This is a genomic window from Gordonia sp. NPDC058843 (assembly GCF_042743165.1).
GTDB lineage: Bacteria > Actinomycetota > Actinomycetes > Mycobacteriales > Mycobacteriaceae > Gordonia.
Genome location: NZ_JBHYNC010000014.1, coordinates 1 through 55,463 on the forward strand (window position 1 = coordinate 1; position 55,463 = coordinate 55,463).

A 55,463-nucleotide genomic window follows, 5' to 3' on the forward strand; every position below is an offset into this window, starting at 1 on the left:
CACCTCAGGGAGCAAAGGCTCGCTTCGCTCGCACCTCAGGGAGCAAAGGCTCGCTTCGCTCGCACCTCAGGGAGCAGAGGCTCGCTTCGCTCCTGGCTAGGAAGCCGGGGGACCGATAGGCCTGCCGCGCGCGGCGCGACGCTCGAGCCAGAAGCGCGCACCGTCGGCGATGGCCTCGGTGACCGGACGTGGATGCCAGTCGAGGTCGCGTTCGGCCTTGCCGTGATCCATCTCGGACATGAAGTGCATCAACCGGACTGACGGGATCGTCAACTGCACCGGCTTCCGGGTCAGCGCTGCCCGCGCGGACCCCACTGCTCCGAAGGTGTACAGCGCGGCGCGGTTGAGGACCAGACGCGGGGGTGGCCGCTCTGCGGTCGCGGCGGCGATGGACACGATCTCGCCGGTGTCGATGGATCTCTCGGAGACGATGTAGCGTTCGCCGACCTCGCCGCGATCGGCGGCGAGCAGGAGAGCGCGCGCGGCGTCGTCGATGCCGACGGACTCGGCGCGGCAGCCCCGAATGGTGAACGGCAACTTGCCCAACGCCGCGCCGGCGACGAACGCACCGTGTGGGGTGGGCTGCCAGTCGCCGGGGCCGTAGGTGTTTGCGACACACATCGCGACGGCGGGCACCGCGCCGTCCTGGGCGCGACTGAGCACCAGATCCTCGGCGGCCACACGGCTTTTCACGTACTCCGGAGCCCGCTCGGCCCAGTTGAACACGTCGTCCTCGCTTGCGCGACGGCCGTCCACGCGCCCGATGGTGGCGGCGGTGCTGGTGAAGACGAACTTTCGCAGTGGCATCCGGGCCGCGGCGTCGAGCACCGAGCGCAGGGCCTCGACATTCGTCCGGTACAGCGGTGCGGGATCGCGAAGCCAAGCTCGCGTGTCGACCGCACAATGGAACACCACGTCGCAGCCGGCCATTGCGCGCCCCACCGCGTCGGCGTCGAAGAGGTCGCCCGTCACGTGTTCGACGCCGAGCCCGGCCAGAGTGCGGAGGTCACTGGTGGGTCGGGTCAGTACTCGAACCTGTTCGCCCGAGTCCACCAGTTGCCGCACGAGACGGGAACCGAGGAACCCGTTGCCGCCGATGACAAGTGCTGACAAGGGTCAGAGACCTCCGGGTGTGAGATCGTCGATCGCCGCTGCACTGCGCGACAGCATCGCGTCGAACATCGCATTGCCCCGCTCGGTGGGCTGTGCCGCGGCAGAGCCGAACACGATGATCAGCGGCGCCTGGATGAGATTTCCGACGTAGTCGTTCCAGCATTCGTCGAGCGTGTATCCGCTGACGCCCGCGGTGACCAGCGCCCGATGATACGAGGCGACGATGCCGCGTTCGTGCCGACGCCGATCGTCGATGCTCAGACTGGTGCTGAGGAGGAAAGCGATGTCACGCAGCGGGTTACCGGTGGTGATCGTCTGCCAGTCGATCACCGTGACCTCCCCGGACGGGCCGAACAGGACGTTGTCGACACGGAGGTCGCCATGGATCAGGGTGGCGTTGTCCAACGGGGCCACCAGCCACTCGCCTGCTTCGCGGACCAGCCAGTCGACAGCTGCCGACGACCGGTCGTCGGGAGAGAAACGTTCGCGGTAGACGTCGGCCATCGGGGCGAGGATCGATTCCATCACCTCGCGGTCGGCGTCGGTGGGCAATGGCATGTCCGCCAAGAGGGTCGGATCGTTCCACCGGGGAGCGTGCAGACCCGCAGCCGCGACGGACACCGACTCGGCCTGTGCGGGAGAGCAGCCCGCGATCTGGTCGCCCTGCACGGCCGCGCCCATGTCCTCGAGCAGGAGAACGAACTCGGTGCCGAGGTCGGAGATGGTCGCGCCGAAGCAAGAGGGCATCGGCACCGTGAAGGAGGAGGCGAGGTCGCGGTAGAAGCGCACCTCGTTGCGGAATACTCCGGATCCGAACTCACGCTGGTCGGGTGTTCCGGTGGCGAGTTTCGCGATGACGGTGTCCGGCAACGCCGCCGGCGTCTCGTACGTGAGATGCAAGCGATAGGAGCCGGCCATCTGACCGGTGCCAACCGGTTCGGTCCCGACCGACTCGATGCGGACGTCGTGACCGTTGCCGGCGAGGAACGCGGTCAACCACGCGGGGGTGAGTTCGTCGACGCAGGTGGGGATTCCGACGGTCTCCGGCACGGTCACGCCCTTTCGGTTCAGCGATGCGGCCGATGTGACCGGGCTCACCCTGGCCGCTGGTCGCGACACTACCCAGGAAATGGACTGGTGTCCAGGGACGTCGTCCGGTTCCCGATCCGGCGGCGAGTGCCTGCGCCCGGTGGTGCGTACGCCAGCAAATCCATTCCGCCACATGAAGGATCACCCTCGACTAGGCTGCGCTGGAGACGCGGAGACGCGGAGACGCGACTCGTGGTCGCCGGGAGAAGGGGAGTGCGAGTGAGTACCAGACTCGACGGAAAGGTCGCCCTCGTGACGGGCGCCGCGCGTGGCCAGGGTCGCAGCCATGCGGTGCGCATGGCCGAACAGGGCGCCGACATCATCGCGATCGACATCTGTGATCAGATCACCACGGTCAATTATGCGATGAGCACCCCGGACGACCTGCAGCAGACCGCCAAGATGGTCGATGCATTGGACCGCAGGGTGATCGCGACGATCGCCGACGTCCGCAGTCGGGATGCGCTGCAGGCCGCGATCGACGACGCGGTGGCGCAGTTCGGCCGGCTCGACATCGTCGTGGCCAACGCGGGGATCAGCCCACTCGGTCCCGAGAGTCCCTCGGTCACGTGGCTGAACACCGTGGCGGTCAACCTCGGTGGAGTGATAAACACCCTCGAGTTGTCGTTGCCTCATCTCGAGGCCGGTGCGTCGATCGTCTGCATCGGATCGATGGCGGCATTCATGCCGTCGTTCGAGTCCGCGCAGGCGGGTCCGGGTGCCGGCGGGTACGGCCATTCGAAACGAGCCGTCGCGCGGCTCGTCAACGACCTCGCACGGCACCTGGCGCCGAAAGGCATCCGCGTCAATGCGATTCACCCCGGGAACGTCGACACCGCGATGGTGCATCACGACGAGATCTACCGGTTGTTCCGGCCCGATCTGGAGAAGCCGGCCTACGAAGACGTCAAGGATGTCTTCGCGTCGCTGCACGCGATGCCGGTGGATCTGCTCGCGCCCGAGGATGTCACCGAGGCCGTCCTCTATCTGGTGTCCGATGCGGCGCGCTATGTGACCGGCCAGCAACTCCGGGTGGAGGCGGGTGCCCTGCTCAACTCGGTACCACCGGGCGTTCCCGACTGAGGGCAGTTCGAATCGATCTACACCGCAACCGATCCCGGGTTGGCGGGAAACAACCGCGGGGTGGGCCGGATCGAACGGTACGCGTTGAGCACTCCCATCAATTCCGACGGCGCGGCTCCGTGCATGATGACCGAGTCGACACCCAGGTCGAACTGGCGCTTCACGGCCGCGGCACACCGATCGGCACTCCCGACCGCGCTGTCGGCGACCCAGGACGCCGGAATGACCTCGGCGAGACGGGCCAGTTCGTCGGCGGTGGCGGTGGCGTCGATCGGTCCGCGGGCGTCGGCGAAAGCGGAGGTCTCCCGGATCTGATCGAGGTCACCCTGACGCCATCCGTTGGCGCGCATCAGGACGTCGGGATACCCCTGTAGGTAGGTCGCGAGCCGCCCGTACAGGCGGCGCAGGCGATCGTCCTCGTCGAGGTCGTCGGGGACGGTGGCGAGCACGGACCAGATGCGCACCGACGCGGGGTCCCGGCCCGCTTCGGCGGCTGCCGCCCGCACCGTCTCGACCGCAGTGGTGGTCGCGGCGTCGGAGAAGAACGTGTGCAAGACGACCCCGTCGGCGATCCGTCCGGCGAGACGCAAGGTGTTGGGCGACATGGTCACCAGCAGGATGGGAACCGGTGGGACGGCGACGCCGAGGTTGAGGTAGTCGTAGGTGCCGAGCGGGCCGTCGTGCCCGAGGATCATCTCGCCGCGCCAGAGGGTGCGCAGCACCGCAGCGGCGTCGGTGAGTTGTGCTGCGGTGACATCGGGGACACCGAGGACCTGCCACTGCGCTGCGAATCCGCGTCCGAGGCCGAGCGCGAACCGACCACCCGTCATGGCCGACAACGTGGCGGCCATCGACGCGGTGATGATGGGATGACGGGTGTTGTGATTGGTCGCCGCCGTGGCGATGCCCATACGCCGGGTCGCCGCGGCGAGACCGCCCGCGAGCACGGCGGCGTCCTTGACGTTGAAACGCTCCGAGACGAATGCGGCGCCGAAACCCTCGTGGTCGGCCAACCGTGCCTCGTCGGCCAGTTCGGCGGGATCGACCGGATGTCGTGAGAGTGCGTAGTAGCCGATCTCCGGAAGCGTCTGTTGTGCAGACGAATCCGGAGACTGAGCCGTTGCCGCGGCCGACGTCATGGCTGTGCGGTCACCGCTTGCCGGTACACGCGGGACCGGGCCTCGCGCACCCAGAGACGACCCGATCCGGGCGTCGCGCCTTCTGTCTTGAGCGTGCGCTTGAGGATCTTGTTCGTCGCGGTCGTGGGCAGGTCGTCCTCGATCCGGACGTAGGTCGGCCACGCCTTGGGTGACAGGTCCGGTTGATCGGCGAGCTGCTCAGCGAAGGACTCCGGTGTGAGCTCGACGCCGTCCTGCAGGACTACGGCGGCCATCACCGCGTCGCCGACGTGGGCGTCCGGAACGGCGTAGACGGCAACGCGATTGATCTCCGGAACGCGCAGCAGGACGCGTTCGATCGGCCCGGCAGCGAGATTCTCGCCGTCGACCCGCATCCAGTCGCCGGTCCGGCCGGCCAGGTAGATCCAGTCGTCGGCGTCCTTGTAGGCCAGATCGCCCGACCAGTACTTTCCGTGCCGGAGACGCTCGCTCGTGGCGTCGGAGTCGTTGTAATAACCCATGAACATCCCCCCGCCTTCGACGTTCACCAACTCCCCGATGGCGTCGTCGGCGTTGAGAAGTGCTCCGTTCGCGTCGAATTCGGCGCGCGGGCATTCGGTCAACGTCGACGAGTTGTACACGGCGACGTTCGGGAACCCCTTGCCGATGGAACCGGGTGGGGTGCCGGGCTCGCGGGTGATGATGATCGCGAGTTCCGTCGAGCCGAACCCATCCCAGACCGTGCAACCGAAGCGGCGGGAGAAGTCATCGATGTCGCGGTCGGTGGCTTCGTTGCCGAACGCCACCCGGAGCGGGTTGTCGGCGTCGTCAGGCCTTTCTTCGGTGGCCAGGATGTAGGCCAGGGGCTTGCCGACATAGTTCATGTATGTCGCGTTGTAGCGACGGATGTCGGCGAGGAAGGTCGACGCCGAGAACTTGGCGGGGGCGATCGCGGCGCCACCGCAGAGCGCGACGCAGTAGCCGCCCATGAGCGCGGCGCTGTGGAACAGCGGCATCGAGAGGTAACACACGTCGCCGGGGCCGATGTCGTATTTGTCGGCGAGCACCGGACCCGCGAAGGGCATCATCAAGTGTGCGAACTGGACGGGTTTGGGGTTGCCGCTGGTCCCCGAGGTGAAGATGAGCATGAACGTGTCCATCGCCTCGGGCACCGAGTGAGGTGTCAGTTCGCCTGCGTCCGAGAGCATCTTCGCCCACTCCGGCGTGGAGGTGTCCAGCACCGTCACGCCGGGAAGCGCCAGACCGTCGAGGAGGGGTCGGTGCTCGGCGTCGGTGAGGAGGATCTGACAGTCCGCGCGCAGGATGTCGGCGGCGAGACCCTCTCCGCGGCGGGTGTTGTTGATCCCCGCCGTCACGTAACCGCCGAGAGCGCCGGCGGCGAGCGCGATCAGCATGTCGGGGGTGTTCCCGAGCAGCGCGCCCACATGAAGCGGACGCTCGGTGTCGGCAACACCGAGGATCGCCGACGCCGCGCGCTCGGCGTCACGTATGTATTCGCGCCACGTCCATTGGCGTCCCTCGTAGGTGATCGCGAGGTTGTCGTCGTCGGCGCGTGCCTGCAGGAGTTGGGTGACTGTCTCGGCCATGCGGCAAATCTAGAACGTGTTCACCCCACGTGTGTACAGATTTGAAAAATTGTCTACTGCGGCGCCGCGGGGCCGCACTGTTCCCCTGACTCCCGGCTCGCCGAGATGGACGCCGAGGGTCAGCGCGTGAACGACCCGCTACCCGGCACGACAGTGAAGGTCTGGTCGGCCTTGCCGAGGATTGTCGTGGTGAACTCGACCGCTCCCGCCCCGGTCGTCACGGCGACGCCGTTCGACGGGCGTCCGTCGGTGCACGCCGCGAAGACCTCGTCTCCGGACGTCCCGGTCGACGTGTTGCGCCAGGTGATCCCGACGCGTGCGTCCTTCAGGTTGGTGGCGCATGCTTCGGTCGGGGTGGTGTTGAGTGCGATCTGGGTGACCCCGGGCCCGGTTGCCGAGGCGAGAATGCTCGCCACGAATCCGCCGGTGACGCCATTGGCGCCGACGGTGACGCCGGCGTTGGGGACCTGTTCCACGCTGAGGGCCCGCTCAGCGGGTGCGGCGAAGGCGGTGCCTGCTCCCGCCCCGAACGCTCCCACGGCCGCGATCGCCCCGATGGTTGCCACAGCCTTGCGTCGCATCTGTCTCTCCCGTCACTCTGGACACGTACGGGCCCAGAGTACGGGAGTGAGATTGGACTCTCCAACGTGAGATCGGCCGCATATGGCTGATAGAAGGGATTTCATGAGTACGCCGCATGATCCCCAGTCCGCTTTTCACTTCGGTGTCATCTCGGTGTCGGATTCGGGCGTGCTCGCCTCACAGCGCCTGTGCCCCCGCTTCGCGGATCATCGCGGCCTCATCGAACTGCCGGCGCTCGCCGTGCTGTTCGACAACTGCGGCGGCATCCCGTTCCATCGTGTGCACGACCCCGCGGCAGCGACCCTGCAGGCACGTCTGGCGATGTCCACCCACGGCCGCGCACGGGTGGGCGACGTGCTCACGGCGCGCGCCGAGGCGGTCATGCACGACGACGATTGGGGGTCCACGTCGGTCGAGATCCGCACCGGTGACGGGGACCTGTGCTGTGTCGGGACCGCGCGCAATGTCCGCGTCGGTCGTGCCCCGACCGGTGCCACCCCGTCCGCCGAGATCGCGCAGGCGGCGCCGCGGTGCGCCGACGACGAGTCGGCCCTGCCCGAGCCGATACCGGCCACGTTGTCGGGGCGTGACGTGGTCGACGAGATCGCGTCGAAGATGCGTGAACCCGGCCCGCTCACCGACATGCTCAACGGCCGTGTCGAGGTGATCGACGGTGCCACCGACCGTGAGGCCGGTATCCGCTTCCGAAGTGCCACCGAACCCTGGATGGGCAACGTGTTCGGCACCATGCACGGCGGCGTCATCGCCACGATCGTCGGTCAGGCCGCGTCGTTCGCCGGGCATCTCCACGCCGGTGCCGGGCAGGAGTATTCCATCGGCGACATGGCGATCGGCTTCTACCGCTCACCGGCGGTGGACGGCAGCGAGGTGACGGTCGAGGTGACGCCGATCAAGCTGGGTCGCCGTATCTCGTCGTTCGAGGCGACGATGACCTCCTACGACGACGTCTTGTTGAGCCGCGCGACGGTCGACGTCCACTACCGCTGACCGACCCGGCCGCGCTGAGGGCCGCGGTCGGTGCCCGCGCCGCCAAAACAATCAAGCACGCTTGATTCTTCTGTGGACGTGTGTGAGGGTGATCGCATGCCCGAGGGACAACCAGCCGTGGTCGGCGTCGTCGCCGATCTGCAGGCCGAATCCGCCCAACTCGATGCCCTGGTCGCCGGTCTCGATGACGCAGGCTGGGCCACTCCGACACCTGCGCCGGGATGGACGATCGCCCACCAGATCGCGCATCTCGCGTGGACCGACGAGGTCGCCGCGATCGCGGCCACCGACCCCGACCGGTTCGCCCAACTCCTCGGCGAGGCGGCGGGGAACAGTCCGGAGACCTACGTCGACGACGCCGCAGAGGCCGGCGCGGCCGCACCGGCCGGGGAGATACTCGCCGGATGGCGGGCTGCGCGCGAGCGTCTCGCCGACGCCCTGCGCGAGGTTCCGGCCGGCGTCAAGATCCCGTGGTTCGGCCCGCCGATGTCTGCGGCGTCGATGGCCACCGCGCGACTCATGGAGACCTGGGCACACGGTCTCGACGTCGCCGACGCCCTCGGCACCTCGCTGCCGCCCACCGATCGGATCCGCGGCGTCGTCCACATCGGCGTACGCACACGCGACTTCGCGTATGCGGTGAACGGTCGCACGCCGCCGACCGAGCCGTTCCACTACGCGCTCACCGCGCCCTCGGGCGAGCTCTGGACCTGGGGGCCGGCGGAGGCGTCGAACAGTGTGCGCGGGCCTGCGCTCGACTTCTGCCTCCTCGTGACGCAGCGACGTGCACTCGCCGACCTGAACCTCGAACTCGTCGGTTCCGACGCCGCCGAATGGTCGGGCATCGCACAGTGTTTCGCGGGGCCACCCGGTCCGGGCCGCGCGCCGCGGGCGAGCTGAGACGCCCCGACCCCCCCCGGCGCCACCGATCGTCGTCGAATCGCCCGATCTCCAGCAGTCCCGATCACAGCAGTCCCGACAGGAGAACACGATGCCCATCGCCAGCCCGATCTGGGAGACACCGGAACGTCTCGAATTGCGTTCCACTGTGCGGCGGTTCGTCGACAAGCACATCCTCCCGTACCAGGACGACTGGGAGCGGGAGGGGGCGATCCCGCGTGAACTGCACGTCGAGGCAGCCAAACTCGGTCTGTTCGGGCTCGGGGTCCCCGAGGACGTCGGCGGCTCCGGCGGCGACCTGATCGACAGCACAATCCTCGGTGAGGAGCTGCACTATGCGGGTGCGGCCGGGGGCGTCTTCGCGTCGCTGTTCACCCACGGCATCGCCCTGCCGCATCTGATCGCGGCCGGTGACCCCGACCAGATCGACCGCTGGGTGCGTCCCACGCTGGCGGGCGAGAAGATCGGGAGCCTGGCGATCACCGAACCGGGCGGGGGCAGCGATGTCGGCCACCTCACGACCAAGGCAGTGCTTGACGGAGACGACTATGTCGTCAACGGGTCGAAGACCTACATCACCTCCGCGGTCCGTGCCGATTTCGTCGTCGTCGCCGTCCGCACCGGCGGACCGGGCGCCGCCGGGGTCTCACTGTTGGTCGTCGAGAAGGGCACACCCGGCTTCTCCGTCACCCGAAAGCTGGACAAGATGGGTTGGCGCAGCTCCGATACCGCCGAACTGTCCTTCGTCGATGCCCGGGTGCCCCGCACCAATCTCGTCGGAGCCGAGAATTCCGGCTTCGCCCAGATCGCCACCGCTTTCGTCACCGAACGATCCGGCCTCGCGGTGCAGGCCTACGCCAGCGCGCAACGGTGTCTCGACCTCACCCTGCAATGGGCGCGCGATCGCGAGACCTTCGGCAAGCCGATCATCGCCCGACAGTCGGTGCAGGACACGCTGATCGAGATGGCTCGTCGCGTCGACATCGCGCGGACCTATACGCGGGCCCTCGTAGAACGCAAGGTCAGCTCCACCGACGACCTCATCGCCGAGGTGTGCTTCGCCAAGAACACCGCGGTCGAGGCGGGGGAGTGGGTGGCCAACAAGGCCGTTCAGCTGCACGGTGGCCTCGGTTACATGACCGGCACCGAGGTCGAACGGCAGTACCGCGACATGCGCATCATCGGAATCGGCGGCGGTACCACCGAGATCCTCAACGGCTTGGCCGCCAAGCGGCTCGGCTACCAGGCCTGACCAGCCGCCGAAACGCCCGCCGACGAACCAATCGACCACTGAACGAGGAGCATCGAGATGACCGTGGACACCAACCCTTTCGTGGAGACCACCGAACGCGCCGAACTGCGCGCCGCGGTCGCCGGACTGGCGGCGAAGTACGGGCAGGAGTACTTCCGCGAATGTGCGCGCACCGGCCGTAAGACCGACGAGTTGTGGTCCGAGGCCGGCAAGCTCGGCTTCATCGGCGTCAATCTCCCCGAGGAGTACGGCGGTGGCGGTGCCGGGATGTACGAGCTCGCGATCGTGATGGAGGAGATCGCCGCGTCGGGCACCGGACTTCTGATGCTCGTCGTCTCACCGGCGATCTGCGGCAACGTGATCGCCCGTTTCGGCATCGACGAACAGAAGCAGCGGTGGCTGCCGGGTCTGGCCGACGGTTCGATCACCATGGCCTTCGGGATCACCGAACCCGACGCCGGCTCCAATTCCCACCAGATCACCACGACTGCGCGTCGTGACGGTTCGGACTGGCTGCTCACCGGCCAGAAGGTCTACATCTCCGGCGTCGACCAGGCGCAGGCGGTGCTGATCGTCGCACGCACCGAAGATGCCAAGACCGGCAACCTCAAACCCGCGCTCTTCATCGTGCCCACCGACGCCGAGAACTTCTCGTACACCATGATCGACATGGAACTGCAGAACCCCGAGAAGCAGTTCCAGCTCTTCCTCGATGACGTGCGCCTGCCGTCCGATGCGCTCGTGGGCTCCGAGGACGCGGCGCTGAGTCAGCTCTTCGCGGGACTCAATCCGGAGCGGATCATGGCCGCGGCGTCGGCCGTCGGGATGGGCCGCTTCGCGCTCGACAAGGCGGTGTCGTACGTGAAGGAACGCACGGTGTGGAAGACGCCGATCGGTGCGCACCAGGCGATCGCGCATCCGCTGGCGCAGGGCAAGGTCGAACTCGAGATGGCAAAGCTGATGATGCAGAAGGCCGCGACGCTGTACGACGCCGGAGACGACTGGGGCGCCGCCGAACCGGCCAACATGGCGAAGTACGCAGCCGCCGAGGCCTGTGTGAAGGTCGTCGACCAGGCTGTGCATTCATTGGGCGGCAACGGCCTGACCACCGAGTACGGGCTGGCGCCGATGCTGAGCCTCGCCCGGATCGCCCGCATCGCACCGGTGAGCCGGGAGATGATCCTCAACTTCGTCGCGCAGACCAGCCTCGGACTGCCGAAGTCGTACTGAGGCCATGACCACGTCGTCGGCGAATGTCCGCTCACCGCAACAGGAACGCTCGCGGCTCACCCGCGAGCGCCTGCTGCGGGCGACGGTCGATGCATTGGCCGCAGACGGCTGGGCCGCCGCTACCGTGGCCGCGGTCGCCGAACGGGCCGGGGTGTCCCGCGGCGCGGCGCAACATCACTTCCCGACCCGCGAGGCCCTCATCACCGCAGCGCTCGAGCAGGTCTTCGAGGACATGACGCGTGCTGCCGGCGGGGAGCCGAGCGCATCACCGGACCCGGCCGACGGGGTGACCTCGGCCAGGGTCATCCGGGCTGTCGCCCGGGCCGTGGATGTCTACACCGGAACCGAATTCAAAGCCGCACTGCAGGTGTGGGCCGCCGCGGCTTCCGATCCCGCCCTGCGGGGACTCATCCTGCCCCTCGAGGCGAAGTTCGCGCGGGCGGCCCATCAGCGGACGATGGCCGCGATGGGGGTGTCCCCGGACGACGAGACCGGCTACCGGTTGGTGCAGGCGACGCTCGACATGGCGCGCGGACTCGGTCTGGCGGACACGCTGTCCGACGACTCGGCCCGGCGGGCGCTGGTCGTCGACACATGGTCGGCGCAACTCGTCGCCGCGCTCGGGAGCGAAGCGGCGGACCAGCCGAACTCGGACTAAACGCGTTCGGGGTCTGGGCGTTCGGGGTCTGGGCGTTCGGGGTCTGGGCGTTCGGGTTCGACCTGTCCGGGACGACGTCCACGCGTGCCCGCCCAGTACACGCCGGCCGACATGAAGGTCATTCCGACGAACACGACGACGAGCGAGATCGTCATCGACACATAGCCCTGCCCGCGCGGATCGATGAACGGGTACGGATACCAGTCCACGAACGGTCCGCGGATCAAGGTGTAGACGCCGTACACGAACGGGATCGCGAGCCAGGTCAACCACGCCCGCTCGGGAAGTCGGCGCGCCCGGACCGCGATCCAGTCCACGAGCATCACCAGAGGCATGAAGCGGTGCAGCACGTCGTTCACCCAGGCGTCGGTGAGGTCGACGTCGATGTTCTGTAGCAACAGCGCGTAGACGATCCCGGTGATGACCATGCAGGTGGTCGCCGCTCCGCGCAGCCACTCCCATGCCGGTGTGCCGGGGGCGAGCAGGCCGCCGACCAGCAGGACGATCGCGGCGAAGACGTTGCTCAGCACCGTGAAGTAACTGAAGAAGTTCGCGAGCGTGAAACCGGTGTCGGGGTCGCCCAGCATCGCCTGATAGACCAGCGCGCTGATCCCGAGCGCGGCGAAGGCGATGCGGAGCAGGCGAATCCACCAGGTTGCGGTCACACCAGTGATTCAAGCATCTGTCCCCACGGCGACCCGGCAGAATCGCCAGTCGACGTGGGTGGCCGGTTCGCCCGAGGGAGACGGCACCTCGGGCGAACCGACCTGGTCTCTCACTCCGCGTGGATGATGACCCCGCGGATGTTCTTGCCGTCTCGCAGATCCTGGTATCCCTCGTTGACCTGATCGAGGGTGTAGGTCTGCGTGACCAGTTCGTCGAGCTTGAGTTGGCCTGCGTCGTACAGGCGGAGCAGTTTGACGATGTCGTACTGCGGGTTGGCCGAACCGAACAGACTGCCCTTGATCGTCTTCTGGTTCAGGGTCAGGTCGGTTCCGGAGACCTGCACGGTCAGCTTCGTCGGGTCGGCGAGGCCGGTGATCACGACCGTGCCGCCCTTGCCCACAATGGCGGTCGCGTTCGCCACGACCTCCGCGTCGACCGTGCCGACGAGGATCAGAGCCTGGTCGGCGCCCTGCCCCCAGGTCAGCTCGTTGACCTTCTCCGCAGCCTCGGCGGCGTCGGCGAAGGCATGTGTCGCACCGAATTTGAGGGCCGTGTCCCGCTTGAGTGCGACCGGGTCGACGACCACGACGTACTTCGCGCCCGCCGACACCGCGCCCTGCACCGCGTTGATGCCCAGCCCACCGATGCCGTAGATGACCGCCGTGTCACCGGCGCGCACACCACCGGCGTACACCGATGTGCCCCAGCCGGAAGGCACACCGCAACCGACGAGCACAGCCTTGTCCAGGGGCAGCCACTCGTCGACCTTGACCACCGAGTGCTGAGAGATCGTCGCACGCTCGGCGAACGTGCCGAGCATGCACATGGCGCCGAAATCGTCACCGCCGCCGTGGAATCGGAACGTGCCGTCGGGCATCGATCCTTCGAGGATGGTGGCGCCCATGTCGCAGAGGTTCTGTCGACCGGTGGAGCAGTAGCGGCAGGTGCCGCAGTTCGGGATGAAGCTGCAGACCACGTGGTCGCCCGGCTTCACCTTGGTGACGCCCGGGCCGACCGCCTCGATGATCCCCGAGCCCTCGTGGCCGCCGACGATGGGGTAGCGGGGCGGGAGATCGCCGTCGGTGAGGTGTAGGTCGGAGTGGCACAGGCCGGCCGCGGTGTATTTGATCAGCACCTCGCCTTCGCGGGGCTCGTCGAGATCGAGTTCGACGATCTCGAACGGCTTGCCGGGTGCGGTCAGGACGGCGGCTTTGGTGGTGAGAGACATGATGTTGTGCTCCTTGCGTTGACGGGGCGAACGGATATGGCCGAGGTCAGAGCGAGATGTTGACGGCCTTGGTCTGGGTGTAGAGGTCGATGGCCGACGACCCGAGCTCCCGTCCCCAGCCCGACTGCTTGTATCCGCCGAACGGCATGGCGGTGTCGAAGCCGTTGTACTGGTTGACCCACACCGAACCGGCCTTGATCTGCCGGGCCGTCCGATGCGCCTTGGACAGGTCTGTGGTCCAGATGCCGGCTGCCAGACCGTAGATGGAGTCGTTGGCCGCGGCGGCGACGCCGGTGTCCGCGTCGAACGGCATGGCGGCGACGACGGGGCCGAAGATCTCCTCCTGCACGATCGAGAAGCTGGGCTCGACGTCGACGAAGACGGTCGGTTCGATGAAGAAACCCTCGTCACCCCAACGCTTTCCGCCGGTGAGTGCGCGCGCACCGTCGGCGAGGCCGGCGGAGAGGTACCCGGAGACACGATCGAACTGTTCCTGGCTGACCAGCGGGCCGAGTTCGGTGGTCGGGTCCAAGCCGGGTCCGATCTTCGCCTGCGACGCCGCCTCGGCGACGGCCGCGGTGAAGTCGTCGAAGATCGGCGCCTCGACGAAGAGACGTGTCCCGGCGACGCAGCACTGGCCGTGGTTGAACATCCAGGCCGCCACCGATCCCGCCACGGCCTTCTCGAAGTCCGCATCGGCGAAGACGATGTTGGGGCTCTTGCCGCCCAGTTCCAGCGACACCTTCTTGAGGTTCCCCTTGGCGGCGTCGACGATCTTCTTGCCGACCTCGGTCGAACCGGTGAAGGCGATCTTGTCGACGTCGGAGTGGGCGGCCAGTGCGGCTCCGGCCTCGCCGTATCCGGTGACGATGTTGACCACGCCCGGTGGGAAGCCCGCCTCCTGGAAGACCTCTCCGAGGAGGAGGGCCGTGAGCGGGGTCTGCTCGGCCGGCTTGAGGATGACGGTGTTGCCGGCTGCCAGCGCGGGCGCCAGCTTGAACGCGGCCATCAGCAGTGGGAAGTTCCACGGCACGATCAGGCCGCACACGCCGACCGGCTCGCGCAGGGTGTACGCGTGGAACTCGCCGCCGGGTACGAACGGCATCGAGACGTCGACCGTGGAGCCGGTGATCTTGGTGGCGAGCCCCGCGTTGTAACGGAAGATGTCGGCGGACCAGTTGGTGTCGACCGCGGCGGCGATGGTGGCGGCCTTGCCGTTGTCGAGCGCCTCCAGCTGACCGAACTCCTCCGCGCGCTCGGTGAGGATGTCGCCCACCCGCCACAGCAGGCGTTCGCGCTCGTTCGGCTTCATCCGGGTCCACGGCCCGTCGTCGAAGGCCTGGCGCGCGGCTCGGACCGCCCGATCGATGTCGGCCGCGTCGCCGTGGGCCACCGAAGTGAGGGGGCGTGCCGTGGCGGGATCGATGGTCTCGAAGGTCCGACCCGAGGCCGACCACACCCACTCGCCGCCGATCAGCATCGGACGATCGGCGGAGATGAAATCGCGCACACGCTCGTGCAGCGCGGTGTGACGGGTGGTGTCGGGTGCGACGGCGGTCATGGGGCCTCCTGGTCGGGCGAAGCGACGTTTGTGTGGTCCTGAAGTGATCTGGGTCATAGATGCGACCTCACTTATTTCTCCCACCGTTCCGGCGTGCCGCCGTGTCCAGAAACTGAACACCTGGGCTGCACAGGGGTCCCGGCGAGCGGCCGCGCCTGCGTGGCTAGCGTGAGACGCCGACGAATCGGCGATCTTCGGAGGAGCAGAGTGAACGTGCGCCCAGCGGGCAGGGTCGCGGCAGCCGTGCGTGGTTTCGGCCCGGTGACCGGGGGTATCTCGGTCCGTGAGGCGATCCGGGCCGGCACGGGCGCCGGGGTCGCGCTCGGACTCGTCGGCCTGATGCTCGTCGCGTCCGGAGTCGATCTGAGGCTCGGGCTCTTCCTGATCGCGCCCTTCGGGGCGACCGCGGTGCTCGTCTTCGCCGCGCCGAACAGTCCGCTGGCGCAACCGTGGCCCGCGGTGGTCGGCAATGTGGTGTCGGCGGCGGTGGGAGTGGCTGCGACCCTCGTCGTTCCGCTGCCTGCGCTCCGGGTGGCACTTGCGGTGGGGTTGTCCGTGGCGCTGATGATCGGATGCCACGCGGTCCATCCGCCTGCCGGTGCGGTGGCGATGACCGCGGCGCTCAGTCCCGAGATGATCCACTCGCTCGGCTTCCGGTTCGTGCTCGCGCCGGTGCTCGCGGGCACGCTCCTGCTGGTGATCCTCGCCGCCGGGTACGCGCGCCTGACCGGGCGGCGTTACCCGTACCGCAGGTTCGACGACGCGCCCCCGCCGGCCGCACGGCTCGGCCTCGACGAGGACGAGCTGACCGCGATCCTCGACCGGTACGAGCAGTCGCTCAATCTCGGCGTCGCCGATCTCGCGCGACTGATCGGGGCTGCCGAGCTCCAGGCCGCCGGACATCGTGCGGGTCCGCTCGACGCGACCGACGTCATGTCCCGCGACCTGGTGACCGTGGATCCCGAGACGCCGGTGCGGGACGTAGCGGCCCTCTTCGACGAATACGGCTTCACGTCGCTGCCGGTCATCTCGAGCGAGGGCACGTTCGCGGGGGTGGTGTTCCAGATCCACCTGGTGCGTCGGTTGATGCGTTCCGACGACATCGAATTGCGCGCCGCGGACGTGATGTCACCGGAACCGGCGGTCGCGACCCCGGGCACACCGGTGGGGGCCCTGCTGCCGCTGCTCGCCGAGAGTGGATGCGACGCGGTTCCGGTGCTGGCGGGGGACACGCTGGTCGGCATCGTGACCCGGACCGACCTCATCGCGGCGCTCGCACGGCAGACGCTCCGGAATCCGCAGCGGAGCACGGTGCCCGAGTGAACCCGCTCAGATGTCCAGCGCACGCATCCGTGAGTACAGCGTCGTCCGGCTGATGCCGAGGTCCTTCGCGGCATGCACCTTGTTGCCTCGGGCCCGGTCGAGCGCCTCGACGATCGCCGTGCGCTCGGCCTGCTCCCGGCCGGACAGATGCGCGGCCCGGCTGGTCGTCCGGTAGGCGGGTGGCAGGTCGGCCGGCTCGACGACACGTGCCGCGCGGGCCCGGCACGCCGCTACGGCCTGCCGGAGCACGGAGTTGAGTTCGGTCAGGTTGCCGGGCCAGTCGTCGCACAGCAGGGCGTCCGTCGCCAGTCCGGACAGCGAGAGCTCGGGATCGATGTCGGTCAGCGCGCTGCTCGCGATCGCCGCCAGCTCCGATGTCCGATGACGTAGCGGTGGCAGGTCGACCCGCGTCGCGCAGCGTGCCAGGAGTGCGGCGACACCCGGGCTCGCCTGGTCTCGGGGCCCGCCGACGACGATCAGCGGCGACTCCGGCGAACTCGACACCGCCACGCGTCCGAGTAGCGCGACCGATTGGGTGTCGAGCAGGTCGATGCCGTCGATGACCAGCGGGGCGTTCATCGATCGGGCGCGCCCGACGTACGCGGGGATGTCGGGGCGGCGCCCGCTGATGAGTTCGTCGGCGACGTCGACGATCACCGCCGACGGGGTGATCTCCGCGGCGAGCGCGGTCGCATGGGTGCTGCGTCCGGTGCCCGGCTCGCCGGTGATCGCGACACTCGTGCGGGAGGGGACGGTCGGTGGTGCGGACCGGTGCGGCGGCGGCTCGCTGACCGGCCGGAACCGGAACAGGGCGGCACCGCAGGCGCCCGGCACCGGTTCGACCGCGATCTCCACCTCGGCGCCCGACACCAGCGTCAGCGGCAGCACCGTGGCGCGCAGTGCGGGATCGGTCGCGACGATCCGCAGGGCGCCGATGTCGGTCGGGGAGAGCAGTTCGGCGGCAAGCGCATTCGTGAGTTGCAGGTCGTCACCTATCGCCGCGACGGCGAGGTCGCGACGTGGCGCGGCGCGCTGGAATGCGTCGAGGACGCAGCGCTGGTGCGCTCGGGATCTATCGAGCAGACGGTCGGCGATGTCGGCGACGATCCCGTTGACGACGGGGATCGCCAGTGGGTTGATGCGATCGGCGATCTCCGACATACAGATGATCCCGGCCAGCCGGCGCGTCGCCGGATGGATGATCGGCTGGCCGAAACAACTGATCGACTTGAACTGTTCGAGGTAGTGCTCGGAGCTGTTGACGACGATGCCGCCCCGGGTCTCCGCGGGGGTGCCGAGTGCCGTGGTCCCGACGACGTCCTCGCCGAAAGGGACACCCGGCGACGCGCCGATCGCGTCGAGCCTGCGCTCCACCGTCGTGCCGAACGCGACCCGGGTCACCATCCGGCACTCGTGATCGACGAGCAGTAGCGAGACGTCGGTGTCGGCGAGTCGGGCGGCCGCGTCGTCGAGGACGGGGCGAGCGGCGTCGAGCAGTGGGTCGGCGGCGGCGATGTCCTGTATCTGCGTCGGAGTCCGGTCCTCGGGCCGGACACCCGACAGCGCCGACCGCCGCCACGAGTGTTCGATGACGGGTCGCCGGGGCGTGGAGTCGGAGGTTCGGTGCAGCGTGTCGATTCCACCAACGTGACATACATCACCGTCGAAGGAAAGGTCGGGTCTCCCGCGGCGGTCTCCGGGGCCCGATCGGGGCGTACTACCGTGGTCGCATGCGCGTGGCGACCTGGAACGTGAACTCGGTGAAGCAGCGCATCCCGCGCCTGTTGCCCTGGTTGGACGAACGTCGGCCCGACGTGGTGTGCCTGCAGGAGACCAAGCTCTCCGACGCCGCTTTCCACGAATCGCTGGGCGCCGACCTCGCCGAACGCGGATACGAGATCGCACACGCCGGGCAGGGACAGTGGAACGGTGTGGCCCTGCTGTCGCGGGTCGGACTCGACGACGTCCGGGTCGGCTTCGACGGCATGCCCGGATATCCCGACCCGTCGACTCTCGAGGCGCGGGCTGTGTCGGGTGTGTGCGGCGGACTCCGCATCCATTCGCTGTACGTACCCAACGGCCGGACGCCGGACTCGGATCATTACGCCTACAAGCTCGAGTGGCTGGCCGCGCTGGCCCGCGCCGTCGATGACCCGGCCACGACTCTTTTGTGCGGCGACATGAACATCGCGCCCGCCGACGCCGACCTGTTCGACCCGGACGCGTACGTGGGACACACGCATGTCACCCCACCCGAGCGGGCGGCGCTGGCCGCCTTCGAATCCATGGGCCTGCGCGACGTGGTGCGGGACCGGTGGCCCGACGAGCGTGTCTTCAGCTACTGGGATTACCGCGCCGGGATGTTCCACAAGGATCTCGGTATGCGTATCGACCTGATCCTGGCGGGAGAGTTGGCCGCCGATCGGGTCGCGGCCGCCTGGATCGACCGAAAAGCGCGCAAGGGCAGCAAACCGAGCGACCACGCGCCGGTGGTCGTCGACTTCGACGACGCGCCCGACGGTGACATCGGTCCGGTGGTCCCGCCGCCGTCGAATCCGGCGAAACCCGGTGCGGCGAAGGTGAAGCTGCCCCAGACGCCGGAGTGAGCACGGGGTCGGCGCTCGCTCGGTATCTCCGCCGTCCGGTCATTGCGGTCGCCCGGGCCTACGGACGCCTGCTCGGCACCGTGCTGTCCGTCGCGCGCAGGCTCGGCGCCGGGCGGCTCGGTGGGTCTCCCGCGGTCACGGCCGGTGTGCTCGTGGCGGTGCATCTGGCGGCGGTGACGATGTGGTCCGGCCCGCTCGGGGTCGGCGCCGCGTTGGTCGCTGGTCTGGCGACGTCGTGCCTCGTCCGGAGCCGCGTGCGGTTCCGGGTGCTCACCGATGCAGAGCGCCGTGTCGCCGAGGAGGTGTTCGGGGAGGCAGGATGGCTCGACGACATCGTCCTCACCGATCTGGCCGGTCGTGGTGGGCGCGCGTTCACCCTGCCGGCGGTCGACGGACGCATCCTGTGCAATCTGGGTGCGGCGTTCGACGCGCCCCTGGGCGAGGGTGCCAGGGCATATCCGGTGCCGGGTCAGCTCCTGATCCACGAGTTGGTGCACGCCTGGCAGATCGCCGATGCCCGATCGCCGGCGGTGTTCCTCGCCGACGCACTCGCCGACCAGGCCCGCCACGAACTCGGTGAGGACGTGTATGCCGTGCGTGCGACCGGTGACCCTCACCACGCGCTCCGCAGGCGGGAGGTGGAGCGGTTGGCGACGGTCGTCGACCGCTGGTTCGGCGGCCAGTCGTCGCCGACGCGCAGGCCGCAGGACCCCCACAGCCCGTGCGTGCACGTGATCGAGCAGCTCAGACGCCGTGGACGACCCGGGTGACAAGGGGGCGTCCGCTGCGTCCCGGGTCCTCGACGCCGGCGGTGCGGCGGTGTAGAAGTGGGAAGGTATGCCGAGTTCGAGCGTCAGCGGGAATCCATCGCGCACGATCCGTTCACCTGCCGGTTGCGCGCGGGATCCGTTTTTTGACCTGTGTAAACCCGATCGGTAGAGTGGATCGTCGGTGCCCGGCCCATGCTGGGCCAGTCCGCATGCCTGCCGAACGACTCGCGACCCGCCCGGGATCTCGGGGCGTGGCGGCCGGCGGAGGACTGACAAGCGAATCCGCTGTCGAGTGTATGACACGCCCGACCTCGGGGTAGCGAAAATGTACTGACCAGCGCGTACATGCTGGTGGGGCGAGTTGTGGAAGCCGTGAAAACAGGCCTGTGTGCCATGTTCGCGCTTGCCCGGAGCACCAACCACGACAGACAACAAAGAGGAATGAACACCTAGTGCCAACGATCAACCAGCTGGTCCGCAAGGGCCGTCATGACAAGGCCGCCAAGACCAAGACCGCGGCTCTCAAGGGGAGCCCGCAGCGTCGTGGCGTGTGCACCCGCGTCTACACCACCACCCCCAAGAAGCCGAACTCGGCGCTGCGCAAGGTCGCTCGTGTGCGCCTGACCAGCTCGGTCGAGGTCACCGCCTACATCCCCGGTGAGGGCCACAACCTGCAGGAGCACTCGATGGTGCTCGTCCGCGGCGGTCGTGTGAAGGACCTCCCGGGTGTGCGCTACAAGATCATCCGCGGCTCGCTCGACACCCAGGGTGTCAAGGACCGCAAGCAGGCCCGTAGCCGCTACGGCGCGAAGAAGGGGAACTGATAAGTCATGCCACGTAAAGGACCCGCTCCCAAGCGCCCCCTCATCAACGACCCCGTCTACGGTTCGCCGGTCGTGACCCAGCTGGTCAACAAGATCCTGCTGGACGGCAAGAAGTCGACCGCCGAGCGCATCGTCTACGGCGCACTCGAGCAGGCTCGCGAGAAGACCGGCACCGATCCGGTCGTCACCCTCAAGCGCGCCCTCGACAACGTCAAGCCCACCCTCGAGGTGAAGAGCCGCCGCGTCGGCGGTGCCACCTACCAGGTGCCGATCGAGGTCAAGCCGGGCCGCGCCAACACCCTCGCGCTCCGTTGGCTGGTGAGCTTCAGCCGCCAGCGTCGTGAGAAGACCATGGTCGAGCGTCTCGCCAACGAGCTGCTCGACGCCTCCAACGGTCTCGGCGCTTCGGTGAAGCGCCGTGAGGACACCCACAAGATGGCCGAGGCCAACCGGGCGTTCGCGCACTACCGCTGGTGACACTCACCGGCCGCGGCGGCCTGTTCCGGGACGCCGCGGCCGGTCACACCACAGACCCGACAGCACTAGCGAAAATGCGAGGCGAATAAGTGGCACAGGAAGTGCTCAGCGACCTGAACAAGGTGCGCAACATCGGCATCATGGCCCACATCGATGCCGGCAAGACCACCGCCACCGAGCGAATCCTCTTCTACACCGGTGTGAACTACAAGATCGGTGAAACCCACGACGGTGCCTCGACCACCGACTGGATGGAGCAGGAGAAGGAGCGGGGGATCACCATCACCTCCGCGGCGGTGACGTGTTTCTGGAACAAGAACCAGATCAACATCATCGACACCCCCGGCCACGTCGACTTCACCGTCGAGGTTGAGCGCAGCCTCCGCGTGCTCGACGGCGCGGTCGCCGTGTTCGACGGCAAGGAAGGCGTCGAGCCGCAGTCCGAGCAGGTCTGGCGTCAGGCGGAGAAGTACGACGTCCCGCGTATCTGCTTCGTCAACAAGATGGACAAGCTCGGTGCCGACTTCTTCTTCACCGTGCGCACCATCGAGGAGCGTCTCGGCGCCAAGCCGCTGGTCCTCCAGCTGCCGATCGGTGCCGAGGACAACTTCGACGGCGTCGTCGACCTGATCGAGCAGAAGGCCATCACCTGGCGCGGAACCGTCGAGATCGGCGCCGAGCCGACCATCGAGGAGATCCCCGCCGATCTGGCCGACCAGGCTGCGGAATACCGCGAGAAGCTCCTCGAGACGGTCGCCGAGACCGACGAGGCGCTGCTCGAGAAGTACTTCGGCGGCGAAGGGCTGACCACCGAGGAGATCAAGGGCGCGATCCGCAAGCTCACGATCGCCCGCGAGTTCTACCCGGTGATCTGTGGTTCGGCGTTCAAGAACAAGGGCGTGCAGCCCATGCTCGACGCGATCATCGACTACCTGCCGTCCCCGCTGGACGTGCCGTCGGTCGAGGGTCACGCCGTGGGCGACGAGGAGGAGACCCTCTCGCGTAAGCCGTCTGCGGACGAGCCGTTCTCGGCTCTCGCGTTCAAGATCGCGGCACACCCGTTCTTCGGCAAGCTGACCTTCGTGCGCGTCTACTCGGGCCACATCACGGCGGGCACCCAGGTGCTCAACGCGACCAAGGGCAAGAAAGAGCGCATCGGCAAGCTGTTCCAGATGCACGCCAACAAGGAAATGCCGGTCGAGGACGCCACCGCGGGTCACATCTACGCGATGATCGGCCTCAAGGACACCACCACCGGTGACACCCTCTGCGATTCGGCCAATCCGATCGTGCTCGAGTCCATGAGCTTCCCGGACCCGGTCATCAACGTCTCGATCGAGCCGAAGACCAAGTCCGACCAGGAGAAGCTGGGCACCGCGATCCAGAAGCTCGCCGAAGAGGATCCCACCTTCTCGGTGAAGCTCGACGAGGAGACCGGCCAGACCGTCATCGGCGGTATGGGCGAGCTCCACCTCGACATCCTGGTCGACCGCATGAAGCGTGAGTTCAAGGTCGAGGCGAACGTGGGCAAGCCCCAGGTCGCCTACCGCGAGACCATCCGCAAGACGGTCGAGAAGCACGAGTTCACCCACAAGAAGCAGACCGGTGGGTCGGGACAGTTCGCCAAGGTCATCGTCAAGCTCGAGCCCCTCGTGGACGCCGAGGACGGCGCGACCTACGAGTTCGCGAACGCCGTCACCGGTGGTCGCGTGCCGCGCGAGTACATCCCGTCGGTGGATGCCGGCGCCCAGGACGCCATGCAGTACGGTGTCCTCGCCGGTTACCCGCTGGTGAACTTGAAGTTCACTCTCCTCGACGGTCAGTACCACGACGTCGACTCCTCGGAGATGGCGTTCAAGATCGCCGGCTCGCAGGCCCTGAAGGAAGCTGCGCGGATGGCCAGTCCGGTCATCCTCGAGCCCATCATGGCCGTCGAGGTCACGACTCCCGAGGACTACATGGGTGACGTGATCGGCGACCTGAACTCCCGCCGTGGCCAGATCCAGGCCATGGAGGAGCGCAGTGGTGCGCGTGTCGTGAAGGCACAGGTGCCGCTGTCGGAGATGTTCGGCTACATCGGAGACCTTCGGTCGAAGACCCAGGGCCGGGCAAACTACTCCATGGTGTTCGACTCGTACGCGGAGGTTCCCGCGAACGTGTCGAAGGAAATCATCGCGAAGGCCACCGGCGAGTAAATCCGGTCCTAGCGACATGCGCCGACCAGTTCTGCGCACCAACGTAAAAAGAAAACCCCTGCTGGGATCCGCCCAGTAGAGCAACAAGTCCAGGAGGACAATCAAGTGGCGAAGGCGAAGTTCGAGCGGACCAAGCCGCACGTGAACATCGGCACCATCGGTCACGTCGACCACGGCAAGACCACGCTGACCGCGGCCATCACCAAGGTGCTGCACGACAAGTACCCGAACCTCAACAAGAGCTTCGCGTTCGATCAGATCGACAAGGCTCCCGAGGAAAAAGCCCGCGGTATCACGATCAACATCTCGCACGTCGAGTACGAGACCGAGAAGCGTCACTACGCCCACGTCGACGCCCCCGGTCACGCCGACTACATCAAGAACATGATCACCGGTGCTGCCCAGATGGACGGCGCGATCCTCGTGGTCGCCGCCACCGACGGCCCGATGCCGCAGACCCGCGAGCACGTGCTGCTGGCCCGCCAGGTCGGTGTGCCCTACATCCTGGTCGCCCTGAACAAGGCCGACATGGTCGACGACGACGAGATCATCGAGCTCGTCGAGATGGAGGTCCGCGAACTGCTGGCCGCCCAGGAGTTCGACGAGGAAGCACCGGTCGTCAAGGTCTCGGCTCTCAAGGCGCTCGAGGGTGACCCCGAGTGGACCAAGTCGGTCGAAGAGCTCATGGCTGCCGTCGACGAGTCGATCCCGGATCCGGTCCGCGAGACCGAGAAGCCGTTCCTCATGCCCGTCGAGGACGTCTTCACCATCACCGGCCGCGGCACCGTGGTGACCGGTCGTGTGGAGCGTGGCGAGGTCAACGTGAACGAGGAAGTCGAGATCGTCGGCATCCGCGAGAAGAGCACCAAGACCACCGTCACCGGTATCGAGATGTTCCACAAGCTCCTCGATTCCGCACAGGCAGGCGACAACGCCGGTCTGCTGCTCCGCGGCCTCAAGCGTGAGGACGTCGAGCGCGGTCAGGTCATCGTGAAGCCGGGCACCACGACCCCGCACACCGAGTTCGAGGGTCAGGCCTACATCCTGTCCAAGGACGAGGGCGGCCGTCACACCCCGTTCTTCAACAACTACCGTCCGCAGTTCTACTTCCGTACCACGGACGTGACCGGCGTCGTGACCCTCCCCGAGGGCACCGAGATGGTCATGCCGGGCGACAACACCGAGATGAGCGTCAAGCTCATCCAGCCGGTCGCCATGGACGAGGGCCTGCGTTTCGCCATCCGCGAGGGTGGCCGCACCGTCGGTGCGGGTCGAGTCACCAAGATCACCAAGTGACGATTTCCCCCGCCCGATCTGGTTGCGCGAGAGCGCTGTCGGTCGGGCGGGGGCCTGCGTCACGGATCACCAAGTGACGATTTCCCCCGCCCGATCTGGTTGCGCGAGAGCGCTGTCGGTCGGGCGGGGGCCTGCGTCACGGATCACCAAGTGATCTCGTTTTGACTCACTGACTCTCTGAGTCGAAGGCGCCCGGTCACGAAAGTGACCGGGCGCCTTTGTCGTCCGCAGCGTCCCCGGGGTAGACCTGGGCCAGGTGGTGTGTGGCTGACCCCGGCCCCGCTTCTCGGCCGAGTTCACCCCGATGGCCAGGGGCTGGGAGAGGTTCTTGGCGACGTATCCGCCGTCCTGCCACCACGCCGCGCTCCAGAGGTTGAGTTGGGATCCGTTCCACAGGTACGGGCAATCGATACCCCGAATCCGGCACGGTGTCCTCCCCCGTGCGCGGACGTGTCGTTCCAAGGCGCGACACCTCGACCGTTCGGCTTCCCCCTTCGAGAGTCCGCGAATACAGTTCGCGCATGACCATGTTCGGAGAGTCGGGGACCGGGCCTCGTGTTCCTGCCCATGTGTGGAGTGCCCTCGGCACATTCGCGTTCGTCATGCTGTGCGGGATCGTCGGACCCATCTTCCTCGTCGCCTACTTCGTGATCGACGCACCCGAAACCGAGTGGATGCTGTGGACCGGGATCGGCGTCACCGTCCTCGATGTGGTTCTCGGCGTGGCGATCGCGTGGTTCAACTACCGGGGCGGCGCCAAACTGGAACGCCTGCGCGCGGCCGGGGTACTGGGCATCGCCGAGATCACCTCGATCGGTCAGACCGGGGTGGAGATCAACGACCAGCCGATGATGAAGCTGGGGTTGCGGATACTCGCCGATGGCCTGGCCCCGTTCGAGGTCTCGACCCGCAAGGTCGTGCCGCACTACCAGCAACCGTTGCTTGCTGCTCGACGCCTGGCCGTCATGGTCGACCCGAACTCGCAGGACTTCGAGATCGATTGGCAGGCAACCGCGTTGCTTGCCGGGACGGTGCCGGCCCGGTTCACCTCCGAGGAGGACGGGCGTACCTACGATCTCACCGGACAGGCAGAGCCGCTGGGTGAGATCCTGCAGATCCTGGGACGGCACGGGGTGGCGGGCAGCGGCGTCATCGATCTGCGCTCGAATCCGCAGGCGCGCGCAGAGGTCATGGATGTCGTGCGCGGCTGGGCCGGCGTCCGGGCCGATTCGGCGAGCCACTCCCGGACGGACTCGCCGTTTCTCGAAAAGCCGGGCGATGCGTCCGGCCGGGCGGCCGATGCCGGCCGCTCGGCGGCGGATCGGCTCACCTCGCTGGACGAACTGCGCCGAACCGGAGCGATCACCGAGGAGGAGTACACGCGGGCGCGTCAGCGCATCGTCGACGATCTCTGAAGGTGCGCGTAGCTTCTGGAGAGTGACGAATTATTTGTCACATCAGCAACTTGAATCACTTTAGCCACAGTGGTCACCGGTAGGTATCGATGTCGACGCCCTGTGGTCACAGCTGTGGCATCGCGAATCGTCGCCGAATTACTGTTCGTCAGTGCAGTTCTCACTACGGCCTCGTCGGCTCGCGCGTCGACGACGAGCCATGGCTCTGGGTTTGGCGGTCCTCGCCGTCGTCGGCGTGATCACCATCGGCTCGGGCAACGCATCTGCCGCCGCGACGTTCGGTCGGTTCCACGTGAGCGGCTGCGGCATGCCGAGCACGCCGGTGGACATGTGGACCCGCTGGGGCAACTACAAGACCGTGATCGCACTCGACGGTCTCCGAGCGACCAGCGACATCAGCGGCTGGCGTCGAGACACGCGCGTCCACCGCATCGCCGACTCCGGCGTCAACGTGATCCAGCCCGTCGGGGGCCTCGCGAGCTTCTACACCGACTGGGAAGCGGCGAGCCCGGCCAACAAGGTCGACTATCGCTATCGCTGGACGTGCCGACTCAACACGATCGTGCGCGAGCTCGACGCACGCGGCCTCGCCGTGGGGGCACTGGGCAAGTACGCCATCATGGGCATCTCCATGGGTGGCAACGCCGCGATGGTCTACGGCGCATACCACCGCCAGCGGATCTCGCATGTGTTCTCGATGTCCGGGTACCTCAACCTTTCCGCGCCCACCATGCGGGAGGCCGTTCGGCTCGCGCTGATCGACGCCGGGATCGGTGCGGGCGTCGGCCCGTTCAACGCCGACGCCATGTGGGGCCCGCCCTGGAGCGACCGGTGGACGCGCAACGATGCGCTGGTCCAACTGCCCCGGATGCGCGGGATGAAGATCCGCATCGGTTCGGGATCGGCGACGTGGGGTCCGCACAACGCCGATGCCGTCGCCTCGGTCAAGGGCACTCCCCTGGAGGTGGTGTCGCTGGCGCAGACCCGGTCGTTCGAGGTCGCGGCCGCGCTGCAGGGGATCCCGGTCACGACGGACTTCCCCTCGGTCGGGACACATAGCTGGGGGTATTGGGAGGACATGGTGTGGCGCGCCAAGAGCAGCGGCTGGTTCCGCGACCGGTGAGGACCGACCCGTGTGGCGGGCCGCATGCGGGGACGTGGGCCGTGACGGCGCCCGTACCCTCGGCGCTCGTAAGCTGACGGGCATGCGTGTCCTACGGCGAAGCGACGATCCCGATCTCGCGGTCCGAGTCGCCGGCGAGGCAGATCGCGGCGTGCCCGTCGTCCTCATACACGGCATGGCCTCGGACCATTCGACCTGGCGTCGGCTCGCGGCAGCACTCCGCGAGCGCGGGCGCGCGGTGATCAGCGTGGACCTGCGCGGACACGGCCGCAGCGGCCGAGCTCGAGACATCTACCGGCTCGACGACTTCCGCGACGACCTGGTCTACGTCCTCGACGCCCTCGGGATCTCGGTCGCCGACGTGGTCGGTCACTCTCTCGGTGCTCACACCGCGCTGCGGTTCGCCATGCTCGAGCCGTCCCGTGTCCGGCGGCTGGTCCTCGAAGAGGTGCCGCCGATGCCCCGCGACGAGGCCGACCTGTCGGAGGGAATCGCCGTGCGCGCCACCCTGGGGGAGCAGGTCCGAGGATTGATCGCGCTGGCGCGCAACCCCTTTCCGATCATCCGCTACGACGGCCGGATGGGCGATCAGATCGTCGCCGAGTTCGACATCTGCGCACCGCACTGGTGGTCTGAACTGCCGGAGGTGCAGGCCGCCACCATGGTCATCTCCGGTGGGGAGAAGAGTTTCCTGCCGCCGCGTCACCTGCAGACCCTCAGTGACGCCCTGCCCGACTCGCGGTTCGTCACGATCGAGGCGGGGCACAGCGTCCACCGTGACCGCGCCGCGGAGTTCGTCACCCATGTCGACGGGTTCCTCGGGCACTGACCCGGCCTCGTTCGCCAACCCGGAAGAACTGCACATTCCTGCTCCCTGAACCGAAAGAAGCAACCCACCCCTGCTCCCAGAGGAGCGCCCAGAGCTTGCGGAGGGCGCATCACGAAGGGTCCGGTGACAGAGTCAGCGAAACCCTTCGTGGCTCGTCGCTTTCGCTCCTCGCACCTCAGGGACCAGGGGTTATGCGGTTCTTTCGGCTCAGGGACCAGGGGTTAAGTGCCTCTTTCGGTATAGGGGCCGGTGGTTCACCGCGTCGGTCACAACAGCACGAAGGCTGTCATGCGATGGCGGTGTGGCCGCGATCGTCCTCGACAACGTAGGCGTGCCGTTGCGGATGGGCACCACGAAACGGTTGTTCCCGCATCATCTGCGCCAGGCGAGCAAACGACGCCCTCGTCTAACCGCGCCCGCCCACCAGACCCTCCGGCGTCGACTCCGCCGTCACACGATCTTTGACGACTCCACAGTGTGACACCGGATCCCGGCGGGAGGGGCCTTCGGTTCCCGGCTCCTCGAGTAGCAAGAGTATTGCGGTCCTCACGGGTCAGGGAGCAGACGAGGGTTGCTGACCATGCCCCGTGGTGCGCTATCGCGCGGGCTTGTTGTGCAACGGTCGCGGGTCGATCCCGACCTTGCGCCACGCATCGTATGCCCACGGGACGTAGAGATACTGGAGCGGCAGCTTGTTGATCAGCGGATTCGCTGCGCGCATGAGCGCGGCAAATCTCTGGAAGTTCTTCTCGCGCCTGTCGTTCCACTCCAGGTCGCAGACGTCGCGCATCTGCTGGGGAAGCGTTCCGACGACGACCGTGCGGATGAAGGCGTTCAACGGGGCCGACAGGACTTTCCACACGGGCGCCGGGATCTTCGTGGGTCGTGGGAGTCCCTGCCGGATGTAGCCGGTGGCGTAGACGATCGTCTTGTGCGGCACGAACCGGTCCAGCATGTCGTCCCAATACTGGACGAACTCCTCGTAGGTCTGCGGCTGTCCGCGCTCGCTGACCCCGTAGAGCTGATACCAGGTCTTGCTCTCCTCGAAGATCTGCACCTTCTCGGCGTAGGACAGGCGGCGGATGAAGGTGTCGGTGATGTAGAGGACCTGATCGACGAAGGTCGCGTGCGCCCAGTAGAACAGTTCCGGATTGAGCGCGTGGTAGCGCGATCCGTCGCTGATGGTGCCTTTGATGTCCTTGTGGAAGTCGCGCACTGTGCGCCCCCACTTCTCCGGTTCGGTGCTGTACACCGTGCGCATGACCGGCGGTCCGGTGCGCTTGGCGCGACCGAGGAAGTCGTTGAAGATCACCGAGTGGTCGAGAACGGCCTGCCCCAGCTGTTCGATGCAGTTCTCCGTGCCGGCCAGGCGCTGGAAGCCGAGCAACCCTCGGTTGTCGCCGTAGAACTTCCACACGAGCGAATCGGCGCCTAGGCGAGGCGACACGATCTCGCCCGCGGTGTCCGGAGTGTCGTCGACGATCATCGGCTCCGCCTCGCGGATGCCGGCGTCGAATCCCTGGTTGACTGACATGGCGGCGAGAATATCGCACCTGGAACAAACTGGGAAGGTTGTTCCAATGAAGTGAGTGATCCGCGCATGGAGAGGGAGTCGGATGGTCGGCGCGCGACGGGACCGGGGGCGGCAGGACTGGGCCCTTCCCGAGATCGAGGACATCCTGGAATCCGCGGTCGCGGTGCGGTTGCCGATGCGCACCAGGTTCCGTGGCCTCACCGCGCGAGAGACGATGATCTTCGTCGGTCCCGCCGGGTGGGGCGAGTTCGGGCCGTTCGTCGAATACGACGATCCGGAGGCGTCGTCGTGGTTGCGGGCCGGTATCGAGGCAGCGTGGATCGGGCCCCCGGCCGCCGTCCGCGACCATGTGCCGGTCAATGCGACGGTGCCCGCCATTCCCGCCGACGAGGTCGCCGAGCTGCTGAAGCGTTACCCCGGCGCGGGTACCGCGAAGGTGAAGGTCGCAGAACCCGGGCAGACGCTCGACGACGACGTCGCGCGGGTCGCAGCCACGCGGGAGGTCATCGGCCGGGTGCGTGTCGATGCGAACGGGGGATGGACTGTCGAGGAGGCCATCGCCGCCCTGCGTGCCATCGGCGAGGTGGAGTATGCCGAGCAGCCGTGTCGCACAGTCGAGGAACTCGCCGCTGTACGCCGGGCGGTCGGAGTGCCGATCGCCGCCGACGAGTCGATCAGGAAAGCCGACGACCCGTATCGCGTGGTTGCTGCCGACGCCGCGGATGTCGCGGTGGTCAAGGTCGCACCGCTCGGGGGCATGCGCGCGACCCTCGACCTCGCCGACGATCTCGGACTCGACATCGTGGTGTCGAGTGCCCTTGACAGCGCGATCGGCATGGCGGCGGGGGTCGCCGGCGCCGCAGCCCTGCCGCGCCTGGACCTCGCATGTGGGCTCGGTACCGGATCATTGCTCACCGCGGACGTCGCTGCGTCGTTCGAGGTGGTCGACGGCGCCGTCGCAACGAAGTGGTTCGGTCCCGACGCCACTGTCGGCACGGCCGGACTCGCTGTTGGGCCCGAACGGCAGCGCTGGTGGCGCGAGCGTCTGCGGCGGTGCCATCGACTGCTGGGTACGGACTCCGGACATGTGCGATGAGCGCGCGGTAGAAACGCTTTTTCCAATCTGTCTCATCATGGTCTAGGATGCGATGTGGGTCACACCGCGGACCTCGTAGGACCAAGGATTCGGGCAAGAGGGAGGCGATCATGGCTTCGGTTCTGGCGACCTCGCCGGTGCAGGCCGATCTGTTCGACATCCGGTCCTCGAACCGCGACGGGATTCCGATGGACGAGGGCCGGGCTCTCGGGGGACGCATACGCAGAAGCGCTGGGCTGTATTTTGACCAGATGGAGATCTCGACGATCATGCATCAACGCCTGGACGGCAACCAGTGCGCGGAACCCGCGGAGGGCCGTCTCCCCGTCATTCTCCGGCGGCGATGACCGTGGCAGATACCGGAACCAAGGCCGACAGCAGGGCCAGGACATCGACACGCAAGGTCCGTAACACCGCCAGTCCCGCCGACCAGGAAGCGGCGATCCTCGCCGCCGCCGGGGCGGAGTTCGCCGAGGTGGGTGTCCGCCGCGCCAACATCGACGAGGTCGCCGCACGGGCGGGCGTGAGCCGCAGCACGCTGTACCGGCGCTTCCCGAACAAGGACGCGCTGCTGTACGCGGTGGCCAACGACGCCTACGAGACCGGCATGCAGAAGCTCGAGGCCTCGGTGAAGGGCCTCGGCCCCAAGGCTGCTCTGGTGGAGGCGTTCGCGGTCGGCGCCGAGTGGATCAACTCCGACCCCTTGCTGAGCCGCATCGTCCTCACCGACTCCGAGATCAAGAGCGTCACCGCGAGGATGACGTCGTTGTTCATCGACATGGTCACCGACCGGGTTGCCGCGACACTCCGCGACGAGGGTGCGCAGATGCCCGTCGAAGATCTCCTGCAAGCCGTGGAAGTCCATGTGCGGCTGGTGATCTCGCTACTCGAGACGCCGCCGTCGGACCCCTCCCGCAACGAACCCCAACACGTCCGGGACTTCGCATCGAAGTTCCTCGCACCGATGATCTGGTGAACCCCTGCCGGAGGTGAACGGTTCGGTCCGCTTCGCTCCGCGCCGCTCGATACCGCTCGCATCCACCGAAGGAGATCCAATGAGTCTGCGCGACAGGCTGTCCCGCACCCCCGACCACAACGCCATCCGGGCCGCGTTACGGGACAAGGTCGTGGTCATCACCGGTGGCGCACGCGGCATCGGATTCGAGACTGCGACGCAGCTGTTCGATGCCGGAGCCAAGGTCGCCATCGGAGATGTGGACTCAGAGGCCGTGGGCAAGGCCGCCGCCGACCTCGGCATCGAGGGCATCGAGGTCGACGTGACCAAGCGGGAGTCGTTCGACGCGTTCCTGACCGAGGTCGAGTCGCGGCTGGGACCGATCGACGTGCTCGTGAACAACGCCGGGATCATGCCGGTCGGTCCGTTCCTGTCTTACGACGACACGATCATCCGCCGGACCTATGAGATCGACGTCCTCGGCGTGATCATCGGCTGCCAAGAGGCGGCTCGCCGGATGGCGCCCCGCCGGGCCGGTCACATCGTGAACATCGCGTCGACGGCCGGACGTATTCCGACGCCCGGCCTCACCATCTACAACGGCGCGAAGGCGGCCGTGATCGAGTTCTCCGAGGCGCTCGGCGCCGAACTCGAACCGCAGGGAGTCGCCGTCAGCGCCGTGCTCCCGACCTTCACGCGCACCGCACTGATCTCGGGCCTGCAGACCAACAAGTTCATCCAGACCGTCGAGCCCGACGAGGTGGCCGCGATCGTCGTGCAGACGATCGCGCGACCGGTGACCCGCGTCTATGCGCCCCGCTCGATGCGATGGGCCGAGTCGAGCTCGCTCTTCCCGCAGGCGATGAAGCGGTTGTCGCGCAAGATGACCAAGCTGGACTCGATCTTCATGAGTCCCGATCAGCAAGCGCGCGCCGCCTACTCCAGCCGGATCCGTGGTGAGAACGTCGAGACCAGGTCGCCGGGTGCGAGCCTGACACAGCCCGAGGAGAGGACGCCCCTGTCGTCGTGAACGGGGAGGGCACGGCCGATCGGACGATCGCCTCGTCCGGGTCGCGCGAGATCGCTGCCGATCGCCAGGCGAGACGCGAACTGCGCGAGGCGCTGGACGAACTGCACAGGCTCGAGGTCGACGCCGGACTCCGGCGTCGGTCCCCTCGGGATCGGTGGGTCGTCGCGATTCTCGTCCTCGTCGTTGCGCTGGTGCTCGCCGCGATCTCGGTGACCGCGTGGGCACGCGAGCGCGCGCAGTACTCCGACGCCGAACTCCAGAGGGCGGCGGCCGAACGGGTCGAGGTGCTCATCGCGCCGGACAGTCGCGACGACCGGCGTGCCCAGCGGATCCTCGGTGACGCCACGGGCGCCTTCTACGACGAGTTCGCCCAATCAGCGGACAGTTACTCAGAATTCGTCCGTGCCAACGGCACGGTCGCGAGGTCCTCGGTCGACGGCACCGGGATATCCGTCCGCGACGGCGACACCGCCACGGTCCTCGTCGCGGCCACCGTCGTGTTCGTGGGCGAGGGTGCCTCGGATGAGGGTGACGCCGAGACGCGCAGGTTCCGGCTCCGGGTGCTCGTCACGCCGGATGCGGGCAGGCTGAAACTCGGGGCGGTGCAATACCTTCCATGACATCGAAAACCAAATCCGAAGTGGCGGCGACGAGACGGGTGACGCCGCGGCCCGTCACCTCGCGAGCTGCCGCTGTCCGCATCGCGGTCGCGGTGATCGCCCTGGTCACGACCCTCGTCGTGGTGCTCGCGCTGTGGAATTCCCAGCGTGCGGGCGCCGAGGTGGCGGCGAGCCGCGACCAGCTGCGGACCCAGGCCGGCGCGATCGTCTCCGACGTCTTCTCCGTCGATTCGGGCCGGTGGCAGCAGGACCGGGCTCGGGCCCGAGCCCTGGTCGCCGACGACTTCACCGACAGCTACGGTGCGCAGCTGGATCGGCCACCACCCGAGGGGACGTCGGCGGTGACGTGGCGACCCGAGATCGTCAGCATCGTCGCGGCCGACACCGCCGAGGGTGAGGCGTTGCTGCGGGTCGCGGTGACCGTGCGTCCGGCCGCGCAGCCGGCGACGACGGTGCGGCGCTCGGTCCTCGCCCGGTTCGTACGATCTGGCGATGCGTGGCTCCTCGCGGCGGCGGACGTGATCGGATGATCACCCGCCAGGGCCCACGGGGGCGACGGTGAACGAGACCGGCGGCACGAGAATCGAACTCGCCCGCGAACGGGTCGACGCGGCGACGAAGCGGGCGCGCGCCGCCCGGATCGCCGCGGCCGCACCGCTGCGTGCGCGCGCGTCGCGACGGACACGCCTGCTGCGGAGGGCTCTCGTTGGGGTGGCGGTCACCGTGGTCGTCCTGATCGCGGCGGCGGGCGTCCTGAGCTGGCAGATCCGCGGGCAGCATGCGGAGACAGATCTGGCCGACGACGTGCTCGCGTCTGCGCGTGCGGCCGTCACCGTGATGCTGACCGCCGATCCAGCAGATCCGGACGGCTATGTGGCCGCCGTCGCCGGGGTGAGCACCGGACCACAGCGGATGCGGGTCGAGCAGGCTCGCGAGGCTCTGATCGCCGAGGTGGGCGGGCAGGCGGGCTCGAGTGTCGGGCAGGTGGTCTCGGCGGGACTCGTCACCGACCCGACCTCCGATGACGTCGGGAGCAGCGTCGACGTGCTCGTCGTCGCCGATGCGACGAATCCGGCGCTCCTGGGGGAGCCGGGGGACGGATCGGAGATCGATACCACCGGTGCACGGATCACGGCCTTGGTCACGATGACGCAGACCGAAGGCGGCTGGAAGATCGCCGGAGCGAGACGTCCATGACCGCCGTCGAGGACCGGGAGCTGTTACCGGCACGCCCGACCCGACGCCGGCGCACCCGTATGCGCCTGGTCGTCGCCGCGGTGGTTCTGCTGCTCGTGGTCGCGGTGCTCGCGGGCGCGGCTGCTCTGCGTCCCGGTTCTGACCCGACCGACGCTCAACGTTCCGAGATCCTGGCAGCTGCGACGGCGGCCGTCGGTGCGGTTTCGACGTACTCGCCGAACGACCCGGCCGACCGCCGTCGTGCGACCGATGAGTTGCTCACCGACCCCCTCCGGCTGGAGTACCGCAACCGCGGAGCCGATGTGGTGATTCCTGGCGTCCGGGCGTCGGCACTCTCGGTGACGGGTGAGGTCGTCGGTGCCGGCGTGCACGAGCTCGAGTCGGACCGGGCGCGGGTTCTGGTGTTCGTGAACGAGGTCATCTCGACCACCGAGCCCGCAGAACCTACGGACATTAGGCAACCGGTCGGCGGGAATCCTACCGAGACCCCTACCGCGCAGTGGGCACTTATGCGTAAGGTCGACGGGAATTGGCTGCTGTCCGACCTGCAACCGGTCGGCGATGTGACCCGTTGAGACACGAGTTGTCCCGGGGCGGTCCGCGCGACCGCCCGGCGCACCTGGGTGTCCACGGAGAGACAAAGGGGACGAGAGATGAGTGGATCGAGCGCGGGTGTGGTCGTGGTCGGTGCCGGACTCGGAGGTATCCGGGTCGCGGAGAATCTGCGGAACAACGGGTTCACGGATCCGATCACGCTCGTCGGTTCAGAAGACCATCCGCCCTATGACCGTCCGCCCCTGTCGAAGTCGGTGCTGCTGGGCAAGGACGACCGCGTGGACCTCAAGCCGGCGCAGTTCTACGACGAGTCCGGCATCGCGCTGCGCCTGGGCGAGGCCGTGACCGCCGTGTCGCCCTCGGATCAGACGATCACTCTGGCCTCGGGCGCCACGGTGGCCTACGACACCCTGGTGCTGGCGACCGGACTCGATCCGCGACCGTTTCCCGGCCTCGCCGACAACGTCCGGGGCGTGCATGTGCTCCGCACCTACGACGACGCGGTGGCGCTGCGCGGTGAGATCGACTCGGCGAGCACGGCAGTCGTCATCGGCGCCGGTTTCATCGGGTGTGAGGTGGCGGCCGGTCTGGCCACGCGTGGTCTGACCGTCAGCCTCGTCGAGCCGGCTCCGACCCCGCTGGCTGCGGCCCTGGGAGAACAGATCGGCGCCCTGGTGTCCCGGTTGCACGTTGCCAACGGGATCGATCTGCGGACCGGTGTCGGAGTCGGCGACATCGTGGTGACCGACGGTCGGGTCAGTGCCGTCGCCCTCACCGACGGCACCACGCTGCCCGCGGACATCGTGGTGGTCGGCATCGGTTCGACGCCGGTGACCGACTACCTGCAGGGCTCGGGTATCGACCTCGCCCCGCGTGAGTTCGGTGGTGGGATCGCCTGCGATGCAACCGGTCACACCAGTGCCGAGAATGTCTACGCACTCGGCGACGTGGCTAACTGGCTCGACGAGGACGGGGCGCCGCGTCGCGTGGAGCATTGGAATCACACGGTGGAACAGGCGTCGGTCGTCGCCCACCAGATCACCGGTGGCGACGCGGTCACCGCGTCGGTCGCCTACTTCTGGAGTGATCAGTTCGACCTCAAGATCCAGGTGCTCGGTGCCCCGCGTGCCGATGACGAGGTCCACGTCGTCGACGACGACGGCAAGAAGTTCGTCGCGTACTACAGCCGGGACGGCGTCCTCACCGGGGTCGTGGGCGCGGGCAAGGTGGGTGCGGTGATGAAGACCCGACCGAAGCTCCAAACCCCTACGCCGGTGGCGGATCTGCTGTAACCGGCGCATGTCGGACGCGCCCACCGCCGCGCAGGTGCGCGATGCGGCGGCGGAACTGGCCGATCCGCAGCTCGCGCTCGGGCAGGCCGCCTTCTTCCAGGCACGGCCGGGTGGTTACGGGGAGGGCGACGAATTCCTCGGAATCCGCGTACCCGCGCAACGCAAGCTCGCGAAGGCGTTCCGTGGGATCGCGCCGGATCAGGTCGTCGAACTGCTCGATTCGCCGCTCCACGAGCACCGGCTCATCGCGCTGTTCCTCGTTCGCGCAGAGTTCGAAGCCGAGCTGCGGCGCGGGGACGACGGCAAGGCCTGGGTGGACCTCTACCTCGACGCCGTGCGTCGGGGCCGAGTGAACAACTGGGATCTCGTCGACTCGTCCGCTGATCCTGTTCTCGGCGAATATTGCCGCCGCGCCGGTGAACTCGACATCATCCGGCAGCATGCGGGGGAGACCGACCTGTGGCGTCGACGAGTCGGGATCATCGCGACGTTCGCCGCCATCAAACACGGCGATGCGACGGCGCTCCTCGAGGTGGCGCAGCTTGTCCGCGACGACCGTCGCGACCTCATCCAGAAGGCGTTCGGCTGGATGTTGCGCGAGGTCGGCAGGCGCGTCGACGAGACGGTGCTGCTCGGCTACCTGGACGACAACGCCGCCCGGATGGGCCGTACTGCACTGTCGTACGCGCTCGAGCATCGGACTCCGGAGGAACGCGCCCACTATCGCGCGCTCCGGGATTCGTAGCGAAAGACGGGTGATGGCGCGCCCTTTCGCTACCAACCGGGTCCTCGAAGGGTCAGCCCTCGCGTGCGATCTTCGCGGCTGCCCAGATCATCGGGAGCTGGAAGGGCAGCCGGGCGAGGGCGACGATCTTGTAGGGCAGCGGCTTGTCCCACCACAAGCGGACCATGTTGATGTTCGCAGGGTAGACGGCCAGGAACAGCAGGACGGACAGGGCGCCCGCGGTGCGGCGGGTCTTCGGCACGAGAAGTGCAGCGCCCAGGCCGATCTCGGCGACACCGGAGGCGTACGTCAAGGTCCGGGGGTCACCCGGGATCTCCTCGGGGATGATCTCGTCGAAAGGCTTGGGTGCCACGAAATGCAGCACACCGATGCCGATCAGCATCGCGGCGAGGCCACGTGCGAGCTGGACGGGATCGAACCGGGAACCGCGGATGGTGCTCACGTCGTCGTACTCCTTCGGTAGACCTGCGACTGCACGAACTCGACCCACTCTGTCAGAATTCGATCTTCAGTGTGTCCGATGTGGGATGCGCCTGACAGCCCAGGATGTACCCGTCCTCGATGTCCTCGGGGTCGAGCGCACCGGGATTGTCCATGTCGACGCTGCCCTCGGTGAGAGTGCAGGCGCACGAACCGCATTCGCCTTCCTGGCACGAGTACGGCGCGTCCAACCCGGCGGCCAGCATGATGTCGACGAGAGTGCGTGTGCGCGGCCAGGTCAGGGTGTGGGTCTCACCGTCGAGTTCCACCTCGACGGTGGCCGCGGCAGCCTGTTCCTCCTCGCTGACCTCGTCGAGTTCGACGTCGGCGAAGGGATCGCCGGACAGTGAGTTGTAGACCTCGGTGTGCACGTTCTGGTGCGGGAAATTCGCCTCTGCGAGGCCCTTGTGTACGGCGTCCATGAAGGGGCCCGGCCCGCACATGTAGGCCACGTGCGCGGCCGAGTACGGGGCGAACGCCGTGGCGAGGGCGGCAGCACTCGGCAGGCCCTGGAGCGACTCGAGCCAGTGGATGACGGTGAGCCGGTCGGCGTGGGTGACGAGGAGCTCGCGGAGCTCCGCGGCGAAGATGACGTCGGCGACATCCCGGTTGGCGTAGAAGAAGACGATGGGCGCGTCGCCCTTCGCGAGTGCCGCCTTGAGGATCGACATCACCGGGGTGACACCGCTGCCGGCGGCGATGAGCAGCAGGGGGTTGTCGTAGGACTTGGGGCTGAAGACGCCCGACGGCGGCAGTACCTCGACCTGGGTGCCGGGAGCGAGGTTGTCGCAGACCCAATTGGACCCGTAGCCGTCGGCCGTGCGTTTGACCGTCACCTTCGGCCGCGGGTCGGTGAACGGCGACGACGCGAGCGAGTAGCAACGCGCGACCGACCCGGTCTGCTCGCTCGGAATCCGGAGCGTGAGGAACTGTCCCGGTTTGTAATCGGTGAATGCCTTCGCCGAGGCCTCCGGTACCTCGAAGGCGATGGACTTGGCCTCGGCCGTCTCGTCGATCACCTCGGACACCGTGAGGATCACGCTGCGTGAACCGTGAGGGGTCAGGTCAGACATGTGCGCAGTCTCCGCCGTCGAGGGCCGGCATCCCGGCCCAAATTAGAACACGTTCTAGTTCAGCCTAGCGCACCGCAGGGGTTCCCACGAGGGGCTCTCCACCCACTCCGGTGCGACCGCTGTCAGCGTAGTCATGCCAGTGCAGCGACGCCGTCGGCCACCGTCCGTGCACCGGACTCGATGAGTGACTCCAGGTCGGTCTCGGGATCATCGAGCCATTTCTCGTAGGCGGCGAGGGCTGCACCGAGGCACAGCCAGCCGATCGTCTGGGGCAGGTGATCATCGACTGCCACACCCAGTCGGGCTGCACAGAACTCGGCGATGACCTGCCGCCAGTCGGCGTAGACGAGCATCGAATGTGCTTGTAGTGCAGGCACGCCGAGCAGGAGAGACATCCGCTGTCGGTGATTGTCGAGTTCTTGGGCGGGTACCCGGTTGAACGACACGAGGGCTTCGACGAGCGCCTCGGCCATCGGGGTCTCGCGCGGGATTCCGGCGAGGAGTGTCCGTAGTTCGTCGAGGTGGTCGTCGAACTCGCCCCAGGGGATCTCGTTCTTCGAGGAGTAGTAGCGGAACAGCGTGCGCCGGGCTATCCCGGCCGCCTCGGCGACATCGTCGACGCTGGTGTCCTCGAAGCCCTGACTGGTGAAGAGGTGAATCGCGAGAGCGCTGATCTGCGCACGCGAGGTGATGGGGCGTCGGCCCGGCGGCGTGCGTGCGGGCTGATCGTCGTGCGGCGTGGTCGTCATCTCGGGACCTCACCCTATGGGACCGGCGTCGTGCGGGACGACGGAAACGATTCACCTGGCCGTTCGGACAGTTGCCGCGCGATTCCTAGATTTCTGCACCCAGTGCCACTATAGTCTGTCGTGATCCGCATCACTACCCGATCAACCAGGAGGTATGGATCATGGCAGATCAGTCCGCTGCAACCGCTCACAGCTCGAACGACACCGAACTCCTCGCCGAATCGCTCGTCGAAGAGGTCTCGATCGACGGGATGTGCGGGGTCTACTGATGTCAGCCCCGACATCGAATCCGATCTCCGGCGACCGTTCCGCGGTCGCCGGGGTCCGGTTCGACACCCCAGCCGACGCCCCCGGTTTCGACACGCTCGAGCCGTGGCAGCTCAATCCGAAGGTCGCGCTGCGCCCGGAACCGTTCGGCGCGCTGCTGTACCACTTCGGTACGCGCAAGCTCTCGTTCCTCAAGAACCTCACTGTCGTGGGCATCGTGAAATCCCTCGCCGATCACGACTCCGCGGAGGCCGCGCTCCTCGCCGCCGGGATCTCGCCCGCCCAGCGTCCCCTGTACCTGCAAGCGCTGACCGCGCTCGCCGACAGCGGCATGATCGTGCCGCGTTCCGCCTGACCCGTCGGCGACCCGGACGACCCCCGGCCAGGCGATCTCGATCGGCGCAGCCCGTCTGATCCGCGTCCGAGCCGCGTGAACTCCAGCCTGAACCCACAGCCCCGAATGCAAGGACCTCAACGATGACGACCATCGAGATGCCGCCCACCGCAGCCGAACTCGCGAGTTCTCTCCGTGCGCCCGCGCCGACCGCCGGGGAGGTGCCGAAGGTGGGCCGGCTCGTCGACCAGTTCGAGAAAGGTCTCGACGCGCCCATCTGCCTCACCTGGGAACTGACCTATGCGTGCAACCTGGCGTGCGTGCACTGTCTGTCCTCGTCGGGTAAGCGGGATCCGCGCGAACTGTCCACCGAGCAGTGCAAGGCGATCATCGACGAGCTGCAGCGCATGCAGGTCTTCTACGTCAACATCGGTGGCGGCGAACCCACGGTGCGTCCCGACTTCTGGGAACTCGTCGACTACGCGACCAGCCACCAGGTGGGAGTGAAGTTCTCCACCAACGGTCTGCGCATCGACAAGAAGGTGGCCGCCCGGCTCGCGGCGTCGGACTATGTCGACGTCCAGATCTCGCTGGACGGTGCCACCGCCGAGGTGAACGACGCGGTTCGCGGTCCCGGTTCCTTCGACATGGCGGTCCGCGCACTCGAGAACCTGTCCGAGGCCGGTTTCGCCGACGCCAAGATCAGCGTCGTCATGACACGGCAGAACGTCAGTCAACTCGACGAGTTCAAGGCGCTCGCCGACCGCTACAACGCCACCCTGCGCATCACGCGGTTGCGTCCCTCCGGTCGTGGCGCCGACGTGTGGGACGATCTGCACCCGCTGCCGCAACAACAGCGAGAACTCTACGACTGGCTTGTCGCGCACGGTGATCGGGTTCTCACGGGCGACTCGTTCTTCCACCTGTCGGCCTTCGGTTCGGATTCCGGCGGAGGCCTGCCCGGGCTCAATCTCTGCGGCGCCGGTCGCGTCGTGTGCCTGATCGATCCCGTCGGCGACGTGTATGCGTGCCCGTTCGCGATCCACGAGAACTTCCTCGCCGGGAACATCCTCTCCGACGGCGGCTTCCAGGAGATCTGGCAGCGATCGGATCTGTTCACCGAGTTGCGCGAACCGCAGAACGCCGGCGCGTGCACGAAGTGCGCGCATTTCGACGCCTGCCGCGGCGGGTGCATGGCGGCGAAGTTCTTCACCGGATTGCCGCTGGCCGGACCCGACCCGGAGTGCGTGCAGGGGTACGGAGAAGAACTACTCGCCGGTGACCGGATGAAACCGACTGCCAACAAGGACCATTCGCGTGGCACGCCGTTGACCCTGATGACCCGGCGCCCCGACGACGACCTGACGCCGGTCGCCTCGCGCCCCACGAAGTCCTGTGACGAGAACCCGCTCGCCGGGTTCACCCCCGCCGCGCGTTAGATCTGCCCGCGGTACACCACGGGCGCGCCATCGTCAGAAACCGGCGCCCCGTCTCCATGAGAGCCAACCGGTGCTCATGGATGGATGAATGAGTAGGAAGAACATGTCTGCCAACCCCTGGGCCCGAAACCCCTGGTTCGAGACCGTCACCGAAGCACAGCGGCGAGCCAAGAAGCGTCTGCCCAAGTCGGTGTACTCGTCGCTGGTCGCCGGCACCCAGGCCGGCATCACCGTCGACGACAACGTCCGTGCGTTCTCCGAACTGGGCTGGGCGCCGCACGTCGTCGGTGCGCAGGCCGAGCGCGAGATGACGACAACGGTGATGGGGCAGGAGATCTCGTTTCCCGTCATGATCTCGCCGACCGGCGTGCAGGCCGTCGACCCGGACGGCGAGGTCGCGGTGGCCCGCGCCGCGGCGGCACGTGGCACGGCGATGGGGCTGTCGAGTTTCGCCTCGCACCCGGTCGAAGAGGTCACCGCGGTCAACGACAAGGTGCACTTCCAGATCTACTGGCTGGGCAGCCGCGAGGACATCCTGGCCCGCGCCGAGCGCGCGAAAGCGGCAGGGGCCAAGGGGCTCATCGTCACCACCGACTGGGTCTTCAACGTCGGGCGCGACTGGGGCAGCCCCGAGATCCCCGAGAAGGTCGACTTCAAGGCCCTGCTGCGCCTGGGGCCGGAGATCGCGGTCAAGCCGCGGTACGCACTCGACTGGGTCAAGGGCGGCAAGATCAACATCCCCGACCTGACCGCACCCAATCTCACGCCGCAGGGTGTACCGGGGCCGACGTTCTTCGGGGCCTACGGGTCCTGGATGAGCACGCCGCCGCCCACCTGGGAGGACCTGAAGTGGTTGCGCGAGCAGTGGGATGGCCCGTTCATGGTCAAGGGCATCACCCGCATCGACGACGCCAAGCGCGCCGTGGACATCGGCGCGACGGCGCTGTCGGTTTCCAACCACGGCGGTAACAACCTCGACGGCACCCCGGCCACGATCCGTCTCCTCCCCGACATCGCGGCTGCTGTCGGCAACGACATCGAGGTCCTGCTCGACGGTGGCATCCGTCGCGGCAGTGACGTCGCCAAGGCGCTCGCGCTCGGTGCCCGGGCGGTCATGATCGGCCGGGCTTATCTCTGGGGTCTCGCGGCCAACGGCCAGTCCGGCGTCGAGAACGTGCTCGATCTCATGCGCATGGGTCTCGACGGCGTTCTGATGGGACTCGGCCACAACAGCGTCCACGAGCTCTCGGCCGCCGACCTCGTCGTTCCCGACGGCTTCCGGCGCTCGTTCGGGGATGCCTGAATCGTCCCCCCGACGGTGAGAATGCGCCGGTGAGAACCCTGGGGAACCATAACTAGAACGTGTTACAGTTCTGGCATGGGACAGTTCGACGGCAAGGTCGTCTACATCACCGGCATCGCCCGAGGTCAGGGTCGCAACCATGCGATCCGGTTCGCCCGCGAGGGGGCCGCGATCGTCGGCCTCGACATCGCGGGTCCGATCATCGACCACGCAACCTACCCCGCGGCCACCGCCGACGACCTCGCCGAGACAATCAGTCTCGTCGAGGGCGTCGGCGGGAAGATTCTTGCCCGACAGGGTGATACGCGAGACCTCGCCTTCCAGCAACAGCTCGTCGCCGACGCTGTCGAACAGTTCGGCAGGCTCGATCACGTGGTCGCCAACGCCGGTGTGCTGACCTGGGGCAAGGTCTGGGAGCTCAGCGAGGACCAGTTCACCGACGTCATCGACATCAATCTCGTCGGTGCGTGGAAGACTCTCAAGGCAACGATCCCGGCGATGCTCGACGCGGCCAACGGGGGATCGATCACGGTGATCAGCTCGGTCGCCGGCCTCAAGGCGATGCCGCTACAGGCGTCGTACTCGGCGTCGAAGTTCGGTCTCGTCGGACTGACGCAGACGACCGCCAAGGAACTCGGACACCATCACATCCGGGTGAACAGCGTGCATCCCTACGCGGTCGACACCCCGATGGGCGTGGCCGACACCGAGGCGCACCGGATCTTCGGAATCCCTTGGGTCAACCCGCATTTCACGTCGATCCTCGACTACCATCCGGTCGCTGCGCTCGACGAGATCTCCGACGCGGTGCTCTACCTCGCGTCCGACAGCGCCAAAGGCATCACCGCGGCGGAGTTCCAGATCGACATGGGGCATTCGAAGGTCTGACGCTGCGCAGCCGCCACTGCTCCCTGAGGTGCGGTGCCACCACTGCTCCCTGTGGTGCGGTGCGAGGCCACCACTGCTCCCTGAGGTGCGAGCGAAGCGAGCCACGAAGGGTGACGTGAGTTGTCGCCCTTCGTGGCTCGTCGCTTTCGCTCCTCGCACCTCAGGGAGCGGGGTGGGGCGCTTGCGCTCCTCGCACCTCAGGGAGCAGGGCGGGACGCGCCCTCCGCAAGCTCCGGGCGCTCCTCAGGGAGCAGAGCAGGCCAGAGGGTCTGTGGTCTTTCGGATCAGGGCAGCAGACGTGTCAGTCGGCCCAGAGGGTCGACGGATCGGTCGCCTCGGTGGTCGGGCCGGCCGGGGTCTCCGGCTTGGTGCGCGAGAAGCGCGGTGCCACCTGAGCCTGGGTCACGCCGTCGATGTCGACGAGGTTGGCGCGGGCGGCCATGTGGGCATCGGCGGGGGCCTCGGCGAAGGTGAGGACCGGCGAGGTGCAGGCGTCGGTGCCCTCGAAGACCGCCGCCCATTCGTCGCGGGTGCGCGTCTTGAAGGTCTCGGTGAAGACCTCCTTCAGCTTCCCCCACTGGGCCATGTCGTTCTGGTCGGGCAGATCGGCATCGGCGAGTTCGAGACCCTTGAGCAGTTCGGCGTAGAACTGCGGCTCGATCGCGCCGACCGCCATGTACTTCCCGTCGGAGGTCTCGTAGACCTCGTAGTACGGGGCGCCGGTGTCGAGCAGGTTCACACCCCGGGTGTCGCTCCACAATCCGGTGCCGCGGAATGCCCACATCATCTGTCCGAGAACGGAAGCGCCGTCGACCATGGCCGCGTCGACCACCTGGCCCCGACCCGAGACCCCACGCTCGAGCAGCGCCGCGAGCACGCCGACGACGAGGAACATCGATCCGCCGCCGAAGTCGCCGGCGAGGTTGAGCGGCGGCACCGGACGATCATCCTTGCGCCCGATGGCGTGCAGCATGCCGGTGAGCGAGATGTAGTTGATGTCGTGCCCGGCCAGGTTGGCGCGCGGCCCGTCCTGGCCCCAACCGGTCATGCGCCCGTAGACCAGTCCCGGGTTCACCTTCTCGAGATCATCGGGTCCGAGTCCGAGTCGTTCCATCACACCGGGGCGGAAGCCCTCGAGGATCACGTCGGCCTTCGCGACGAGGCCGAGGATGGTCTCGCGGTCGTTCTCGTCCTTGAGGTTCGCCTCGACGACGCGTCGGCCACGGAGGAGGGCATCGGCGTTGCGGCCCGGCTTGGGCAGCGAGCCGGGCCGCTGGACCCGCACGACATCGGCGCCGAGATCGGCGAGGAGCATGGCGGCATGCGGGCCGGGTCCGATGCCGGCGAATTCGATGACCCGGATCGAACTCAGTGGGCCGGGCTTGCCGCTGTCGCGTGGTGTGGCACTGCTCATGGGTGTCGTCCTCCCGATCGTTGTACTGCGCACTGTGTCAGGTGTCACTGGATGCACCAAGCATTCCACAACCGATCGAACGCTCGTCAGAGTGGTCCGGAGCGGGATCTGGGCGCGTTTTTCGCTTCGTTTTTCGGGCGAGACCGACACACTCGCAAGCACCATCGCTAGCATTGGTCGAATGACAGGGCCATCGATGTTGGGGCAGTGCAACTGGCCAGACCTCGACGGGCAGGTGGTCACCCTGCTGGTGCCCCTCGGTTCGGTCGAACAACACGGTCCGCACCTTCCGCTCGACACCGACACGCGCATCGCCGCCGCGATCGCCGACGGGGTCTGCGGCCGATCGGACATTCCCGGACTCCTGCGGGCGCCGGATCTCAATTACGGCGCCAGCGGTGAACACGAGGGCTTTGCCGGAACGATCTCGATCGGGCACGAGGCCCTGCGCGGCCTGCTCGTCGAATACGGCCGCAGCGCGTGCCGGTGGGCGGCGCGCCTGGTCTTCGTCAACGGACACGGCGGAAACACCAGGACGCTGATCGAGGCGGTGACCCGATTGCGGTACGAGGGCCGGGACGTTGCGTGGTTCCCTTGCGCGTTCGACGGCGCCGACGCACACGCGGGATTCACTGAAACATCTGTGCTCCTTCATGTTTCGCCGTCAGTCGTGGATCCTGCCCGCGCCGTCGCGGGCAATCGGGAGCCGGTGGGCGCGCTGCTGGGCGCGATGCGATCGGGCGGCGTGGGCGCCGTGAGTCCCAACGGCGTCCTCGGTGACCCGGTGGGCGCCAACGCCGACGACGGCGCGGGTCTGGTCGCCGAGGTCACGAACCGGCTGTGCGCCGCCCTCGAGTCATGGCAGGTCGACGACCAGGGGCGTCTGGGATGACGGCCCTCGACGACTCGGCACCGCGTCGCTGTGCCGGGAACACGGACTCGGGCGCAGCTGATGTGTCGACCCGGGACGGCTCCGGCTCCGCCGACGGCGAGGGGGAGCAGGCCCCAGACGCGTCGGCGGGTGCGCACACCGGCCTGCCCGACGGGTTCCAGGTGCAGATCGATCTGCGGTGCGCCAAGGCGGGAGACTTCCGGTACCTGGTCGGCGGATCGCCGACGCGGCTGCTGCGGATGTCCGACACCGCACTCGGAATGACATCCGAGGACGGTCGAATCGAGGTGTGCGACAACGTCACTCGGCGCCTGGCGCGCGCGTTGCTCGACGCCGGGATCGCCAACCCGCGGCCGATGTTCGGGCCGCAGCCCGAGGACGTGACCGTGGTCATCCCGGTCCGGGACAATCAGGTCGGCGTCGACCGGCTGCTCGAGGCGCTCGACGGGCTGGCGGTCATCGTCGTCGACGACGGCTCCGTGACGCCGATCGAGGCGGACCGCCCCACGGCACGGGTCCTGCGCTTCGATGACAATCGCGGCCCGTCCGCGGCGCGCAATGCCGGCGCGGAGGCAGCGACGACCGACTTCGTCGCCTTTCTCGACTCCGACGTCGTGCCCGACCCGGACTGGCTCACGATACTTCTCACTCATTTCTCCGATCCGACCGTCGGCCTCGTCGCGCCGCGCATCGTCGGACTGCAGTCCGACGTCGCCATGACGTCATCGCTCGCCGAGCGCTACGAAAACGGATGGTCGTCCCTGGACATGGGACCCGAGGAGTCCGCGGTGGCCCCGTCCACGCGGACGCCGTACGTACCCAGTGCCGCAATGGTGGTGCGGCGCAGTGCTTTCTGCGGATTCGACGAGTCGTTGAGGGTCGCCGAGGATGTCGACGCGTGCTGGCGGATGCATGCCGAGGGATGGCGGATTCGTTACGACCCGGTCGCGCGCGTGGCCCACGAGCACCGCACCGATCTGCGCTCGGTGCTCTCGCGCCGTTGCTTCTACGGAACCGGCGCGGCGCACCTCGCGTCCCGGCACGGCGACCGCGCGGCGCCGATGAAGATGTCGGTCCCGATGGCGGCCGCAGTGGTCGCACTGCTGTCGCGGACACGCTTCGGTGCGGCGCTGGCGATGATCATCCTCACCCATCTCGCTGTCCGCATGCGACGCCGGCTCGGCGACCTGCCGTCGGCGCCGCTGGTGTCCGCGCAGATGACCGGGCGGGCGGCCGGGTTCGGGTTGCTGCAGGCCGCCGATGCGATCTGCCGTCACTACTGGCCGGTGGCGCTGCTACTCGCCTTGGTGTCCAAGCGTTTCCGCACCCTCGCCGTTCAGGTGGCGATCGTCGAGGGGGTGGTGTCCTGGGTCCGGGACCTGCTCGCCGACCCGACGAGTCCACCAACGCTCGGCCCGCTGCGGTACATCCTGATGCACCGACTCGACGACCTGGCCTACGGCGCCGGTCTGTGGCAGGGAGTCATCGCCCATCGAGACCCGGAAGCGTTGCGCCCGGTCATCTCTCGATGACGCCGGCCGATCGGTCGTCCCTCCTCGACGTCGTCACCACTGACGTCGTCACCGCCGACGTCGTGATCGTCGGTGCGGGTAGCGCCGGTTGCGTGCTCGCCGAGAAGCTCTCCCGTGATCCCGACCGTACGGTGGTGCTGCTCGAACGCGGTCCGGCGGGCCTGCCCACACCGGCGGATCTGGATCTGCGTCGGCTACCGATCGATGACGCCGCACCGCACGCGGTCCGCCACGAGACCGACCTCGGGGTGTCGGCGCCCCGCGGTTCGGCCCTCGGTGGTTCGTCGGCGGTGAACGGCGGCTACTTCCTGAGGTGGCACCGAGACGACTTCGGGTCGTGGCCGGCCGGGTGGGAACCCGATGTCGTCGACGCCGCCTACGACGAAGTGGACGGACCCGCCGGCACCATGGGCGTGCAACCCGTGTCCGACGACGAACTCGGCGATGCCGGAGGCGCTTTCGAGCACTACTGGTCGGCACGGGTGCCGGCGCGCCCGGTGATGCAGCGGTGGCCGGTGGTCGGGCTCAACCGGGTGTTGACGAACCGGACCGGGGTCGCGCGCCGCTCGGCCGCCGACGCCTACCTCCTCCCCGCGTTGTCCCGGCCCAACCTCCGGGTGCTGACCGGGCGCGTGGTGGACCGACTGGAGGTGGTTGGGGGTACGACGGTGACAGGGGTGCGCGCCGGACCGTTGAGCGTGAGCGCAGGCGAGGTGATCCTCGCCGCGGGCACGCTCGGCACGGCGGGGATCTTGCTTCGGTCGGAACTGTCGGATCTGCCGGGTCCGCGCGCGACGGGCCGCCGGGGCGCGCGATCGCTGGAGGCCGGCGAACATCGAGGCCTGGCGGTCTCGTACTCCAGGCGGTCACCGGCGGACGCGGGCACGGTGTTGCCGACGGTGCTGCACACCACTGATGGTTTCGAAATTCGGTGTTACCGCGATGATTTCGCGTCATTCATCCGCGACCTCCCTGCCGGCGGGCCTATTGTCGAGGTGACCGCGATGTGGCACTCGGGCGTCCGGCTCCTCGCCGACGGCGGGGATGTGCGGATGGCGTTCGATGAACCCGACGCGGACACGGACGCCGCACTACGTGCCGGAGCCGTCGGGGTCGTGGAGATGCTGCGGGCACCTGAATTCGCCGACATCGTCGTACCGGGGAGCGTACGGATCGCCGATCGGGTGGGGTTCTCTCAGCACGCCTGGGGGACGATGCCGATGGGCGTCCGGACCGATTGGCTCGGCGGCGTGTACGGAACACACGGGCTGCGGATCGTCGACGGTTCCATCCTGCCCGGCAGCGGACGCAGCGGTCCGCACGCGACGATCATGATGATGGCGTGCCGGATCGGCGGAGTACTCGCGCAACGGTGAGGAGGACCTGCCACTACCCTGGGAGCATGTCTGCGTCCTCACTGTCCGACCCGGCCGTCCGTGAATTCCTCACCGGCGGCACGAAGACCGGGCACCTCGGATACACCGCCGCCGACGGTCGACCCCTCGTCGTTCCGGTGTGGTTCGTCCTCGACGGTGACCGGATCGCCTTCAACACCGGAGCGACCACCGCCAAAGGACGTGCGCTGCTGCGTGATCCGCGTGTCGTGATCTCTGTCGACCTTCCCGAACCACCCTTCGGCTTCGTGCAGGTGCAGGGCGTGGCCCGCATCACGGAGGACCTCGACGAGGTGCGTCGGATCGCGTCGCTGTGCGGGGCGCGATACATGGGCGCCGAGCGCGCCGAGGAGTTCGGCGCCCGCAACGGGGTGCCCGGCGAGCTGGGAATCTGGATCGAGCCGAGCAAGGTCATCGCGAGCCTCGATGTCACCGCATGAACGCCTGTCCGCGTTCCTGAAGCCCACGCTGGCCAAACAGTGCTGGGGGTTCATGATCGGGTCGGCGCTGTTCGCGCTGGGCTCGGCTCCCGGACTGGCCCATCTGGCAGGCGCCGGGTTCGCCAACGGCTGCTACTTCGTCGGCGCATGGTTCTTCACCGCGGCGGGGTTCATCCAGTTGGTCCGCAGCGGTACCGCGGCCGAGCTGCGCTCCTCGGCGCCGGGGTCGGTGATCCGGGCCGAGTGGCTCACTGCGGCAACGCAATCGGTGGGCACGATCCTGTTCAACGTGTCGACCACGGGAGCCCTGCTCGCCCACACGATCTGGGGTGACCGCCACCTGGTCTGGACGCCCGACGCCGGCGGCTCGGTCGCCTTCCTCATCAGCGGCGCGGTCGCCTTCGTCGGATACACCCGCGCCACGGGACGCCGTTGGGACATCCGGGACCGCGACTGGTGGTCGGTGATGGTCAACTGGATCGGGTGTGTGGCCTTCGGGGTGTCGGCGATCGGGGCGTTCGTCACCAAGGGCGGCGTGACCGCCGACGCTGTCGCGGCCACGTCCGGCACCTTCGTCGGTGCGATCTGCTTCTTCCTCGCGTCGCTCGTCGTTCTGCCCCTGCGGCACAGGGTGTCCCGCTGAGCGCTCGATCCGGTCTCAGTCCGGCTGCGGCGCCTCGGCACGCTCGTCGATAGCGCTCTGATGTGCCGAGAGTTCCCGGTCCAGAGCGGTGTCGAGGGCGCGGTCGAGGGCCGCGTGGGCGTTCTCGGTCCCGACGCGGCGCATCATGCCCAGCAGGTTCACCGCCCAGGCCACGTCGTCGTCGTTCGCCGGAAGCCAACCCGGTCCTCTACGCCTGTCCACCTCGTCGTGCGCCGCCGCGAGCAGGATCTCGGCGGCCTCGTTGATCTTGCCGGTGAACCGCTCGTGCACGTCGGCCAGGGTGGAGATCTGCATCCCGCGCCGCACCAGCTTGGCCAGATTCCCGATGATGCGCCGATCGACAGCCTCGTAGACCCCCTCGCGATCGGTCTCGGCGATCACCCCGGCGCTCACCAGGGCTGCGACCTGTGCGTCGTCCAGCGGCCCGAACCGGTCGTCGAGCTCGGTACGGGTGATCTCCGGACGCGACGTGCTCGACCAGTGCTCGTCGAGGATCTCGTTGAGTTCCAACGCATCACCGATGCGTGCGCCGGGATTCGTCATGAAGGTGGCAATGTGTTTGAGCGTGAACCCGCTGCCGAGCAGCTTGTTGATCGCCCGTAGATTGCGCAGGTGCTTCTCGGTGTAGATCGCGACACGCCCACGCCGGAGCGGCTGGGGGAGGAGCCCGCGTTCCTGGTAGCCACGGATGTTGCGGGTCGTGGTCCCGGACACGCGCGCCAAGTCGTCGATCCGGTACTCGGTCATCCCCTCACTGTAACGCTGCGGCGGCCGGAGTCCGAGCCCCCTCATGAACGAGAATCCGGTAGTCGCGGAGCTCGACGCGGCGGAGTTGGCCGATGTACTGAGTCGCGAAACCCGGGTACATCGTCGCGTTGAACCCGTCGTCGGTCAGGTACCAGCTCTGACATCCCGAATTCCACGTCGTCGAGGTCAGCCGGCGCTGGATGTCCCGGTTGTACTGCTGCTGCGCTTCGGTGCGCACGTCGAGCGCCTTCCACCCGTTCTCGAGCAGCTGGGTGACGGCGTCGGTGATGTAGCCGATCTGGGCCTCCATGTAGACCAGAGCAGAACTGTGGCCCGGCCCGGAGTTGGGGCCGAACGTGAAGAACAGATTGGGGTAGCCGGACACGGTGACGCTGCGGTAGGCGAAGGCACCCCGAGACCATTCCGACGCCAGGTCGCGCCCGTCGAGGCCGGTGACCGGGATGGGTGTCCCGGTCTTGGACACGTCGAACCCGGTCGCGAACACGATGCAATCGAACTGATGCTCAACGCCTTCGACGGTCCGGATGCCGCGCTCGGCGATCCGGGCGATCGGCCAGGTGACCAGTTTGCAGTTCGGTCGCTGAAGCGCCGGGTAGTAGTCGCTGGTCATGAGGAGCCGCTTGCACCCCGCGGCGAAGTCGGGTGTGAGTTGCCGCCGCAGCCACGGGTCGTCGACCTGTGATCGCAGGTGCAGTTTGCTCACCGCTTCGACGACGCGGGTCAGGGGAGTGTTCCAGACGACGCCCAGCGCCACGGTCTCGTGACCCCAGAACCACAGCGCGCGCGCAAGTCGCTGCGCGCCCGGCACCGACCGGTAGATCTGCTTGGTGGCCTCACCCGTCCGGACGTCGGCACGGGGCAGGACCCAACCGGGCGTGCGTTGAAAGACCTTGACCGACGCGGCCCGGTCGACCAACTCCGGCACGATCTGCACCGCGCTCGCCCCGGTCCCCACCACGGCGACCTTCTTGCCTGCGAAGTCGTAGTCGTGATCCCAACGGGCGCTGTGGATCTTGTGTCCCTGGTAGTCGTCGATACCGGGGATGTCGGGGAAGGAGACGTTGGCCAGCGGTCCGGAGGCGAGTACGACGGCCTTGGCGCGCACCGGCTCGTGATCCCCGTCGAAGTTGATCGTCCACACCCCGTCGTCGGCGTCGTACTCCAGACCGGACACTGTGTGGCCGAATCGGATGTGCGGTTCGATCCCGGAGTCGTCGACCATCGAACGGATGTAGTCGAGGATCTCGGCGCTCCGCGAGTAGGTGTGCGACCACTCCGGGTTGGGGGCGAAGCTGTAGGAGTACAGGCGCGACGGGATATCGCACGCTGCGCCGGGATAGGTGTTGTCACGCCAGGTACCGCCCACCCTGTCGCCACGTTCGAAGATCACGAAGTCGTCGATCCCACGGTCCCGGAGACGGATCGCCGCGCCTATGCCCGCGAATCCGGCACCGATGATGGCCACCGAGGTGTACATCGCCACCTCCTCAGGCCGTCGGCTCGTAGGTGAGTTCCTGCGACCACGTGGGTGTTCGGTGGACCAGGCCGAACGGGATGCGATCGGTGAGCTTCACCATCGAGTCGGCGAACAGGTGGTACGGCACATTCCCGCGATTGATCACCGCCGCACCGTGGAATGCGACCACCCGGAACATGGGCAGGCGCCGAACATATTCGCTTCGGTCGCCGACTGCCCGGTAGCGCTTCATGGCGCTGTAGAGCCGTTCCTCGTCGACGCCCATCGCGACGATGTTGTCGCGCATCTTGTTCAGCAGCGGGACGTAACTGAGTGCCCCGATCAGGAATGTGGGTTTGACCCAGCCACCGACGAAGTCGATGGTCCGCTTGCGCAACCCCGCATGCCCGAGGATCTCCATCACCTCGAAATCGACTGCCAGATGCCTGGATTCGTCCGAGTTGATCCGCTTGAAGACCTCCTGGGCGACCGGGTCCTTGACCTCGTCGGTGATGAACTTGATGAGGGCGCCGTCGAGGGCGACCTCGAGCATCGGGATGACCGTGCCCAGGAAGGACAGGGACATGTCGTCGGAGTGCCGGTCGAGCCAGTTGATCACCAGCTGGACGTTCACGTTCGGCGACGGGATCTCGTCGCCGTCGAGCATCCCCCAGCGCCGCATCAGTGCCAGTTCGGCATTGGCGTGCTTCTGTTCCTCGGCATGGAAGTGCTCGTAGATGCTCTTGAGCGTCGGCGTCGGGGCCTTCTTCGCCATCGCCGCGAACCCGCGCGCGCCGACGTTCTCGATCCACATCAGGTCACTCATGAAGGGTTTGAGCTTGGCGTGTAGGTCCGGTTCGATGAGCTCGGCTCCCGGTGCGTCCCAGTCGATGTCCGCGAGAGCCCATTGACGGTCCTTGATCTTCTGCAGCATGTTGTCGAGATCGATGGCCATGAGGAGGTCCTTTCGAATAGTCGTTCGGCTGAAGGCTCCGCGTCAGGACGACGGCAGGAGACGGTTGAGGAGTCCGAGGCCGCGCACGTAGGACGCCGGGAAGTGTCGTTTCAGATGCCAGATCACACGTGCATCCAACTGCGGCAGGACGTAGAGACGCCCGAGGTCGTGGGCGTCCAGTGTCGACGCGGCCACTCCGGCCGGTGAGACTCCGGTCCAGCGCATCAGCGTGCCCGCGAGATGCTGTGCATCAGAGGTGATCCGGCCGTCTCGTGCGACGTTGGTCTTCACGAATGTGGGGCACAGCACGGTCACCCCGATGCCGGAGTGGGCGAGTTCGGCGGCGAGTGTCTCGCTCAACGAGACGACGCCGGCCTTCGACACGTTGTACGGCGCCATCACGGGCGCGGCGGCGAACCCCGCCGCCGACGCGACGTTGATGATCCCGCCGCGACCGGTCTCCCGCAGCATCGGGGCGAAGAGTTCGCATCCGTACACGACGCCCCACAGGTTGATTCCGAGCGTCCAGGCCCAGTCGTCGAACCCGATGTCGCCGATCGGGCGGCCCCCGATGCCGACCCCGGCGTTGTTGATGACGAGCGTCGGTGGACCGTCGAAGGTGTCGCGCGCGAATGTCGCGAGCGAGCCCATCGCGTCCCGGTCTGCGACATCGCAACCGAAGGCATGGGCCGGGCGGCCGGTCCGGTCGGTGACGAGCGACGCGGTCTCATCGGCGCGTTCGGCGTCGATGTCGGCGCAGATCACCTCGCCTCCACGCCGGCCCAGTTCCAGTGCGAACGCACGACCGATCCCGCTCCCGGCGCCGGTGACGACGGCACGGGCATTCTCCGACAACGGGTTCCGGACGAACCGGCGTCGGATACCGTCCACGGCCGTGATCATGACGCGCCCGACACGGTGTGCACTGTCCGGGTGGCCGTGGCCGAGTCGTGTCGGTTCGCGGCCAGGTCTGCCAGGAACTCGCCGACCCGGCGGAGTGCGGCGTCGGCTTCCGGGCCGAGCCGAGGGAGGGCCTGGAACACGTGCATCATGCCCGGCCAGATCTCCAGTCGGCTGTCGCCACCGTGGGCGCCGAGCTCCTCGTGGAGATACCGGGCGTCGGCACTGAGCATCTCGGCACCACCGGTCTGGATCAGAAACGGCGGAAGATGCTGCGCAGGCGAGAAATCGAGCGCGAGTCGCGCGTTGTCGGCGGCCACGTCTCGGGTGTACAGGGCCACCAGGCGTGCCGCGGCCGACGCGGTGATGGCCGGGTCCCGCCGAATGCGTTCCTGCGCGCGTGCCAGCTCGAAGGTGAGGTCGATGAGTGGGGAGAACAGGATGACCGCGGCGGGTTGCCCGGTCTCGGCGATCGCCCGCCGGAGGGTCAGGTCGCACGCCAGGTGGCCACCGGCGGAGTCTCCGGCGACGACGATGTCGCCGGGCTCGTAGCCCTGCCGGAGTAGCCAGTCGAATCCGTCGGCGACGTCGTCAGCGGCCGCGGGGAATCGGTGCTCGGGTGCCAGGCGGTAGTCGGCGACGAACACGGGCAGATCGGTGGCGAGCGAGAGTCGCGCGGCGAGTGAGCGATGCGTGCGTGCCGAGCAGATCGTGTAGGCGCTGCCGTGGATGTAGTAGATCGCGCGCCGCCCGCGTCGGACTCCCGGGCCGACGACCCATTCCCCCGAGATCCCGTTCTCGTCGACCTCGTGCACGGTGGTCCCGGGCGGGGTGCGGCCGAGCACGCGCATGATCGAAGCGATCAGACTGCGTGAGAGGCGGATGCCCAGTGGGTTCAGTGGGATGGCGCCGGTGAACGTGCCGAGCCCCCACCTCGTCGCGTGGGCCGTCACGACTGCCCGCGCGGACGCGCTGGTCGGCAGCGGGGTCGGTGTGGTGATGCTGTGCATCAACTCACACCATCAGCAACTGTGCCAATTGTCAATGGTACGGTTGCGATGCCTTCACGGCGAAACCGGAGAAGCTTCGCCTACGCCCCGAGCGGGCCGGGCCACGCGATTTCGCGCGCGGCCCGGCCGATCATTGGTGCGTCAGCTGCGCACGGTGTCCTCGGAGGCAGTGGACGAGGTCCCGGCGCCCACCGGGGCGTCGATGGCCGCCCGGCCGTCGGCCACCTCGATGTCGCCGGTCGCGCGCGCGAGCGCAGCGGGCCCGTAGATCAGATGCGCCGGCACGAACCTCATCCCGAGCCAGTAGAGGAGCATGCCCGCACCGGCGCCCATGAACCAGGTGAAGCTGGCCTGGTAGACCGTGCCGAAGATGACGACACAGATGGGGAGCACCGAGGCGATGACGGTGGCACCCACGGCAACCGGGTTCCAACCGTTGCGATACCAGTAGGTTCCCCCGGGGTCCATGGTGAACAGGTCGTCGACCTCGATCCGTTGCTTCTTGATGAGGTAGAAGTCGACGATCAG

General features: G+C 67.6%; 56 protein-coding genes and 1 pseudogene (1 of these 57 running past the window's edge). 37 read left to right on the forward strand and 20 right to left on the reverse strand.

Translation table 11 applies throughout. The annotated features are described in order from the left end of the window. Positions 1-96: 96 nt before the first annotated feature. Entirely contained in the window at positions 97-1,113 is a 1,017-nt protein-coding gene (locus tag ACFW3F_RS11815) for an NAD-dependent epimerase/dehydratase family protein (RefSeq protein WP_388057463.1), read from the reverse strand. Positions 1,114-1,116: 3 nt separating this feature from the next. Beyond that, entirely contained in the window at positions 1,117-2,163 is a 1,047-nt protein-coding gene (locus tag ACFW3F_RS11820) for a phosphotransferase (RefSeq protein WP_388057598.1), read from the reverse strand. Positions 2,164-2,421: 258 nt separating this feature from the next. On the opposite strand from ACFW3F_RS11820, the gene ACFW3F_RS11825 reads away from it, so the two are divergent. Further along, the gene (locus ACFW3F_RS11825) at positions 2,422-3,285 is read left to right on the forward strand and encodes a mycofactocin-coupled SDR family oxidoreductase (protein ID WP_388057465.1); all 864 of its coding nucleotides are present in this window, start codon (positions 2,422-2,424) and stop codon (positions 3,283-3,285) included. A gap of 17 nt (positions 3,286-3,302) precedes the next feature. Here the strand turns inward: ACFW3F_RS11825 and ACFW3F_RS11830 are convergent, their stop codons facing one another. The 3 genes from ACFW3F_RS11830 to ACFW3F_RS11840 form a co-directional block, all read right to left on the reverse strand. Beyond that, the gene (locus ACFW3F_RS11830) at positions 3,303-4,424 is read right to left on the reverse strand and encodes a TIGR03857 family LLM class F420-dependent oxidoreductase (RefSeq protein WP_388057467.1); all 1,122 of its coding nucleotides are present in this window, start codon (positions 4,422-4,424) and stop codon (positions 3,303-3,305) included. Then, a complete protein-coding gene (gene fadD1, locus ACFW3F_RS11835; protein ID WP_388057469.1) occupies positions 4,421-6,010 on the reverse strand; it encodes a fatty-acid--CoA ligase FadD1 in 1,590 nt (529 codons plus the stop codon). Before fadD1 ends, ACFW3F_RS11830 begins: the two co-directional genes overlap by 4 nt. A gap of 119 nt (positions 6,011-6,129) precedes the next feature. After that, positions 6,130-6,591, reverse strand: coding sequence for a hypothetical protein (locus ACFW3F_RS11840; RefSeq protein WP_388057471.1), 462 nt, complete (start codon positions 6,589-6,591; stop codon positions 6,130-6,132). Between the two features lie 103 nt (positions 6,592-6,694). On the opposite strand from ACFW3F_RS11840, the gene ACFW3F_RS11845 reads away from it, so the two are divergent. From ACFW3F_RS11845 to ACFW3F_RS11865, 5 genes are all read left to right on the forward strand, one after another. Further along, positions 6,695-7,600 (forward strand): hotdog domain-containing protein, encoded by a 906-nt coding sequence (locus tag ACFW3F_RS11845; protein ID WP_388057473.1) that lies wholly within the window; start codon positions 6,695-6,697, stop codon positions 7,598-7,600. A gap of 96 nt (positions 7,601-7,696) precedes the next feature. Next, the gene (locus ACFW3F_RS11850; RefSeq protein WP_388057475.1) at positions 7,697-8,500 is read left to right on the forward strand and encodes a TIGR03084 family metal-binding protein; all 804 of its coding nucleotides are present in this window, start codon (positions 7,697-7,699) and stop codon (positions 8,498-8,500) included. A gap of 91 nt (positions 8,501-8,591) precedes the next feature. Then, positions 8,592-9,752: an acyl-CoA dehydrogenase family protein gene (locus ACFW3F_RS11855; RefSeq protein WP_388057477.1), complete on the forward strand. Its 1,161-nt coding sequence runs from the start codon at positions 8,592-8,594 to the stop codon at positions 9,750-9,752. Positions 9,753-9,809: 57 nt separating this feature from the next. Beyond that, entirely contained in the window at positions 9,810-10,982 is a 1,173-nt protein-coding gene (locus ACFW3F_RS11860) for an acyl-CoA dehydrogenase family protein (RefSeq protein ID WP_388057479.1), read from the forward strand. A 4-nt stretch (positions 10,983-10,986) separates the two neighbouring features. Next, positions 10,987-11,640, forward strand: coding sequence for a TetR family transcriptional regulator (locus ACFW3F_RS11865; protein ID WP_388057481.1), 654 nt, complete (start codon positions 10,987-10,989; stop codon positions 11,638-11,640). On the opposite strand, the gene ACFW3F_RS11870 is transcribed toward ACFW3F_RS11865, so the two are convergent. The 3 genes from ACFW3F_RS11870 to ACFW3F_RS11880 form a co-directional block, all read right to left on the reverse strand. Beyond that, a complete protein-coding gene (locus tag ACFW3F_RS11870; RefSeq protein ID WP_388057483.1) occupies positions 11,637-12,305 on the reverse strand; it encodes a Pr6Pr family membrane protein in 669 nt (222 codons plus the stop codon). The genes ACFW3F_RS11865 and ACFW3F_RS11870 overlap by 4 nt on opposite strands. Positions 12,306-12,415: 110 nt before the next feature. Then, positions 12,416-13,534, reverse strand: coding sequence for an NDMA-dependent alcohol dehydrogenase (locus ACFW3F_RS11875; protein ID WP_388057485.1), 1,119 nt, complete (start codon positions 13,532-13,534; stop codon positions 12,416-12,418). Positions 13,535-13,580: 46 nt separating this feature from the next. After that, a complete protein-coding gene (locus tag ACFW3F_RS11880; protein ID WP_388057487.1) occupies positions 13,581-15,095 on the reverse strand; it encodes an aldehyde dehydrogenase family protein in 1,515 nt (504 codons plus the stop codon). Positions 15,096-15,302: 207 nt separating this feature from the next. Here ACFW3F_RS11880 and ACFW3F_RS11885 point away from each other — a divergent pair, with 207 nt between their 5' ends. Continuing rightward, complete coding sequence (locus ACFW3F_RS11885; RefSeq protein ID WP_388057489.1) at positions 15,303-16,418, forward strand: HPP family protein; 1,116 nt, start codon at positions 15,303-15,305, stop codon at positions 16,416-16,418. 6 nt (positions 16,419-16,424) lie between these two features. Here ACFW3F_RS11885 and ACFW3F_RS11890 read toward each other — a convergent pair whose 3' ends face one another. Then, positions 16,425-17,822 (reverse strand): helix-turn-helix domain-containing protein, encoded by a 1,398-nt coding sequence (locus ACFW3F_RS11890; protein WP_388057491.1) that lies wholly within the window; start codon positions 17,820-17,822, stop codon positions 16,425-16,427. A gap of 326 nt (positions 17,823-18,148) precedes the next feature. Here ACFW3F_RS11890 and ACFW3F_RS11895 point away from each other — a divergent pair, with 326 nt between their 5' ends. The 10 genes and pseudogenes from ACFW3F_RS11895 to ACFW3F_RS11940 all read left to right on the forward strand — a co-directional run. Then, positions 18,149-19,024 (forward strand): exodeoxyribonuclease III, encoded by an 876-nt coding sequence (locus ACFW3F_RS11895; protein ID WP_388057493.1) that lies wholly within the window; start codon positions 18,149-18,151, stop codon positions 19,022-19,024. After that, positions 19,021-19,794, forward strand: coding sequence for a hypothetical protein (locus ACFW3F_RS11900; RefSeq protein ID WP_388057495.1), 774 nt, complete (start codon positions 19,021-19,023; stop codon positions 19,792-19,794). The genes ACFW3F_RS11895 and ACFW3F_RS11900 overlap by 4 nt, the downstream gene beginning before the upstream one ends. A gap of 452 nt (positions 19,795-20,246) precedes the next feature. After that, positions 20,247-20,618 (forward strand): 30S ribosomal protein S12, encoded by a 372-nt coding sequence (rpsL, locus tag ACFW3F_RS11905; RefSeq protein WP_004020596.1) that lies wholly within the window; start codon positions 20,247-20,249, stop codon positions 20,616-20,618. A gap of 6 nt (positions 20,619-20,624) precedes the next feature. Next, complete coding sequence (rpsG, locus tag ACFW3F_RS11910) at positions 20,625-21,095, forward strand: 30S ribosomal protein S7 (RefSeq protein WP_388057497.1); 471 nt, start codon at positions 20,625-20,627, stop codon at positions 21,093-21,095. Between the two features lie 89 nt (positions 21,096-21,184). Then, entirely contained in the window at positions 21,185-23,290 is a 2,106-nt protein-coding gene (gene fusA / locus ACFW3F_RS11915) for an elongation factor G (RefSeq protein ID WP_388057499.1), read from the forward strand. 105 nt (positions 23,291-23,395) lie between these two features. Further along, positions 23,396-24,586, forward strand: a complete 1,191-nt coding sequence (tuf, locus tag ACFW3F_RS11920) for an elongation factor Tu (protein WP_388057501.1) — start codon at positions 23,396-23,398, stop codon at positions 24,584-24,586. A gap of 521 nt (positions 24,587-25,107) precedes the next feature. Next, positions 25,108-26,001 (forward strand): SHOCT domain-containing protein, encoded by an 894-nt coding sequence (locus ACFW3F_RS11925; protein WP_388057502.1) that lies wholly within the window; start codon positions 25,108-25,110, stop codon positions 25,999-26,001. A gap of 199 nt (positions 26,002-26,200) precedes the next feature. Then, positions 26,201-27,124: an alpha/beta hydrolase gene (locus ACFW3F_RS11930; RefSeq protein WP_388057504.1), complete on the forward strand. Its 924-nt coding sequence runs from the start codon at positions 26,201-26,203 to the stop codon at positions 27,122-27,124. Between the two features lie 82 nt (positions 27,125-27,206). Next, positions 27,207-27,953, forward strand: a complete 747-nt coding sequence (locus tag ACFW3F_RS11935) for an alpha/beta fold hydrolase (RefSeq protein WP_388057506.1) — start codon at positions 27,207-27,209, stop codon at positions 27,951-27,953. Between the two features lie 262 nt (positions 27,954-28,215). After that, positions 28,216-28,341: pseudogene (locus ACFW3F_RS11940) on the forward strand (HNH endonuclease); the annotation flags it as partial. Between the two features lie 207 nt (positions 28,342-28,548). On the opposite strand, the gene ACFW3F_RS11945 reads toward ACFW3F_RS11940, so the two are convergent. Further along, entirely contained in the window at positions 28,549-29,487 is a 939-nt protein-coding gene (locus ACFW3F_RS11945; RefSeq protein WP_388057508.1) for an oxygenase MpaB family protein, read from the reverse strand. A gap of 82 nt (positions 29,488-29,569) precedes the next feature. On the opposite strand from ACFW3F_RS11945, the gene ACFW3F_RS11950 reads away from it, so the two are divergent. The 10 genes from ACFW3F_RS11950 to ACFW3F_RS11995 all read left to right on the forward strand — a co-directional run bounded on the left by ACFW3F_RS11950 (position 29,570) and on the right by ACFW3F_RS11995 (position 36,977). Continuing rightward, on the forward strand, positions 29,570-30,583 hold the full coding sequence (locus tag ACFW3F_RS11950) for an o-succinylbenzoate synthase (protein WP_388057510.1): 1,014 nt from the start codon (positions 29,570-29,572) through the stop codon (positions 30,581-30,583). A 110-nt stretch (positions 30,584-30,693) separates the two neighbouring features. Next, positions 30,694-30,930, forward strand: coding sequence for a hypothetical protein (locus tag ACFW3F_RS11955; protein ID WP_388057512.1), 237 nt, complete (start codon positions 30,694-30,696; stop codon positions 30,928-30,930). Then, on the forward strand, positions 30,927-31,559 hold the full coding sequence (locus tag ACFW3F_RS11960) for a TetR/AcrR family transcriptional regulator (RefSeq protein ID WP_388057514.1): 633 nt from the start codon (positions 30,927-30,929) through the stop codon (positions 31,557-31,559). Before ACFW3F_RS11955 ends, ACFW3F_RS11960 begins: the two co-directional genes overlap by 4 nt. Before the next feature lie 79 nt (positions 31,560-31,638). Continuing rightward, entirely contained in the window at positions 31,639-32,568 is a 930-nt protein-coding gene (locus tag ACFW3F_RS11965) for an SDR family oxidoreductase (RefSeq protein ID WP_388057516.1), read from the forward strand. Beyond that, entirely contained in the window at positions 32,565-33,188 is a 624-nt protein-coding gene (locus ACFW3F_RS11970; RefSeq protein ID WP_388057518.1) for a hypothetical protein, read from the forward strand. Before ACFW3F_RS11965 ends, ACFW3F_RS11970 begins: the two co-directional genes overlap by 4 nt. Further along, a complete protein-coding gene (locus tag ACFW3F_RS11975) occupies positions 33,185-33,718 on the forward strand; it encodes a hypothetical protein (RefSeq protein WP_388057520.1) in 534 nt (177 codons plus the stop codon). The genes ACFW3F_RS11970 and ACFW3F_RS11975 overlap by 4 nt, the downstream gene beginning before the upstream one ends. 28 nt (positions 33,719-33,746) lie before the next feature. Then, positions 33,747-34,385 (forward strand): hypothetical protein, encoded by a 639-nt coding sequence (locus ACFW3F_RS11980; protein ID WP_388057522.1) that lies wholly within the window; start codon positions 33,747-33,749, stop codon positions 34,383-34,385. Next, positions 34,382-34,960: a hypothetical protein gene (locus tag ACFW3F_RS11985; RefSeq protein WP_388057524.1), complete on the forward strand. Its 579-nt coding sequence runs from the start codon at positions 34,382-34,384 to the stop codon at positions 34,958-34,960. Before ACFW3F_RS11980 ends, ACFW3F_RS11985 begins: the two co-directional genes overlap by 4 nt. A gap of 78 nt (positions 34,961-35,038) precedes the next feature. Next, positions 35,039-36,232: an NAD(P)/FAD-dependent oxidoreductase gene (locus tag ACFW3F_RS11990; protein WP_388057526.1), complete on the forward strand. Its 1,194-nt coding sequence runs from the start codon at positions 35,039-35,041 to the stop codon at positions 36,230-36,232. Positions 36,233-36,239: 7 nt separating this feature from the next. Next, complete coding sequence (locus ACFW3F_RS11995; protein ID WP_388057527.1) at positions 36,240-36,977, forward strand: DNA alkylation repair protein; 738 nt, start codon at positions 36,240-36,242, stop codon at positions 36,975-36,977. Between the two features lie 52 nt (positions 36,978-37,029). Here ACFW3F_RS11995 and ACFW3F_RS12000 read toward each other — a convergent pair whose 3' ends face one another. The 3 genes from ACFW3F_RS12000 to mftR all read right to left on the reverse strand — a co-directional run bounded on the left by ACFW3F_RS12000 (position 37,030) and on the right by mftR (position 39,279). Continuing rightward, positions 37,030-37,419, reverse strand: a complete 390-nt coding sequence (locus tag ACFW3F_RS12000) for a hypothetical protein (protein ID WP_388057528.1) — start codon at positions 37,417-37,419, stop codon at positions 37,030-37,032. Between the two features lie 52 nt (positions 37,420-37,471). Next, positions 37,472-38,530: a 2Fe-2S iron-sulfur cluster-binding protein gene (locus ACFW3F_RS12005; protein ID WP_388057530.1), complete on the reverse strand. Its 1,059-nt coding sequence runs from the start codon at positions 38,528-38,530 to the stop codon at positions 37,472-37,474. 131 nt (positions 38,531-38,661) lie between these two features. After that, the gene (gene mftR, locus ACFW3F_RS12010) at positions 38,662-39,279 is read right to left on the reverse strand and encodes a mycofactocin system transcriptional regulator (protein WP_388057531.1); all 618 of its coding nucleotides are present in this window, start codon (positions 39,277-39,279) and stop codon (positions 38,662-38,664) included. Between the two features lie 161 nt (positions 39,280-39,440). Here mftR and mftA point away from each other — a divergent pair, with 161 nt between their 5' ends. The 5 genes from mftA (at position 39,441) to ACFW3F_RS12035 (ending at position 43,510) form a co-directional block, all read left to right on the forward strand. Beyond that, a complete protein-coding gene (gene mftA / locus ACFW3F_RS12015) occupies positions 39,441-39,548 on the forward strand; it encodes a mycofactocin precursor MftA (protein WP_388057533.1) in 108 nt (35 codons plus the stop codon). Continuing rightward, positions 39,548-39,901: a mycofactocin biosynthesis chaperone MftB gene (mftB, locus tag ACFW3F_RS12020; protein WP_388057535.1), complete on the forward strand. Its 354-nt coding sequence runs from the start codon at positions 39,548-39,550 to the stop codon at positions 39,899-39,901. The genes mftA and mftB overlap by 1 nt, the downstream gene beginning before the upstream one ends. A gap of 122 nt (positions 39,902-40,023) precedes the next feature. After that, positions 40,024-41,319 carry a mycofactocin radical SAM maturase gene (mftC, locus tag ACFW3F_RS12025; protein WP_388057537.1) on the forward strand — a complete coding sequence of 432 codons (1,296 nt, stop codon included), beginning with the start codon at positions 40,024-40,026 and terminating at the stop codon, positions 41,317-41,319. Between the two features lie 103 nt (positions 41,320-41,422). After that, positions 41,423-42,622, forward strand: coding sequence for a pre-mycofactocin synthase MftD (gene mftD, locus ACFW3F_RS12030; RefSeq protein WP_388057539.1), 1,200 nt, complete (start codon positions 41,423-41,425; stop codon positions 42,620-42,622). Positions 42,623-42,697: 75 nt separating this feature from the next. Further along, positions 42,698-43,510 (forward strand): mycofactocin-coupled SDR family oxidoreductase, encoded by an 813-nt coding sequence (locus tag ACFW3F_RS12035; RefSeq protein ID WP_388057541.1) that lies wholly within the window; start codon positions 42,698-42,700, stop codon positions 43,508-43,510. Between the two features lie 301 nt (positions 43,511-43,811). On the opposite strand, the gene ACFW3F_RS12040 is transcribed toward ACFW3F_RS12035, so the two are convergent. Further along, complete coding sequence (locus ACFW3F_RS12040; RefSeq protein ID WP_388057543.1) at positions 43,812-44,924, reverse strand: CaiB/BaiF CoA transferase family protein; 1,113 nt, start codon at positions 44,922-44,924, stop codon at positions 43,812-43,814. A gap of 181 nt (positions 44,925-45,105) precedes the next feature. Between ACFW3F_RS12040 and mftE the strand changes: the two genes are divergently transcribed. The 5 genes from mftE to ACFW3F_RS12065 are packed head-to-tail and all read left to right on the forward strand — an operon-like array spanning position 45,106 to position 49,825. Next, positions 45,106-45,816 (forward strand): mycofactocin biosynthesis peptidyl-dipeptidase MftE, encoded by a 711-nt coding sequence (mftE, locus tag ACFW3F_RS12045; RefSeq protein ID WP_388057544.1) that lies wholly within the window; start codon positions 45,106-45,108, stop codon positions 45,814-45,816. Further along, positions 45,813-47,348: a mycofactocin biosynthesis glycosyltransferase MftF gene (mftF, locus tag ACFW3F_RS12050; protein ID WP_388057546.1), complete on the forward strand. Its 1,536-nt coding sequence runs from the start codon at positions 45,813-45,815 to the stop codon at positions 47,346-47,348. The genes mftE and mftF overlap by 4 nt, the downstream gene beginning before the upstream one ends. Next, positions 47,345-48,724 carry a mycofactocin system GMC family oxidoreductase MftG gene (gene mftG / locus ACFW3F_RS12055; RefSeq protein ID WP_388057548.1) on the forward strand — a complete coding sequence of 460 codons (1,380 nt, stop codon included), beginning with the start codon at positions 47,345-47,347 and terminating at the stop codon, positions 48,722-48,724. The genes mftF and mftG overlap by 4 nt, the downstream gene beginning before the upstream one ends. A 26-nt stretch (positions 48,725-48,750) precedes the next feature. After that, positions 48,751-49,182 carry a PPOX class F420-dependent oxidoreductase gene (locus tag ACFW3F_RS12060; RefSeq protein WP_388057550.1) on the forward strand — a complete coding sequence of 144 codons (432 nt, stop codon included), beginning with the start codon at positions 48,751-48,753 and terminating at the stop codon, positions 49,180-49,182. Further along, positions 49,169-49,825, forward strand: a complete 657-nt coding sequence (locus ACFW3F_RS12065; RefSeq protein WP_388057552.1) for a hypothetical protein — start codon at positions 49,169-49,171, stop codon at positions 49,823-49,825. Before ACFW3F_RS12060 ends, ACFW3F_RS12065 begins: the two co-directional genes overlap by 14 nt. 15 nt (positions 49,826-49,840) lie before the next feature. On the opposite strand, the gene ACFW3F_RS12070 is transcribed toward ACFW3F_RS12065, so the two are convergent. The 6 genes from ACFW3F_RS12070 to ACFW3F_RS12095 all read right to left on the reverse strand — a co-directional run. After that, positions 49,841-50,593 (reverse strand): MerR family transcriptional regulator, encoded by a 753-nt coding sequence (locus ACFW3F_RS12070; RefSeq protein ID WP_388057553.1) that lies wholly within the window; start codon positions 50,591-50,593, stop codon positions 49,841-49,843. Between the two features lie 4 nt (positions 50,594-50,597). Continuing rightward, positions 50,598-52,091, reverse strand: a complete 1,494-nt coding sequence (locus tag ACFW3F_RS12075; protein WP_388057555.1) for a flavin-containing monooxygenase — start codon at positions 52,089-52,091, stop codon at positions 50,598-50,600. A 10-nt stretch (positions 52,092-52,101) separates the two neighbouring features. After that, entirely contained in the window at positions 52,102-53,025 is a 924-nt protein-coding gene (locus tag ACFW3F_RS12080) for a ferritin-like domain-containing protein (protein WP_388057557.1), read from the reverse strand. Between the two features lie 42 nt (positions 53,026-53,067). Beyond that, on the reverse strand, positions 53,068-53,928 hold the full coding sequence (locus ACFW3F_RS12085; RefSeq protein ID WP_388057559.1) for an SDR family NAD(P)-dependent oxidoreductase: 861 nt from the start codon (positions 53,926-53,928) through the stop codon (positions 53,068-53,070). Beyond that, a complete protein-coding gene (locus ACFW3F_RS12090; protein WP_388057561.1) occupies positions 53,925-54,935 on the reverse strand; it encodes an alpha/beta hydrolase in 1,011 nt (336 codons plus the stop codon). Before ACFW3F_RS12090 ends, ACFW3F_RS12085 begins: the two co-directional genes overlap by 4 nt. A 141-nt stretch (positions 54,936-55,076) precedes the next feature. Continuing rightward, positions 55,077-55,463: the 3' end of an NCS1 family nucleobase:cation symporter-1 gene (locus tag ACFW3F_RS12095; RefSeq protein ID WP_388057563.1), read on the reverse strand. The gene runs 1,254 nt beyond the window's last position; only the last 387 of its 1,641 coding nucleotides appear in the window; its start codon lies off the right edge, out of view; the stop codon is at positions 55,077-55,079.

What these genes read in the sequence shown, in the direction of transcription:
- ACFW3F_RS11830 (WP_388057467.1), bottom strand. Translation starts at nt 4,424, where the DNA reads ATGACGTCGGCCGCGGCAACGGCTCAGTCTCCGGATTCGTCTGCACAA.
- fadD1 (WP_388057469.1), bottom strand. Translation starts at nt 6,010, where the DNA reads ATGGCCGAGACAGTCACCCAACTCCTGCAGGCACGCGCCGACGACGAC.
- ACFW3F_RS11840 (WP_388057471.1), bottom strand. Translation starts at nt 6,591, where the DNA reads ATGCGACGCAAGGCTGTGGCAACCATCGGGGCGATCGCGGCCGTGGGA.
- ACFW3F_RS11845 (WP_388057473.1), top strand. Translation starts at nt 6,695, where the DNA reads ATGAGTACGCCGCATGATCCCCAGTCCGCTTTTCACTTCGGTGTCATC.
- ACFW3F_RS11850 (WP_388057475.1), top strand. Translation starts at nt 7,697, where the DNA reads ATGCCCGAGGGACAACCAGCCGTGGTCGGCGTCGTCGCCGATCTGCAG.
- ACFW3F_RS11855 (WP_388057477.1), top strand. Translation starts at nt 8,592, where the DNA reads ATGCCCATCGCCAGCCCGATCTGGGAGACACCGGAACGTCTCGAATTG.
- ACFW3F_RS11860 (WP_388057479.1), top strand. Translation starts at nt 9,810, where the DNA reads ATGACCGTGGACACCAACCCTTTCGTGGAGACCACCGAACGCGCCGAA.
- ACFW3F_RS11865 (WP_388057481.1), top strand. Translation starts at nt 10,987, where the DNA reads ATGACCACGTCGTCGGCGAATGTCCGCTCACCGCAACAGGAACGCTCG.
- ACFW3F_RS11875 (WP_388057485.1), bottom strand. Translation starts at nt 13,534, where the DNA reads ATGTCTCTCACCACCAAAGCCGCCGTCCTGACCGCACCCGGCAAGCCG.
- ACFW3F_RS11880 (WP_388057487.1), bottom strand. Translation starts at nt 15,095, where the DNA reads ATGACCGCCGTCGCACCCGACACCACCCGTCACACCGCGCTGCACGAG.
- ACFW3F_RS11890 (WP_388057491.1), bottom strand. Translation starts at nt 17,822, where the DNA reads ATGGTGACCCGGGTCGCGTTCGGCACGACGGTGGAGCGCAGGCTCGAC.
- ACFW3F_RS11895 (WP_388057493.1), top strand. Translation starts at nt 18,149, where the DNA reads ATGCGCGTGGCGACCTGGAACGTGAACTCGGTGAAGCAGCGCATCCCG.
- rpsG (WP_388057497.1), top strand. Translation starts at nt 20,625, where the DNA reads ATGCCACGTAAAGGACCCGCTCCCAAGCGCCCCCTCATCAACGACCCC.
- ACFW3F_RS11925 (WP_388057502.1), top strand. Translation starts at nt 25,108, where the DNA reads ATGACCATGTTCGGAGAGTCGGGGACCGGGCCTCGTGTTCCTGCCCAT.
- ACFW3F_RS11930 (WP_388057504.1), top strand. Translation starts at nt 26,201, where the DNA reads ATGGCTCTGGGTTTGGCGGTCCTCGCCGTCGTCGGCGTGATCACCATC.
- ACFW3F_RS11935 (WP_388057506.1), top strand. Translation starts at nt 27,207, where the DNA reads ATGCGTGTCCTACGGCGAAGCGACGATCCCGATCTCGCGGTCCGAGTC.
- ACFW3F_RS11945 (WP_388057508.1), bottom strand. Translation starts at nt 29,487, where the DNA reads ATGTCAGTCAACCAGGGATTCGACGCCGGCATCCGCGAGGCGGAGCCG.
- ACFW3F_RS11950 (WP_388057510.1), top strand. Translation starts at nt 29,570, where the DNA reads ATGGTCGGCGCGCGACGGGACCGGGGGCGGCAGGACTGGGCCCTTCCC.
- ACFW3F_RS11955 (WP_388057512.1), top strand. Translation starts at nt 30,694, where the DNA reads ATGGCTTCGGTTCTGGCGACCTCGCCGGTGCAGGCCGATCTGTTCGAC.
- ACFW3F_RS11960 (WP_388057514.1), top strand. Translation starts at nt 30,927, where the DNA reads ATGACCGTGGCAGATACCGGAACCAAGGCCGACAGCAGGGCCAGGACA.
- ACFW3F_RS11965 (WP_388057516.1), top strand. Translation starts at nt 31,639, where the DNA reads ATGAGTCTGCGCGACAGGCTGTCCCGCACCCCCGACCACAACGCCATC.
- ACFW3F_RS11975 (WP_388057520.1), top strand. Translation starts at nt 33,185, where the DNA reads ATGACATCGAAAACCAAATCCGAAGTGGCGGCGACGAGACGGGTGACG.
- ACFW3F_RS11985 (WP_388057524.1), top strand. Translation starts at nt 34,382, where the DNA reads ATGACCGCCGTCGAGGACCGGGAGCTGTTACCGGCACGCCCGACCCGA.
- ACFW3F_RS11990 (WP_388057526.1), top strand. Translation starts at nt 35,039, where the DNA reads ATGAGTGGATCGAGCGCGGGTGTGGTCGTGGTCGGTGCCGGACTCGGA.
- ACFW3F_RS11995 (WP_388057527.1), top strand. Translation starts at nt 36,240, where the DNA reads ATGTCGGACGCGCCCACCGCCGCGCAGGTGCGCGATGCGGCGGCGGAA.
- ACFW3F_RS12005 (WP_388057530.1), bottom strand. Translation starts at nt 38,530, where the DNA reads ATGTCTGACCTGACCCCTCACGGTTCACGCAGCGTGATCCTCACGGTG.
- mftR (WP_388057531.1), bottom strand. Translation starts at nt 39,279, where the DNA reads ATGACGACCACGCCGCACGACGATCAGCCCGCACGCACGCCGCCGGGC.
- mftA (WP_388057533.1), top strand. Translation starts at nt 39,441, where the DNA reads ATGGCAGATCAGTCCGCTGCAACCGCTCACAGCTCGAACGACACCGAA.
- mftB (WP_388057535.1), top strand. Translation starts at nt 39,548, where the DNA reads ATGTCAGCCCCGACATCGAATCCGATCTCCGGCGACCGTTCCGCGGTC.
- mftC (WP_388057537.1), top strand. Translation starts at nt 40,024, where the DNA reads ATGACGACCATCGAGATGCCGCCCACCGCAGCCGAACTCGCGAGTTCT.
- mftD (WP_388057539.1), top strand. Translation starts at nt 41,423, where the DNA reads ATGTCTGCCAACCCCTGGGCCCGAAACCCCTGGTTCGAGACCGTCACC.
- ACFW3F_RS12035 (WP_388057541.1), top strand. Translation starts at nt 42,698, where the DNA reads ATGGGACAGTTCGACGGCAAGGTCGTCTACATCACCGGCATCGCCCGA.
- ACFW3F_RS12040 (WP_388057543.1), bottom strand. Translation starts at nt 44,924, where the DNA reads ATGAGCAGTGCCACACCACGCGACAGCGGCAAGCCCGGCCCACTGAGT.
- mftE (WP_388057544.1), top strand. Translation starts at nt 45,106, where the DNA reads ATGACAGGGCCATCGATGTTGGGGCAGTGCAACTGGCCAGACCTCGAC.
- mftF (WP_388057546.1), top strand. Translation starts at nt 45,813, where the DNA reads ATGACGGCCCTCGACGACTCGGCACCGCGTCGCTGTGCCGGGAACACG.
- mftG (WP_388057548.1), top strand. Translation starts at nt 47,345, where the DNA reads ATGACGCCGGCCGATCGGTCGTCCCTCCTCGACGTCGTCACCACTGAC.
- ACFW3F_RS12060 (WP_388057550.1), top strand. Translation starts at nt 48,751, where the DNA reads ATGTCTGCGTCCTCACTGTCCGACCCGGCCGTCCGTGAATTCCTCACC.
- ACFW3F_RS12065 (WP_388057552.1), top strand. Translation starts at nt 49,169, where the DNA reads ATGTCACCGCATGAACGCCTGTCCGCGTTCCTGAAGCCCACGCTGGCC.
- ACFW3F_RS12070 (WP_388057553.1), bottom strand. Translation starts at nt 50,593, where the DNA reads ATGACCGAGTACCGGATCGACGACTTGGCGCGCGTGTCCGGGACCACG.
- ACFW3F_RS12075 (WP_388057555.1), bottom strand. Translation starts at nt 52,091, where the DNA reads ATGTACACCTCGGTGGCCATCATCGGTGCCGGATTCGCGGGCATAGGC.
- ACFW3F_RS12080 (WP_388057557.1), bottom strand. Translation starts at nt 53,025, where the DNA reads ATGGCCATCGATCTCGACAACATGCTGCAGAAGATCAAGGACCGTCAA.
- ACFW3F_RS12085 (WP_388057559.1), bottom strand. Translation starts at nt 53,928, where the DNA reads ATGATCACGGCCGTGGACGGTATCCGACGCCGGTTCGTCCGGAACCCG.
- ACFW3F_RS12090 (WP_388057561.1), bottom strand. Translation starts at nt 54,935, where the DNA reads ATGCACAGCATCACCACACCGACCCCGCTGCCGACCAGCGCGTCCGCG.